51 protein-coding genes and 1 tRNA gene (2 of these 52 cut by a window edge) are annotated in these 56,917 nt (G+C 69.0%); 24 read left to right on the top strand and 28 right to left on the bottom strand.

The features are described from left to right. Together ABD648_RS19625 and ABD648_RS19620 are read left to right on the top strand one after the other, a co-directional pair. Positions 1-1,004 carry the 3' portion of a YihY/virulence factor BrkB family protein gene (locus tag ABD648_RS19625; RefSeq protein ID WP_282216609.1) on the top strand. Its footprint begins 202 nt before the window's first position, so the window shows 1,004 of its 1,206 coding nt (coding positions 203-1,206); its start codon lies off the left edge, out of view; its stop codon occupies positions 1,002-1,004. A 10-nt stretch (positions 1,005-1,014) separates the two neighbouring features. Then, positions 1,015-1,854, top strand: a complete 840-nt coding sequence (locus tag ABD648_RS19620; protein WP_282216608.1) for an exodeoxyribonuclease III — start codon at positions 1,015-1,017, stop codon at positions 1,852-1,854. A 34-nt stretch (positions 1,855-1,888) separates the two neighbouring features. Here the strand turns inward: ABD648_RS19620 and ABD648_RS19615 are convergent, their stop codons facing one another. Genes ABD648_RS19615 through ABD648_RS19600 form a run of 4 tightly spaced genes read right to left on the bottom strand, consistent with a single transcriptional unit; the run spans position 1,889 to position 4,180 of the window. After that, on the bottom strand, positions 1,889-2,203 hold the full coding sequence (locus ABD648_RS19615; RefSeq protein WP_282216607.1) for a hypothetical protein: 315 nt from the start codon (positions 2,201-2,203) through the stop codon (positions 1,889-1,891). Next, the gene (locus ABD648_RS19610) at positions 2,200-2,841 is read right to left on the bottom strand and encodes a DUF4166 domain-containing protein (protein ID WP_282216606.1); all 642 of its coding nucleotides are present in this window, start codon (positions 2,839-2,841) and stop codon (positions 2,200-2,202) included. The genes ABD648_RS19615 and ABD648_RS19610 overlap by 4 nt, the downstream gene beginning before the upstream one ends. Continuing rightward, positions 2,838-3,521 carry a DUF4166 domain-containing protein gene (locus ABD648_RS19605; RefSeq protein WP_282216605.1) on the bottom strand — a complete coding sequence of 228 codons (684 nt, stop codon included), beginning with the start codon at positions 3,519-3,521 and terminating at the stop codon, positions 2,838-2,840. Before ABD648_RS19605 ends, ABD648_RS19610 begins: the two co-directional genes overlap by 4 nt. Beyond that, complete coding sequence (locus ABD648_RS19600; RefSeq protein WP_282216604.1) at positions 3,518-4,180, bottom strand: SRPBCC family protein; 663 nt, start codon at positions 4,178-4,180, stop codon at positions 3,518-3,520. Before ABD648_RS19600 ends, ABD648_RS19605 begins: the two co-directional genes overlap by 4 nt. 63 nt (positions 4,181-4,243) lie before the next feature. Between ABD648_RS19600 and trpS the strand changes: the two genes are divergently transcribed. After that, the gene (gene trpS / locus ABD648_RS19595; RefSeq protein WP_282216603.1) at positions 4,244-5,248 is read left to right on the top strand and encodes a tryptophan--tRNA ligase; all 1,005 of its coding nucleotides are present in this window, start codon (positions 4,244-4,246) and stop codon (positions 5,246-5,248) included. 23 nt (positions 5,249-5,271) lie between these two features. Further along, positions 5,272-6,006: a hypothetical protein gene (locus tag ABD648_RS19590; protein WP_282216602.1), complete on the top strand. Its 735-nt coding sequence runs from the start codon at positions 5,272-5,274 to the stop codon at positions 6,004-6,006. Between the two features lie 27 nt (positions 6,007-6,033). Here ABD648_RS19590 and pth read toward each other — a convergent pair whose 3' ends face one another. Further along, the gene (gene pth / locus ABD648_RS19585; RefSeq protein WP_282216601.1) at positions 6,034-6,615 is read right to left on the bottom strand and encodes an aminoacyl-tRNA hydrolase; all 582 of its coding nucleotides are present in this window, start codon (positions 6,613-6,615) and stop codon (positions 6,034-6,036) included. A gap of 101 nt (positions 6,616-6,716) precedes the next feature. Continuing rightward, positions 6,717-7,343, bottom strand: coding sequence for a 50S ribosomal protein L25/general stress protein Ctc (locus tag ABD648_RS19580; protein ID WP_282216600.1), 627 nt, complete (start codon positions 7,341-7,343; stop codon positions 6,717-6,719). Positions 7,344-7,568: 225 nt separating this feature from the next. Here ABD648_RS19580 and ABD648_RS19575 point away from each other — a divergent pair, with 225 nt between their 5' ends. Then, entirely contained in the window at positions 7,569-7,694 is a 126-nt protein-coding gene (locus ABD648_RS19575; protein ID WP_279303217.1) for a hypothetical protein, read from the top strand. A 24-nt stretch (positions 7,695-7,718) separates the two neighbouring features. On the opposite strand, the gene ABD648_RS19570 is transcribed toward ABD648_RS19575, so the two are convergent. Further along, a complete protein-coding gene (locus ABD648_RS19570; protein WP_282216599.1) occupies positions 7,719-8,777 on the bottom strand; it encodes a D-2-hydroxyacid dehydrogenase in 1,059 nt (352 codons plus the stop codon). A gap of 131 nt (positions 8,778-8,908) precedes the next feature. Here ABD648_RS19570 and gndA point away from each other — a divergent pair, with 131 nt between their 5' ends. Then, positions 8,909-10,357, top strand: coding sequence for an NADP-dependent phosphogluconate dehydrogenase (gndA, locus tag ABD648_RS19565; RefSeq protein WP_282216598.1), 1,449 nt, complete (start codon positions 8,909-8,911; stop codon positions 10,355-10,357). A gap of 52 nt (positions 10,358-10,409) precedes the next feature. On the opposite strand, the gene ABD648_RS19560 is transcribed toward gndA, so the two are convergent. Beyond that, positions 10,410-11,051 carry a bifunctional 4-hydroxy-2-oxoglutarate aldolase/2-dehydro-3-deoxy-phosphogluconate aldolase gene (locus ABD648_RS19560; RefSeq protein WP_282216597.1) on the bottom strand — a complete coding sequence of 214 codons (642 nt, stop codon included), beginning with the start codon at positions 11,049-11,051 and terminating at the stop codon, positions 10,410-10,412. Further along, the gene (locus ABD648_RS19555; RefSeq protein ID WP_282216596.1) at positions 11,048-11,929 is read right to left on the bottom strand and encodes an SMP-30/gluconolactonase/LRE family protein; all 882 of its coding nucleotides are present in this window, start codon (positions 11,927-11,929) and stop codon (positions 11,048-11,050) included. The genes ABD648_RS19560 and ABD648_RS19555 overlap by 4 nt, the downstream gene beginning before the upstream one ends. Before the next feature lie 110 nt (positions 11,930-12,039). Between ABD648_RS19555 and ABD648_RS19550 the strand changes: the two genes are divergently transcribed. Together ABD648_RS19550 and ABD648_RS19545 are read left to right on the top strand one after the other, a co-directional pair. Next, the gene (locus ABD648_RS19550; protein ID WP_282216595.1) at positions 12,040-12,957 is read left to right on the top strand and encodes a dihydrodipicolinate synthase family protein; all 918 of its coding nucleotides are present in this window, start codon (positions 12,040-12,042) and stop codon (positions 12,955-12,957) included. Next, positions 12,954-13,673: an SDR family NAD(P)-dependent oxidoreductase gene (locus ABD648_RS19545; RefSeq protein WP_282216594.1), complete on the top strand. Its 720-nt coding sequence runs from the start codon at positions 12,954-12,956 to the stop codon at positions 13,671-13,673. Before ABD648_RS19550 ends, ABD648_RS19545 begins: the two co-directional genes overlap by 4 nt. Before the next feature lie 177 nt (positions 13,674-13,850). Here the strand turns inward: ABD648_RS19545 and ABD648_RS19540 are convergent, their stop codons facing one another. The 3 genes from ABD648_RS19540 to ABD648_RS19530 are packed head-to-tail and all read right to left on the bottom strand — an operon-like array spanning position 13,851 to position 17,007. Continuing rightward, positions 13,851-15,164 (bottom strand): ABC transporter substrate-binding protein, encoded by a 1,314-nt coding sequence (locus ABD648_RS19540; protein WP_282216593.1) that lies wholly within the window; start codon positions 15,162-15,164, stop codon positions 13,851-13,853. Positions 15,165-15,217: 53 nt separating this feature from the next. Further along, positions 15,218-16,075, bottom strand: coding sequence for a carbohydrate ABC transporter permease (locus tag ABD648_RS19535; protein ID WP_282216592.1), 858 nt, complete (start codon positions 16,073-16,075; stop codon positions 15,218-15,220). Further along, positions 16,075-17,007: a carbohydrate ABC transporter permease gene (locus ABD648_RS19530; protein ID WP_282216591.1), complete on the bottom strand. Its 933-nt coding sequence runs from the start codon at positions 17,005-17,007 to the stop codon at positions 16,075-16,077. Before ABD648_RS19530 ends, ABD648_RS19535 begins: the two co-directional genes overlap by 1 nt. Positions 17,008-17,235: 228 nt before the next feature. On the opposite strand from ABD648_RS19530, the gene ABD648_RS19525 reads away from it, so the two are divergent. Both ABD648_RS19525 and ABD648_RS19520 read left to right on the top strand, forming a co-directional pair. Beyond that, a complete protein-coding gene (locus ABD648_RS19525) occupies positions 17,236-18,039 on the top strand; it encodes an IclR family transcriptional regulator (RefSeq protein ID WP_282216590.1) in 804 nt (267 codons plus the stop codon). Between the two features lie 90 nt (positions 18,040-18,129). Further along, entirely contained in the window at positions 18,130-19,290 is a 1,161-nt protein-coding gene (locus ABD648_RS19520) for a mandelate racemase/muconate lactonizing enzyme family protein (RefSeq protein ID WP_282216589.1), read from the top strand. A gap of 76 nt (positions 19,291-19,366) precedes the next feature. Here the strand turns inward: ABD648_RS19520 and ABD648_RS19515 are convergent, their stop codons facing one another. After that, positions 19,367-23,386, bottom strand: a complete 4,020-nt coding sequence (locus ABD648_RS19515; RefSeq protein ID WP_282216588.1) for a golvesin C-terminal-like domain-containing protein — start codon at positions 23,384-23,386, stop codon at positions 19,367-19,369. A 114-nt stretch (positions 23,387-23,500) separates the two neighbouring features. Between ABD648_RS19515 and ABD648_RS19510 the strand changes: the two genes are divergently transcribed. The 3 genes from ABD648_RS19510 (at position 23,501) to ABD648_RS19500 (ending at position 26,791) form a co-directional block, all read left to right on the top strand. Beyond that, positions 23,501-24,466 (top strand): acetylxylan esterase, encoded by a 966-nt coding sequence (locus tag ABD648_RS19510; protein ID WP_282216587.1) that lies wholly within the window; start codon positions 23,501-23,503, stop codon positions 24,464-24,466. 79 nt (positions 24,467-24,545) lie between these two features. Beyond that, positions 24,546-25,274 carry a response regulator transcription factor gene (locus tag ABD648_RS19505; RefSeq protein ID WP_136055585.1) on the top strand — a complete coding sequence of 243 codons (729 nt, stop codon included), beginning with the start codon at positions 24,546-24,548 and terminating at the stop codon, positions 25,272-25,274. A 47-nt stretch (positions 25,275-25,321) separates the two neighbouring features. After that, on the top strand, positions 25,322-26,791 hold the full coding sequence (locus ABD648_RS19500; protein WP_344709919.1) for a sensor histidine kinase: 1,470 nt from the start codon (positions 25,322-25,324) through the stop codon (positions 26,789-26,791). Between the two features lie 142 nt (positions 26,792-26,933). On the opposite strand, the gene ABD648_RS19495 is transcribed toward ABD648_RS19500, so the two are convergent. The 6 genes from ABD648_RS19495 to ABD648_RS19470 form a co-directional block, all read right to left on the bottom strand. Further along, the gene (locus ABD648_RS19495) at positions 26,934-28,508 is read right to left on the bottom strand and encodes an FAD-dependent oxidoreductase (RefSeq protein ID WP_282216585.1); all 1,575 of its coding nucleotides are present in this window, start codon (positions 28,506-28,508) and stop codon (positions 26,934-26,936) included. Positions 28,509-28,522: 14 nt separating this feature from the next. Beyond that, a complete protein-coding gene (locus ABD648_RS19490) occupies positions 28,523-29,410 on the bottom strand; it encodes an FAD:protein FMN transferase (RefSeq protein ID WP_282216584.1) in 888 nt (295 codons plus the stop codon). Positions 29,411-29,427: 17 nt separating this feature from the next. Continuing rightward, complete coding sequence (locus tag ABD648_RS19485) at positions 29,428-29,904, bottom strand: FMN-binding protein (protein ID WP_282216583.1); 477 nt, start codon at positions 29,902-29,904, stop codon at positions 29,428-29,430. 92 nt (positions 29,905-29,996) lie between these two features. After that, positions 29,997-31,031, bottom strand: coding sequence for a ribose-phosphate diphosphokinase (locus tag ABD648_RS19480; RefSeq protein ID WP_282216582.1), 1,035 nt, complete (start codon positions 31,029-31,031; stop codon positions 29,997-29,999). A 6-nt stretch (positions 31,032-31,037) separates the two neighbouring features. Next, the gene (glmU, locus tag ABD648_RS19475) at positions 31,038-32,465 is read right to left on the bottom strand and encodes a bifunctional UDP-N-acetylglucosamine diphosphorylase/glucosamine-1-phosphate N-acetyltransferase GlmU (protein ID WP_282216581.1); all 1,428 of its coding nucleotides are present in this window, start codon (positions 32,463-32,465) and stop codon (positions 31,038-31,040) included. A gap of 1 nt (position 32,466) precedes the next feature. Then, positions 32,467-32,538: transfer RNA gene (locus ABD648_RS19470), tRNA-Gln, on the bottom strand. Between the two features lie 110 nt (positions 32,539-32,648). Here ABD648_RS19470 and ABD648_RS19465 point away from each other — a divergent pair. The 3 genes from ABD648_RS19465 to ABD648_RS19455 are packed head-to-tail and all read left to right on the top strand — an operon-like array spanning position 32,649 to position 34,574. Then, positions 32,649-33,146 (top strand): GNAT family N-acetyltransferase, encoded by a 498-nt coding sequence (locus ABD648_RS19465; protein ID WP_282216580.1) that lies wholly within the window; start codon positions 32,649-32,651, stop codon positions 33,144-33,146. A gap of 7 nt (positions 33,147-33,153) precedes the next feature. After that, positions 33,154-33,645: a MarR family winged helix-turn-helix transcriptional regulator gene (locus ABD648_RS19460; RefSeq protein WP_282216579.1), complete on the top strand. Its 492-nt coding sequence runs from the start codon at positions 33,154-33,156 to the stop codon at positions 33,643-33,645. Between the two features lie 5 nt (positions 33,646-33,650). Beyond that, positions 33,651-34,574 carry a pseudouridine synthase gene (locus ABD648_RS19455; protein WP_282216578.1) on the top strand — a complete coding sequence of 308 codons (924 nt, stop codon included), beginning with the start codon at positions 33,651-33,653 and terminating at the stop codon, positions 34,572-34,574. On the opposite strand, the gene ABD648_RS19450 is transcribed toward ABD648_RS19455, so the two are convergent. The 4 genes from ABD648_RS19450 to ABD648_RS19435 form a co-directional block, all read right to left on the bottom strand. Beyond that, on the bottom strand, positions 34,561-35,220 hold the full coding sequence (locus ABD648_RS19450) for a methionine ABC transporter permease (RefSeq protein ID WP_116636444.1): 660 nt from the start codon (positions 35,218-35,220) through the stop codon (positions 34,561-34,563). The genes ABD648_RS19455 and ABD648_RS19450 overlap by 14 nt on opposite strands. Continuing rightward, positions 35,220-36,263, bottom strand: a complete 1,044-nt coding sequence (locus ABD648_RS19445) for a methionine ABC transporter ATP-binding protein (protein ID WP_282216577.1) — start codon at positions 36,261-36,263, stop codon at positions 35,220-35,222. The genes ABD648_RS19450 and ABD648_RS19445 overlap by 1 nt, the downstream gene beginning before the upstream one ends. A gap of 95 nt (positions 36,264-36,358) precedes the next feature. Beyond that, the gene (locus ABD648_RS19440) at positions 36,359-37,270 is read right to left on the bottom strand and encodes a MetQ/NlpA family ABC transporter substrate-binding protein (RefSeq protein ID WP_282216576.1); all 912 of its coding nucleotides are present in this window, start codon (positions 37,268-37,270) and stop codon (positions 36,359-36,361) included. A 102-nt stretch (positions 37,271-37,372) separates the two neighbouring features. Then, entirely contained in the window at positions 37,373-39,124 is a 1,752-nt protein-coding gene (locus ABD648_RS19435) for a Na+/H+ antiporter (RefSeq protein WP_282216575.1), read from the bottom strand. A gap of 119 nt (positions 39,125-39,243) precedes the next feature. Between ABD648_RS19435 and ABD648_RS19430 the strand changes: the two genes are divergently transcribed. After that, positions 39,244-40,308: an endonuclease/exonuclease/phosphatase family protein gene (locus tag ABD648_RS19430; protein WP_282216574.1), complete on the top strand. Its 1,065-nt coding sequence runs from the start codon at positions 39,244-39,246 to the stop codon at positions 40,306-40,308. Here the strand turns inward: ABD648_RS19430 and ABD648_RS19425 are convergent. Further along, on the bottom strand, positions 40,289-42,112 hold the full coding sequence (locus tag ABD648_RS19425; protein WP_282216573.1) for an ABC-F family ATP-binding cassette domain-containing protein: 1,824 nt from the start codon (positions 42,110-42,112) through the stop codon (positions 40,289-40,291). The two genes, ABD648_RS19430 and ABD648_RS19425, sit on opposite strands and share 20 nt — an antisense overlap. 114 nt (positions 42,113-42,226) lie before the next feature. Between ABD648_RS19425 and ABD648_RS19420 the strand changes: the two genes are divergently transcribed. Continuing rightward, a complete protein-coding gene (locus ABD648_RS19420; RefSeq protein WP_344709907.1) occupies positions 42,227-43,096 on the top strand; it encodes a spermidine synthase in 870 nt (289 codons plus the stop codon). A 106-nt stretch (positions 43,097-43,202) separates the two neighbouring features. Further along, positions 43,203-44,519 carry an HNH endonuclease signature motif containing protein gene (locus ABD648_RS19415; protein WP_282216571.1) on the top strand — a complete coding sequence of 439 codons (1,317 nt, stop codon included), beginning with the start codon at positions 43,203-43,205 and terminating at the stop codon, positions 44,517-44,519. A gap of 128 nt (positions 44,520-44,647) precedes the next feature. On the opposite strand, the gene ABD648_RS19410 is transcribed toward ABD648_RS19415, so the two are convergent. The 4 genes from ABD648_RS19410 to ABD648_RS19395 all read right to left on the bottom strand — a co-directional run bounded on the left by ABD648_RS19410 (position 44,648) and on the right by ABD648_RS19395 (position 49,872). Further along, entirely contained in the window at positions 44,648-45,769 is a 1,122-nt protein-coding gene (locus ABD648_RS19410; protein ID WP_282216570.1) for a substrate-binding domain-containing protein, read from the bottom strand. A gap of 58 nt (positions 45,770-45,827) precedes the next feature. Continuing rightward, entirely contained in the window at positions 45,828-47,183 is a 1,356-nt protein-coding gene (gene mmsB, locus ABD648_RS19405; protein WP_282216569.1) for a multiple monosaccharide ABC transporter permease, read from the bottom strand. Continuing rightward, on the bottom strand, positions 47,180-48,700 hold the full coding sequence (mmsA, locus tag ABD648_RS19400) for a multiple monosaccharide ABC transporter ATP-binding protein (protein ID WP_282217455.1): 1,521 nt from the start codon (positions 48,698-48,700) through the stop codon (positions 47,180-47,182). Before mmsA ends, mmsB begins: the two co-directional genes overlap by 4 nt. Positions 48,701-48,858: 158 nt before the next feature. Next, positions 48,859-49,872, bottom strand: a complete 1,014-nt coding sequence (locus ABD648_RS19395) for a LacI family DNA-binding transcriptional regulator (protein WP_282216568.1) — start codon at positions 49,870-49,872, stop codon at positions 48,859-48,861. Positions 49,873-50,071: 199 nt separating this feature from the next. Here ABD648_RS19395 and ABD648_RS19390 point away from each other — a divergent pair, with 199 nt between their 5' ends. From ABD648_RS19390 to ABD648_RS19370, 5 genes are all read left to right on the top strand, one after another. Then, a complete protein-coding gene (locus tag ABD648_RS19390) occupies positions 50,072-51,559 on the top strand; it encodes an amidohydrolase family protein (protein WP_282216567.1) in 1,488 nt (495 codons plus the stop codon). Then, entirely contained in the window at positions 51,556-52,887 is a 1,332-nt protein-coding gene (locus tag ABD648_RS19385) for a serine hydrolase domain-containing protein (RefSeq protein ID WP_282216566.1), read from the top strand. The genes ABD648_RS19390 and ABD648_RS19385 overlap by 4 nt, the downstream gene beginning before the upstream one ends. A 142-nt stretch (positions 52,888-53,029) precedes the next feature. After that, a complete protein-coding gene (locus tag ABD648_RS19380; protein ID WP_282216565.1) occupies positions 53,030-54,418 on the top strand; it encodes a serine hydrolase domain-containing protein in 1,389 nt (462 codons plus the stop codon). Continuing rightward, positions 54,415-55,326 (top strand): serine hydrolase, encoded by a 912-nt coding sequence (locus ABD648_RS19375; RefSeq protein WP_282216564.1) that lies wholly within the window; start codon positions 54,415-54,417, stop codon positions 55,324-55,326. The genes ABD648_RS19380 and ABD648_RS19375 overlap by 4 nt, the downstream gene beginning before the upstream one ends. Before the next feature lie 77 nt (positions 55,327-55,403). After that, on the top strand, positions 55,404-56,917 hold the 5' portion of the coding sequence (locus tag ABD648_RS19370) for an ABC transporter substrate-binding protein (protein WP_282216563.1). The gene runs 82 nt beyond the window's last position; the window shows 1,514 of its 1,596 coding nt (coding positions 1-1,514); the start codon lies at positions 55,404-55,406; its stop codon lies off the right edge, out of view.

Raw genomic sequence — 56,917 nt, 5'->3', positions numbered from 1 at the left:
TCGCCATCGCGGGTCTCTGGCTCGGGGGAAGCACCGCGGCCGTCGACGGCATGATCGAGATCATCAACAGCTACATCCCCCACCTGATCGAGGAGCAGGGCGGCGTGTTCACCCCCGAGCAGGTGAAGGAGATCGCCGCCAGCACGACCGGGGTACTCAGCGTCACGGGTCTGATCGCCCTCGGCACCGTGATCTGGACCGCGATTGGATGGGTGACGTTCTCGCGGCGCGCGACCAGAGACATCTTCGGCCTGCCTCCGGATCTGCGCAGCTACGTGCTCCTCAAGGCGCGAGACCTGCTGGCGGCTCTCCTGTTCGGAGTCGCCCTCATCGCCGGCTCCGTCCTCAGCTCCGCCAGCGCTGCGGCCCTGAGCTGGGCGCTCAGCCTGCTCGACTGGGATTCCGGTTCCGACGGCATCAACATCAGCATCCGGATCGGCACCGTGCTCGTCTCGTTCGCGTTGCTCTCCTCGGCCCTGGCCGCCATGGTGCGGTTCCTCACCGGGACGTCGCTGGACTGGCGGGTCATCTGGCCGGGCGCACTCCTCGGCGGCGGCGCGATGACGATCCTCCAGTACGGTGCGGGGTTCCTGCTGAGCTACACGCCGTCGAATCCGCTGCTCGCCACGTTCGCGATCTTCATCGGCCTCCTGCTGTGGTTCCGCGTGAACGGCGTGGTGATGCTGGTGGCATCCTCCTGGATCGCGGTGACCGCGCTGGACCGCGACCTCCCGCTGCTGTCTCAGACCGAGGCGGAGCGACGTCTCGCGGAGCATCGGACCCTGGTGTCGGCCGCGCGCATCCGGCTTCGCGAGGCCGAGGCCGTGCGCGACGCGGCGCCCTGGTATCGCGCGTGGCAGGCGGGACGGGCCGTGCGGGATGCCGAGGCGGATCTCGCGGCTCTCGAGGCCGCTGCCCCTCCCCCGCCGGAACCGACGCCCCTCGCGCAGCGCCTGCTGACCGACCTGCACCGGCCGTCTCGGGATGTCGGCGGCGCTCGTTAGGCTTGTCTCCATGCCTCATCTGCGTATCGCCTCGGTCAATGTCAACGGAATCCGAGCGGCCGCTCGCAACGGCATGAGCTCTTGGCTCGACGCCGCCGACATCGACATCCTCACCCTGCAGGAGGTCCGCGGACAGGACGAGCATCTCGAGGCGGCACTGCCGGGATGGTCCTTCGTGCACGACGAGGCCACGGCCAAGGGCCGCGCGGGCGTCGCGATCGCCAGCCGCACCCCGGCTCTGACCAGCCGCACCGCACTCGGTCCCGACGACTTCGACTCGAAGGGGCGCTGGATCGAAGCCGACTTCCGCATCGGCGAGCGTCCGATCACCGTCGTGAGCGCCTACGTGCACTCGGGCGAGGCCGATACGCCGAAGCAGGAGGAGAAGTGGAAGTTCCTCGACGCGTTCGGCACCCGTCTCACAGAGCTGGGTGCGGATGACGCGCTCGCGCTGGTGACCGGAGACCTCAACGTCGGGCACCGCGAGCTCGACATCAAGAACTGGCGCGGCAATCGCAAGAAGGCGGGCTTCCTCCCCCGCGAGCGGGCGTACTTCGACCGCTTCCTCGGCGAGGCCGGCACGCAGGTCACGGGTGTCGACGGCTCGGTGGGCACCGGGCTCGGCTGGGTCGACGTCGGCCGACGGTTCCACGGCGAGGTGGACGGCCCGTACACCTGGTGGTCGATGCGAGGTCAGGCTTTCGACAACGACTCCGGGTGGCGCATCGACTACCACCTCGCGACGCCGTCCCTGGCGGAGCGCGTGCAGACGTACCATGTGGCCCGCGCCGCCGCCTACGACCAGCGCTGGAGCGACCACGCGCCGGTCGTCGTCGACTACACGTACTGAGCCGGGCTCCGTCGCTGCCAGGCTCCGTCGCGGTTCACGCCGTGAGCAACGAGACGATCAGCGCCGCCGCGACGAGCACGTAGACGATCAGGCTGCCGAGGTAGGCGGAGCCTCGCTGCCCTGATCGGAACATCAGCGGGACGACGAGCGCGAGCGCTATCCCGGCGACGAGCGCCAAGAACGTGCCGAAGATGAGCGCGTATCCGTGCGGATCCGCGCTGCCGAGTCCGAACCGGCTGCGGAGCGCCATCCAGGCGAAGAGCAGGAACGGAGCACCGACGAGGACCGTCAGGACGATGCCGACGATCCGCACGCCGCGTCCGACGGCGGGGCTCGGGGTCGAGGTCATGGACGAAGTATCGCAGGCTCGTGGTCGACGTGGCGATACCAGCCGCGGTACTCGAGGATCGTCCCGACCAGAGGGTTTCGGGCGCGCATCTCGATCGTGCGCCGGCCGTGAGCCTCGTCCCAACCGTCCTCGAGGTCGACGGAGATGCCGAGGATGCCGCGCAGGGCGAAGCGTCGGCCCCAGAGTCGCAGAGCGATCCGGCGCGTCCGCATCCGCAAGGCGCCGTCCGCCGTCACGCTGCATTCCTCGATGAGCTCGACCCGTCCGCGCGCCCCCAGCAGGTTGCGCACGAGACCGGGGACCACGCTCACGGTGAGCCTGTCCGAGATGAACTGCGTGGCGCCGGGGAAGCGGAACTCCCTCGTCGTGTCGAGTGTCGCCCGCCCCGCCGGGGTGCGGCCGGCGCGCGAGCGGAGCGAGAACGGCACGTCATGACCGAAGCGGGTCACCAGCATCCGCGGCCCGACGAGCGGCAGCGCGAGCGCGCCGAGCCGGCCGAACCGACTGCCGGCGACCGTGAACACGCCCTCTGCGCTGTCGAGCGCCGTGGGCGTCCGCATCTGCGCCAGGATCTCGGGATGCAGGTGCTCGGCGTCGGGTCCCAGCGCCGCCAGGAAGACCTCGCCGCGGGCGATCACTCGCGCACCTCCTCGCGGGTCGGCTTCACCGTCTCCGGCACGTCCGCGTTCTCCGGGAATTCGCAGACGAACGTCCCTCGGTAGCCGAAGAGGAAGCCGAGGAGGTCGTTGCGCACCTCGAGATCGATGACGAAGCAGTCGCGCTCGTCGTCGAAGCGCTCGGTCAGGTGCGCCCGTCCGCTGAGCAGCATCGGGAACCGGAAGGCGATCGGCCCTTCGTAGAAGCGCTGCGGACCCGACGACAGCCGAAGGCCTCCGTCGTCGGTCACGGCGAGCTCGAGGTCGACGGCCAGGTGCTGATGGGTGCCGAGGTAGTCGACGATCCTCCTCCGCTTCTCGCTGTAGATCATCGTCGCGTCGAACCGGCGCCGCCGGCCCGGCCGGATCGTCATCGTCCGCACGAAGGTGACAGTCTCCCTGCCGAGGCTGTCGATGTAGGCATGATTGTCGATCTGGAAGGGGATGTCACGGCCCCGCTCGGGGAACATGATGTTCCGCATCGTCCCGATCATGAGGAAGGGAAGGGTCCACCAGGGCCCGCGCCGCACCTCGGTCATCACCCCGCGTCCGATGCAGCCGTAGCCGGCATCGACCCCGACGCCGAAGCGCCTCCTCATCATCGGATGCAGACGCGCGAAGTCGTCGCCGAGAGCGCGTTCGAACACGCTCTGCCCGCTCATGCGGCGATCTCCGTCAACGACGCCGGAGCGTTCTGCATGATGGTGCGGCCGCCCGTGCGGGTGGGCCGCTTCCGGCATCGGCGGGCGTGGGCGCGTGGCCGCCGCCCTGGCCGGAGCGAGCGCCACCAGCCGGTCTCCTCCGGAGGGACGCCGTCCTCCGCCCACAGGCGGAGGCGGTCGAAGCTCCACGCGGTGAGCCACCAGACGAACCGGCGGGTGACGAGCGGATCGAGCACGCGGCCGAGCAGTCCCCAACCCGGCGCGTAGTCGTAGCCGGTGAGGAAGCGGACGCCCTCGGGTGTCGGCACGTAGCGCCAGTAGCCGCGACCGGCACCGAGCGGAGACAGCGGATCGTTCGTGTCGAAGGCGAGCGCCGACGTCCGCTCGCCGGCCTGCCCTCGACGGTCGCCGAGAGAGACGCCGGTGCCGCGGATGGTGTGGAGGCCGAGCCCCCGCTCGTAGCGGAACTCCTGCGCACCGTTCGCCCGCCGATGCGTCGGGATGATCGCGGAGAAGCGCGCGTCCCACCGCACGTGCTGCTCGGGCGTCTGAGTGAGCTCCCAGATCGTCTCGAGCGGCGCGTCGATGAGGATCTCGACATAGAGAGCGCGGTCCCGCCGACGCGGGGAGCGGGAGGTCCGAGGAGCTGCGAACATCATGCCCACAGCGTAGAACGCTCCGGCGCGCAGACCGGCCACCGGCATCCCCATAGGATTGATGTCGTGACGAAACCTCGCCTTTACTCCGGAATGCAGCCCTCCGCCGACTCCCTCCAGATCGGCAACTACATCGGCGCGCTCCTCCAGTGGCGGGATCTGCAGGCTTCGTACGACGCGTACTTCTCCGTCGTCGACCTGCATGCGCTCACGGTCGCCCAGGACCCGGCCGAGCTGCGGGAGAAGACGCGGCGCACGGCGGCGCAGTACATCGCCGCAGGCATCGAGCCGTCGGTGTCGACGCTGTACGTGCAGTCGCACGTGCGCGCGCACGCCGAGCTGGCGTGGATCCTCAGCACCATCACCGGCTTCGGCGAAGCCGGTCGGATGACGCAGTTCAAGGACAAGTCGGCCCGCTACGGACAGGATGCGACGAGCGTCGGCCTGTTCACGTACCCGGTCCTCATGGCCGCCGACATCCTGCTGTACCAGACGGATGTGGTGCCGGTCGGCGACGACCAGAAGCAGCACGTCGAGCTCACGCGCGATCTCGCCGAGCGCTTCAACTCGCGCTTCGGGACCACGTTCACCGTGCCGATGCCGGTGATCCAGAAGGAGACGGCGCGCATCTACGACCTGCAGAACCCGACGTCGAAGATGTCGAAGTCTGCGGAGAGCGACGCCGGCGTGCTGTGGATGCTGGACGACCCCGCGAAGTCCGCGAAGAAGATCATGCGCGCCGTGACCGACAACGAAGGATCCGTGCGGTTCGACCGCGAGAACAAGCCGGGCGTCTCGAACCTGCTCACGATCTACGCGGCCCTCTCGGGCCGTCAGGTCGCCGCGATCGAGGACGAGTATGCGGGCCGTGGCTACGGCGACTTCAAGAAGGGGCTCGCCGAGGTCGTGGTGAACGAGTTCGAACCGGTGCGCGCCCGTGCCCTCGAGCTTCTCGACGACCCCGCAGAACTCGACCGCATCCTCGCGGACAATGCCGGACGAGCGGATGCCGTCGCCGACGCGACCCTGTCCGACGTCTACGACCGGGTGGGTCTGCTCCGCCGCGTCTGAGCACGGCCTCTAGGATGGGGGTCGTGACCGATCCGCAGCTGCCACCCCCGTCCGGCGCCGTACCTCCCGTTCCGCCTGTGCCGTTCGGCGCGGTCCCGCCCCCTCCCCCGGCATTCCCGGCTGCGCCCCCGGCGACGACGCCCCAGGCGGCACCCGCCCCGCAGGCGCCTCCGGCCTATCAGGCACCTCTCGCTCCCCCGTCGCCGCCCGCGTACCAGGCAGCGCCGGCCTACCCGACGGCACCTGCCTATGCCGTGGCACCCGCCTATCCCGCGGCGCCCGCGCCCCAGGCAGCCCCTCCCGGTGCCTATCAGGTCCCGGTGGGAGGCTACGCCGCGCCGACGGGCGCCTACGCCGTCCCCGAGACGGCCCCGCGCGCATCCGGCTTCCTCGGCATCCTCGCGCTGATCTTCTCGGTCGTGGCGGCTGTCGTCACGCCGATCGTCGTCGGCGTCGCCGGATTCGAGATCGGACGACGCCTGCCCGAGGGCATCACCACGACGAACGACGATGTCCTGAGCGTGCTCTCACCGGCGCGGGATCAGGTGCTGTGGGCGGAGCTGTCGTTCTGGACCGGCACGATCCTGGGCATCGCCGCGATCGTGATCGGCATCATCGCCATCCGGAAGAAGCAGGGGCGCGGCGCGGGGATCGGTGCACTGATCGTCGCCGTGCTCGCACCGATGATCTTCTTCGTCGTGCTGCTCATCGCGTTCTCAACGGGCAGCGCGGCCGGGTTCGTCGACTTCGCGAGCTGACGCCCGCATCGCCGCCGCGCGGCACGGTCAGCGCGGGGCGTGATGCTTCTGCTGGGCGGCCAGGAGCCCTTCGGCCACGAGCAGCTCGACCGCATCCGCGGCATCCGAGATGAGGATCGGCAGATTCGGCCGTTCCTCCTTGCCGAACGGGGCGAGCACCCAGTCGGCCGGATCCTGACGCCCCACGGGGCGGCCGATGCCCACCCGCACGCGCGGGAAGTCGGCGGTTCCGAGGGCCCGCGCGACATCGCGCACGCCGTTATGCCCGCCGTGGCCCCCACCGGTCTTGAGCTTCACCGTGTCGAAGGGGATGTCCAGCTCGTCATGCACGACGACGACCTGCTCGACCGGAACCGAGTAGAAGCGCGCCAGCGCCGCGACAGGCGTGCCGGACACGTTCATGAACGTGTTCGGCTTCGCGAGGACCAGCTTGTCGGCGCCCGGCTTCAGCCAGGTCTCTACGACGCGCGCGCCGCCCTTGTGCTCCCGGAAGCTCTCGCCGCGACGTGACGCGATCTCGTCGACGACCATCTGACCGACGTTGTGCCGGGTCGCCTCGTAGCGCGGGCCCGGATTGCCCAGCCCCACCACCAACCACGTGGATGACATGCCCTCGTCCTTTCGCGCCGCGTCCTGCGATGGACCCGGTCAGGATACGACAGAGGGGACGCGATCCGATCGCGTCCCCTCTGCCCTGAAACTGTCGGAGATCACTCCGCAGCGGCCTCCTCGGCTGCTGCTTCGCCCTCGGCAGCACCCTCGGTGCTCTCGGCGGCGGCGTCCTCACCCAGGTCCTGCTCAGCGGGCACCGAGATCGCGACGACGAGAACCTCGGGGTCGGCGAGCAGGGTCGAGCCCTTGGGCAGCGTGACGTCGGCGGCGGTGATGTGCGCGCCGTCCTCGAGACCCTCGACGGAGACCTCGAGGTTCTGCGGGATGTGCGTGGCCTCGGCCTCGATCGACAGGGTGTTCGCGTCCTGGTTGACGATCGTGCCGGGAGCGGACTCGCCGGTGACGATGACGGGAACGTCGATCGTGACCTTCTCGCCCTTCTTCACCACGAGCAGGTCGATGTGCTCGATGATCTGGTGCACGGGGTCCTTCTGGACGTCCTTCACCAGGGCGAGCTGCGGGGTACCCTCGATGTCGAGCTCCAGCAGCGCGTTCGCGCGACGGATGATGAGTCCGACCTGGTGGCCCGGCAGTGCGACGTGCACCGGCTCGGTGCCGTGGCCGTAGATGACGGCGGGGATCTTGCCGGCGGCGCGGAGGCGACGGGCGAAGCCCTTGCCGAAGCTCTCGCGGAGCTCGGCGTGGACCTTGGTGTCTTCAGACATGCGGTTCTCCTTCGGGACACGCAGCGAAGGCGCCGCGCGGTGGTCTTGGAATTGTGAGCTCGAACGCGGACGCGTGAGGAAAGCCACCGGGCTTGCTTCGCCGCGTCGATAACGGATGTCCGCGCACGCGCAGAAGCATCCCTCGCCGAGGTACGAGATCAATGGTACCGGATCACCCGATAGGCTGGTGACACCGGTCCTTATCTGCAGATCACGGAGAACCCCATGCTCGACGGCGCCTTCCTCTCGCACGTACTCCTGTGGCTGATCGGTGCGATGAGCGTGTGCGCCGTCGTCGGCAGCTTCGCCGCCCTGTTCTCCCTCGGCCGCTCCGGCTACCGCAAGGACTGAGCCGTCCGGCGCCCCGGCGCCCTCTCAGTAGAACTCGACCGTGTCGACCACGGCGCGCAGCGGCAAACCGTCCAGAAGGCGCGTGGCGTTCTCGGCGAACCGACGGGCGATGCGCTCCTCCTCGTTGGAGTTGATCGCCGCCGTGTGCGGACTGATCAGCACGCTCGGGTGATCCCACAGCGGGGATGCGACATCCAGAGGCTCGTTCTCGAACACGTCGAGCCCGGCGAACGCGACCCTGCCGTCGTCGAGCGCCCCGAGCAGGGCGACCTCGTCGACGACCGTGCCGCGGCCCACGTTGGTGAGGATCATGCCGGGCTTCACGGCGGCGAGGACCTCTTCCCCGATGAGGTGATGGGTCTGCGCCGTTCCGGGGAGCGTCACCACGATGGCGTCGACCTCACCGACCGCGTCCGTGAGCTGGTCGAGCGGGACGAGCCGGTCCACGCCGTCCACCGGCTCGCCCGAGCGCGTCGTCCCCCACACCCGCGCTCCGAGCGCATGGAAGCGCCGGGCGCACTCGGCACCGATGCCGCCGAGCCCCACGATCAGGACGGTCATCTCGTCGAGCTGCCGCATCTGCCATCTGTCGGGCCAGGTCCGGCTCCGCTGGTCGGCGAGCAGACGGGGAAGTCCCTTGGCGCCGGCCAGGACCGCGAAGACGGAGAACTCCGCGAGTGTCCCGCCGTGCACGCCGGCACTGGTGCTGAAGACGATCCGATCGAGGTCGGCGCGCGGGAGCCCCGCCGCCTTCACGGTGCTTCCGCCGCCCGCCGCCGTCGTCATGACCCAGCGCAGCCGGGGGTTCGTCGCGACCGTCCGCGCGAGCGCGTCAGCGTCGACGTCGGGGGCGCCGAAGAGGACGTCGGCCGAGTCGACCATCGCGTCGAAGGCCTCCTGCTCCGCCGGGGTGCGCGTGTGCTCCGGGTCGCCGGACCAGTCGGCGGCCCACCGCGCGGGGTGCGTCAGTGCATGATCGCGGATGACCTCCAGTCGCGGCTCGAGTTCCTCGATGAGCACGCACAGCTCCTCGGGGAGCGGCACGGCCACGACCGCTCGCAGTCTGGTCTCGGTCTCTCCCACGCTGATCCTCCTCGGAACGTCTCGATCCGACCAGCGTAGGGGCCGCGCGCGGGCGGATGTCACAGGGCGCAACGACCCGTGACACAGCGATACGCTAAAAGGACCCCTTCTTCACGATCGAGGAGCCTTCTGTGCCCGAAGCATCAGCGAACATCGGAGTCGTCGGACTCGCCGTCATGGGTTCGAATCTCGCCCGCAACCTCGCCAGCCGCGAGGGCAACACGGTGGCGATCTTCAACCGCAGCTACGAGAAGACCGAGACGCTCGTCTCCGAGCACCCGGAAGCCGGGTTCGTTCCCGCGCAGACCTATCAGGAGTTCGCCGATTCGCTGCAGAAGCCGCGGACCGCGATCATCATGGTCAAGGCCGGCGGCCCGACGGATGCCGTGATCGACTCGCTGGTCGAGGTCTTCGAGCCCGGTGACATCATCGTCGACGGCGGCAACGCGTACTTCCCCGACACGATCCGCCGCGAGAAGGCGGTCCGCGAGACCGGCATCAACTTCGTCGGCGCGGGGATCTCCGGCGGCGAGGAGGGCGCCCTCACGGGTCCCTCGATCATGCCCGGCGGCTCGGACGAGTCGTGGGTCACGCTCGGCCCGATCCTGAAGTCCATCGCCGCGATCGCCGAGGGCGAGCCGTGCGTCACGCACGTCGGGCACGACGGCGCCGGCCACTTCGTGAAGATGGTGCACAACGGCATCGAGTACGCCGACATGCAGCTCATCGCCGAGGCCTACGACCTCATCCGCCGCGGTACGGGCAAGTCCCCCGCCGAGATCGCCGACATCTTCGCCGAGTGGAACAGGGGCGAGCTCGAGTCGTACCTGATCGAGATCACCGCCGAGGTGCTCCGCCAGATCGACGCCGAGACCGGCAAGCCCCTCGTCGACGTGATCCTCGACCAGGCCGGCGCCAAGGGCACCGGCGCGTGGACCGTGCAGACCGCCCTGTCGCTCGGGGTGCCCGTCTCGGGCATCGCCGAGGCCACGTTCGCCCGGTCGCTCTCGTCGCACCCGGAGCAGCGCGAGGTCGCCACCGCCCTCCCCGGCCCCGACGAGGAGTTCGTCGTCTCCGACGAGGCCGCGTTCATCGAGGACGTCCGCCTGGCGCTGTACGCGTCGAAGATCGTCGCGTACTCGCAGGGCTTCGACGAGATCCGCGCCGGCGCCGCCGAATACGGCTGGAACATCGACCTCGGAGCGATCAGCAAGATCTGGCGCGGCGGCTGCATCATCCGCGCGCAGTTCCTGAACCGCATCGCCGATGCCTACGCCGCAGAGCCCGGCCTGCCCGTGCTGCTGACCGCCCCGTACTTCACCGAGGCGATCACGCGTGCGCAGGCGCCGTGGCGTCGCGTGGTGGTCGCGGCCGCGCAGGCCGGCATCCCGGCTCCGGCGTTCTCGTCATCGCTGTCGTACTACGACGGCATCCGCGCCGACCGGCTTCCGGCCGCCCTCGTGCAGGGTCAGCGCGACTTCTTCGGCGCGCACACGTACAAGCGCATCGACAAGCCGGGCACCTTCCACACGCAGTGGTCGGGCGACCGCACCGAGATCGAGGCGGAAGACACGCACTGATCCGCATCAGATGAGAGAAGGGCCGGGCACCTGGGGGTGACCGGCCCTTCTCTCATCTGCGGACGGCGTCGACGAACGCCCGCGCTCTCGCGGCGAGCGCGATCCGGTCTCCCCCCGGTGTCGCCGCGTCGCCGACGAGCGGTCCCCCGACACCGACGGCGAACGCGCCCGCAGCGAAGTACCCGCCGATCGTGTCGACGCCGACCCCGCCGACGGGGATGATCCTCGCGCCAGGGAACGGATCGCGGACGGCGCGGATGAATCCCGGCCCGAGTGCCGACGCCGGGAAGAGCTTCACCGCCGCGGCCCCCAGATCCATGCCGCGCTGGATCTCGGTCGGCGTGTAGACGCCGGGCAGCACGCCGACGCCCTGCCGGACCGCGTACTCCACTGACGCCGTGAGCGTCGGCGTGACCAGGAACTGCGCGCCGGCTGACAGCGCGCGATCCGCATCCGCCTCGGTGAGGACCGTGCCCGCGCCGATGAGGGCCTCGGGCGGTGCGGCCTGCACGACCTGGGCGATCGCCTCTTCAGCACCCTCCAGGGTGAGCGCGATCTCCAGGGTGAGGATGCCGGCATCGATGAGCGTCAGCGCCGCGTCGACCGTGGCATCGACGTCGGTTCCCCGGAGGATCGCGACGATGCGCTCCGCGCCGACCCGCTCCCGCAGCTGCTGGTTGTCGACCACGCTCATCGCACCGGCTCCCCGCTCCACGGCGACGCGGGAGAGCCGCCGACCTCGACCTCGACGCCGAGAAGCGCCCCATCCGCGTCGGTGGGCTCCGACAGCCCGATGCTCGCCGTCGTGATCACCAGCAGGCGATCGACGAGGGCGACAGCCGTCGGTCGGCGCGAGGGAAGCGTGATCGCCTCGAGCAGCTGCCCGGTCGGCGAGTAGCGCCGGACCTCGCCGGCATCCCACACGGCGACCCACAGCATGCCCTCGTCGTCGATCGTCATGCCGTCGGGATTGCCGCCGTCGACCTTGCAGACCGTGCGACGACGCGAGAGGCGTCCGTCGGGAGCGACGTCGAACGCCTCGATGCTCCGATGCGGAAGCGTGTCGATGTAATAGAGCGTCGACCCTGATCGGTCGAACGCAAGCCCGTTCGACACGGTCACGCCCGTGAGCCGCTCGATCATCGTGCCGTCTGGTTCGAGACTCCACAGCGCACAGTGCGGCGCCCGCGGCATCGACTGACTGCCGACCCAGAACCGGCCGAAGGGATCTGCACCGCCGTCGTTCATGTAGTGGCCGGCGGCAGCGACATCTGTCACGAGCGGCGAGACGACGCCGGCGTCGCTCACGTGGACGATCCTCCGGTCGACCGCGACCGCCCAGCCGGCTCCCGGCGCGGCGAGCGGTACGGGTGCACCGATCTGGTCCCCGACGCGTACGGCGGCACCCGGGACGACCCTCCCCTGCTCGATCCTGCCGCGGTGGAACGCGCCGGTCGCCATGTCGATCCAGGCGAGGCCGCCGTCGCGGGCATCCCAACGCGGCGACTCGGCCTGGACGTATCGCGCGTCGGAGAGGATCTCGACGGTGCGGGAGAGCGGGGAACGTGACATCCGTGCCATCTTTCAGTGGTAGGTCGTAACCGTTATGTGGCAGACTATCTCACAATATGCATAACACTTGCGAGATTTGCGCACACGATGAAGAAGCGGGGAAGTAGCCGATGGCTCCGACACTCCAGGGCCTGATGCCCATCCTGGCGACGCCGTTCGACGAGACGGGCGCCCTCGACCGCGCGGGTCTGCGCCGCCTGGTCGAATTCCAGCTCGCCGCCGGCGTGGACGGCGTCGCCGTCTTCGGGATGGCCAGCGAGGGCTTCGCCCTCACGACAGAGGAGCGCCGAGCCATCCTCGACGACGTCGTGCGACTCGTCGACGGACGTGTTCCCGTGATCGCCGGCGTCAACGGCACCTCCACGGCCACCTCGATCGAGCAGGCGCTGCTGGCCGAGGAAGGCGGCGCCGACGCGCTCATGGTGCTGCCGCCGTTCATGGTCAAGCCTCCCGCCGGAACCCTCGTCGACTTCTACGGCGACGTCGCCGCCGCCACCTCCCTGTCGGTCATGGTGCAGGACGCCCCCGGCGTCACGGGAGTCGCCATGACACCCGCGCTGATCGCGGAGCTGGCCCGTCTCGACGGCGTCGACTCCGTGAAGGTCGAGGCGCCCCCGACGGCCCCCAAGGTCGGCGCTGTCGTCGATGCTATCGGCGACAGCCGCTTCGCGGTGCTGGGCGGGCAGAACGCGCAGTTCTGCCTCGAGGAGTACGCTCGCGGCGCGGTCGGCACCATGCCGGCGTGCGAGTTCCCCGACCTCCTCGCCCCCGTGCTCGCACAGTTCGTCGAGGGGCGCGTCGAGGAGGCGCGGGCGGACTTCCGTCGTATGCTCCCTCTCGTGCTCATCGGTCTGCAGGGCGGCATCGCGTGGGCGGTGCACAAGGAGGTGCTCGTCGCGCGCGGCGTCATCGAGCACGCCACCGTCCGCTACCCGGCCTCCCGCCTCGACGCCGGTAGCCGCGCAGCGGTCAAGCTCGTGATCGAGGAGCTCGACCTGCCGCCGGTGCCGACCACGGTGCGCGTGTGAGCCGCCGCGGCGTGCTGCTGATCGGCGGCAACTCGGACATCGGACTCGCGATCGCCCGCGCCTTCGCCGAGAGCGGCGACGCCGTCGTCGGCGTGGGGCTCGAGCACTCGACGGACCCTGTCTTCGAGCGGTACCTCGTCGCCGACTGCAGCCGACCGGATGCCGCCGACCTCGCCGTCGCGGACGCCGAGGCGGCCCTCGGCCGGATCGACGTCGTCGTCCTCGCCGCCGCGCGGATGCCGATCGGTCGCGCGGACGCCACGAGCGACGAGGACTGGCGCGGCGCCATCGGCGCGACGCTGGACTCCGCGTTCTTCGTGGCCCGTGCCGCACTCCCCCGCCTCGCAGCGGGCTCCTCGATCGTCGCCGTGACCTCGGTCAACGGCTCGCTCGCCGCTCCCGCGCTGCCCGCCTACGCCGCCGCCAAGGCCGGTGTCGACGGGCTCGTGCGGCAACTGGCGCTCGACTACGGCCCGCACGGCATCCGCGTCAACGCCGTGCAGCCGGGGAGCATCTCCGCGACCGACACGGGCGAGAGCGAAGGCTATCCGCTCGGCCGGATCGGACGCCCGGAGGAGGTCGCCGCCGTGGTGGCGTTCCTCGCATCCGATGCCGCCTCGTTCGTGACCGGCACCTCGATCGCGGTCGACGGAGGCCTTTCAATCTCGTCGCCGGCGGCCTGGCTCAAGCCCGCGTTACGCGAACGCTGGCTCTGATCCCCCCAGCACCGACCACCCGGCCCTGAGGCGTCCTCCACGACGCCTCAGGGCCATCGGCGTCTTCAGGGCATGCACCGGGTGCTCTCGCGCGCTCCGCGCCTCTCACAGCGCCCGGACGCACACGATCGCCGCACCCGAGAACGGATGCGGCGATCGTGAGCAGAGGGGCGGCGCTCAGGAGTTGGCGTCGAGCAGACCCTGCACTTCCTTCTTCAGGGCGTTGAGGCCCGCCTGCACGTCGACCTGTCCGGCGAGGATGGTCGCGACTCCCCCGCCGATGGCGGCGTCGATCTGCGCGGTCACGGCGACCCGGTCCCAGGCCGCACCGCGCGCGTGCTCGGAGATCTCCGTGCGGAAGGCGGTCTGGAACTTGTCAGCCGCGAGGGCGGGGATCTGGTCCGCGACCGACTTCGCCGCCGGAGCCACCGCCGAGCGCTCGTACAGCGCCGTCGCCGCCTTCACGTTGGTCGCCGCGTAGGTGATGAAGTCGCGGCTGGTGAGCTCGCCCTCGCCCGCACTCGCGAACAGGCCGGAGCCCCAGGCGCGGTTGTAGGACTTGTTCTTCCCCGAGGTCGGGCGCGCGATGGCGCCGATGTTGTCGATGATGTTCTGTGGCGCGCCGTTCGTCTTGACGAAGGTCGAGGCGAGCGGAGCATCGTCGTACAGCGCGGCCCGGCCGCTCGCGAACAGGATGCGGGCGTCGCTCCGGGCGACGTTCGTCTGCGTGAGGCCCTCGTCCTGGAGCGACTTGTACCAGGTCATGGCCTTGACGCTCTCCGCATCGCCGATCGTGCAGGTGAAGTCGTCGGTGACGACCTCGCTGCCGAAGCCCCACATCCAGTGGACGGCATCCTTCAGGTCGGGGTTCTTGGTGACCGCGGCGTACGGGATGAGCGAGGCGTCCTGCGCCTTGATCTTCTCGAGCGCGGTCGCGAACTGCTCGACCGTCATGCCCGACTTGATCCCGACGCTCTTCGCGATCTCGCCGTTCGTGATGATGCCGATGCCGGCGGCCGTCAGCGGCAGCACGAGGAGCTTGCCGTCCATGGTGTACGAATCGAGCACGCCCTGGGGGATGCCGAGCCCCTTCGCGAGGTCCGTCAGGTCGGCGAGCACGTCCATGGGCGTGAGCACCTGCCACCCGCCCGACTGCCCGACGCCCAGGAGCTTGCCGGAGCGGCCGGTGAGAGCGAGCTGGGTGGCCGCCTGGTCGTACGGGTAGATCACGGGGGCGACGGTCGCGCCGGCTTCCTTGGCGAAGCCGTCGAGGATCCCCTGCCAGGCCGGCTTCAGCGCCTCCTCGCCGAGCGAGTTGCCGTAGAAGTTGATGGTCTTGGCCTTGGTGGCCGCATTCGCGGTGCTGCCGGCTCCGGTGCCGGGAGCGGCGGGCGTCGCGCAGCCGGCGAGGGCGAGCGCTCCGAAGGCGGCCAACGCGGTGCCGCCGCCGAGGAAGGCACGACGGCTCAGCTGCGAGTTCGAGATGTTCATGGAGACTGCTCCTTCTTCGGGGTGTGGGGGTCGAGCTGTTCGGCGATGCATCGCTACCCCTTGACGGCTCCGGCCGCGAGACCGGAGACGAAGTAGCGCTGCAGGAGAATGAAGATGAGGACGAGCGGCAGCGAGGTCACGAGGGACGCGGCCATGAGCGCCGGCCAGTCGGCGGTGCCCTCGCGGATGAAGGCCTGGGTGAGACCCGCGGGAAGCGTCTGCTTGTCGGGTCCGGCGAGCGTGAGCGCGAAGAGCAGATCGCTCCAGCCCCGCATGAACGCGAACATCGCCGCCGTGATGAGTCCCGGCACGATGAGCGGGAACACGATGCGGAACATGGTGCCCGTACGGGAGAGCCCGTCGACCTTCGCCGCCTCGAGGATGTCGTCCGGAAGACCGTCGATGATGCCCTTCAGCAGGAACACCGCGAGCGGCAGGGTGAACGTCGTGAACGAGATGATCAGGGCGGTGTACGTGTACAGCAGTCCGGCCGAGCTCAGCATCAGATACAGCGAGATGAGCAGGAGGGCACCGGGGATCAGCTGCCCGATCAGGAACATGAACATGATCGCGTTGCGTCCGCGGTAGCGGAACTTCGACAGCGAGTACGCCATGAGCCCGCCGACCAGGACCGCGAGCACCGCGGTGCCGGTCGAGACGATGACGCTGTTCAGGAGGTTCTTCAGCAGGGCGTCGTTCTGGAAGAAGCCGATGAAGTTCTCGAACGTGGGATCGACCGGGAAGAACGGCCGATCCAGCGCGAAGACGTCTTCCTTCTTCGTGAACGCGGTCGCCGTGAGCCAGTAGATCGGCAGCAGCCCGAACAGGGCGAGCAGCAGGAGCAGGACGCGCCCGGGGATGGACAGGTGGGGGCGGATGATCGACTCACCGATGTCGCGGGAACGGCGCATCACTTCTCCAGTCGTCGGTTGAGGAGCAGGTAGCCGCTCGAGATGATGGCGAGGAGCACGAGCCAGAGGGCGCCCATCGCGGAGGCCTTCCCGAGCTCGTAGCTGCCGAAGGCCAGGTGGTAGAGGCTGACCGCGAGCGTCGTTGTCGAGTTACCGGGGCCGCCCCCGGTCATGACGAAGATCGTGTCGAAGTTGCCGAAGTTGTAGATGAACTCGAGGACCGCGACGAGGGTGACCGGGCCGGCGATGTGCGGCAGGGAGATGTACCGGAAGCGCTGCGCACGTGTCGCACCGTCGATCGTGGCCGCCTCGATCTGCTCGCTCGGCAGCGTCTGGAGCACGGCGAGTGCGACGACCATGATCCAGGGGAACGAGTGCCAGGTCTTGGCGATGACCACCGCGGCCATCGCACCGACCGGGTTGCCGAGCATGCTGACCTCCGGCATCCCGAGGATCGCGAGCACGTGGTTGACGACGCCGTAGCTGTCGTTGAAGATCCACGCCCAGAGGAAGGAGACGACGACGCCGGGGAGCAGCCACGGCAGCATCAGGGCGCCGCGCAGGATGTTCCGCCCGCGCAGGCGTGCATTGAGCAGCAATGCGAGGGCGACGCCGAGCACGAGCGGGAAGACGGTGGACAGCGAGGCGAAGACCAGCGTCGTGCCGAGGCGGGCGAAGAACTCGTCCCAGATCGCGGCGTAGTTGCCCAGCCCCACGAATGTGCGCTCCGGGCGCAGCAGGGACTGATCGTAGAGGCTGGTGCCGATGCTCGACACGAGGGGGAAGATCGCGATCACGAGGAACAGGAGGACCGCGGGAAGTGCGATCATGAAACCGAAGGTGCGGTCCTTCGCGCCCAGCGTGGAGCGCCGCCCGGAACGTGGCTCGGCCTGCTCGCTCTTCGCGGGCCGCTCGAGGATGGCTTGTTGCATTGCAGTCGCTTTCCAGTAGGGACGACCCCGGACGGGGCCCTGCGCGTCGTCGTCACAGTCGTCGACGTCGACGTGCCGCCAGTCAACCACATTGCGGATGCGAAATCCACAAAATGCATAAGACACCCACATTTGTGTTGCTCGCCGCCATTTCTCTCATTAGGATGACTGGCAGCGGTGACGAGCCGCAGCGTCGCAGAGCGGCGACCGTATGGAGGAGGAGTCACGATGGCATCGGAATCGGTGGGCGGCACCCAGACCGTCGAACGGGCGATGTCCTTGCTCGCCTGCTTCACCGAGGAGTCGGGTGAACTGAGGGTCTCGGAGCTGTGCACTCTCACCGGACTCGGCCAGTCCACGGTCTCGCGCATGATGTCCGCCCTCGATCGAATGAAGTTCGTGATCCAGGACGGCCGCACGGGCCTCTACCGCCTCGGACCCGCGGCGGTCTCGCTCGGCACGATCGCCCTGAACGGGTCGCCGATCTTCCGCGCATCGCGGCAGATCGCGCAGAACCTCGCCCGGAAGATCGAGATCGGCGTGAACGTCGCCGAGCTCAGCGGCTTCTCCTTCACCTACCTCTGCAACTTCGAGGGCGCGCTCGCCCCCAAGTCGTTCGCCATGGCCGGTCGCACCGGGCCCCTGCACGCCACGGGCCTCGGCAAGGCGCTGCTCTCCGGAATGGCCGCCGACAAGGTGGACGAGTACTTCGCGCAGTCGCCCCAGCGATTCACCCCGCACACCATCGTCGACCGCGATGCCATGCAGGTCGCGCTCGACGAGACCCGCAGCCGGGGTTACGCGACCGAGATCGAAGAGCTCGCCTTCGGCCGCGCCTGCATCGCGGCTCCGATCCACAACCGCGCGGGAGAGATCGTCGCCGGACTCTCCGCCAGCGGCCCGCTCTCGGTGCTCGATCTGCACGCCCCGCATCAGGAGCTGGCGCTGCAGCTGATCGAAGCCGCTGACGAGATCTCCGTCGGCCTCGGCTACAGCCCCTCCCGTACCGTCACGGCGTTCGCGACGCTCTGAGCCGCCGCCGCGGCGGAACGCGGTGCCCCGATCCCCCTGCCGCGGCACACGCCGCCGGCTTCTCGACCATCGATGTCTTTGGAGACCCCTGTGAGAATCACGCGCGTCCAGACCTTCCCGCTCTACCTCTCCAAGGAGGATGCGAACAACTCCTATGCCGGCGACACCGGCGTGGAGCACCGCGGCTACGTCATCCGACCGCCCTGGCGCAGCCTCTACTCCCCCGGGTACGAGACGCTGCTGGTCAAGATCGAGACCGACGACGGCCTCGTCGGCTGGGGCGAGGCGCTGGCGCCCGTCGCTCCCGTCGTCGCCGCCGCCATCGTCGACAACCTGCTCACCCCGCTCATCCTCGGAGAGGACCCGCGCTCGGTGCGCACCCTGTGGCACCGCATGTCGGAGTCGATGCGCGAGCGCGGGCACCTCACGGGCCACCAGGCCGACGCCATGGCCGCCGTCGACATCGCGCTCTGGGACCTCTGGGGCCACGCGACCGGGCTCTCGGTGTCCGAACTCGCGGGAGGACGCTTCCACGAGGTCCTGCCTGCCTACGTGTCGGGCATCCGCGGCGTCGATGACGTCGAGCGCGCCGAGAAGGCCGCCGAGCTGGTCGAGGGCGGAGTACGACGGATCAAGCTGCACCTCGGCGTCGACATCCGCACCGATCTCGCGACCTTCGACGCGATCCGCGCCGTGCATCCCGATCTCGACCTCGCACTCGACGCGCACTGGACCTACCGCCTCGGCGAGGCGCGCGCGCTCGGTCGGGAGCTGGATGACCGGAAGGCCTGGTTCTTCGAAGCGCCTCTCGCGCCCGAGGACGTCGAGGGGCACCGGGATCTCGCCGTCGCGCTCGCCACGCCGATCGCCGTCGGCGAGGCCATGCGCAGCCGCTTCGAGTTCACGGACTGGCTCGCCCGCCGTGCGCTCGGCGTCGCCCAGCCCGACATCGGTCGCACGGGCATCACGGAGGGACTCGCGATCACCGCGGTCGCCGATGCCTTCCATGTGCCGGTGGCGCCGCACCACTCCGCGGCCTTCGGCATCGCGATGGCCGCGGGCGTGCACGTCGCGGCGAGCGCCGCCTCCCTGCTCGCGTTCGAGTACCAGCCGTTCACCCTGCCGGTCGCCAACCGTCTGCTCACGAGTCCGCTCGAGGTGCGCCCCGACGGCGGATTCCTCGTCCCGACCGGCCCCGGTCTGGGCGTGACGGTCGATGAAGCGGCCATCCAGGAGTACGTGCGGCACTGAGTGCGCCGCACCGCCCTCGACGACAGACGGGTGGGTGGGCCGGAGTCTCCTCTCCGGCCCACCCACCCGTTCCTCGTCAGTCCCCGACGCGGACGAACTGCGCGGCACTGACCCGATGGATGCTGGTGTTCCGGACTTCGAGCCGCACCACTCCCGTCGCGCCCGCGTCGTACCGGAACGTGCCCAGGGAGCGCCAGGCCGCGGCGCCCTGGGTCTGATCCACGATGACCTCCGAGCTGCCGCCCTGATGCTCGACCACGTAGGCCGCCGACGTCGTGGTCGTCGGATTCGTGGGGTACCAGACCGAGACGCGATAGAGCCCCGCCTGCGGAAGGGCCACGTTCCAGGTGACCGTGCTGCCCACCGAGTCGGTGTCGCTGTACCGCGTCCTGGTGCCGTTCCACCCGGAGAGACCGCTCGGGTACCACGTGCCGGTCTCCAGGTAGCCGGGCCAGGGCGACTGGGTGTGCGCGATCACACCTTCATCGGCCACGCGCACCAGCACGCCGCGGCGCAGGTTCTGATCGAGCCTCGCCTCGAAGCGGGTGGACGATCCCGGAGCGATGCCCGATCCGGCCGTGACGCTCCAGGTGTGCGTCAGGTCGGACCGCGGCGGCACCGTGACGACCGCATCCCGCTGCCCGATGCTCCACCCCGAGGTCCCGTACAGCGAGAGCGTGCCCTGCATCGGAGTCACCCCGGTGTTGATGACGAGGGCGGTCAGTTGGACGACCGCGCCCGGGCCGCTGATGATCTCGGTGTCGGTCGACAGCGACACCAGGCGCCGGCGGTCGATGACCTCTATCGTCGCCGGACGGAGCGTCACGGGATCCTCGCCGGCGATCGACAGCGTCGCCGCGACCTTCACCTCGCCGAGGGGGGCGGCCGCGGCGATGACGGATGCCGACTCGATCCGCGCCGCGCTCTGCGCCGGGACCGTGATCGCGGGTACGGCGCCGTCGAGCTGCCAGCCGCTCGGCAGCGTCACGGCGACATCGCCGGTGATCGGGTCGTCGGTCGCGTTCCGCACCTCGATCGTGAGCGGCACCCGGTCGCCGGCGGTCCCGGTCGCCTGGGCGATCACGTCTCCCGCCACCCCCGGGTTGGCCCCGGTGATGCGCGCCGGGAGCCGGAGCGTGACCTCCTCCGTCGTGGCACCGCCGGCGGTGATCGTGTAGCGGAAGGTGTCCTCGATGTCGTCGACGCCGATGGTCCACTCGTAGGGGAATTCCTTCGCCGGAGCCTGCTGCGCCGGCTCGCCGCCGATCCGGTAGGACAGGGTCGCCGTCTGCTCGGTGTCGATCTGCACGTAGGCGTCGTATCCTGCCCCGCCCGGACGCACCAGCAGCACACCTCTCGCGACGCCGTACTCGGTGGCGGGATCCGCGTCGACCTCGTGGAAGCTGTCGGAGCCATGATCGACGATGTCGTCGGACGGCAGTGCGGGTCTCTGCACGGCGAGGGTCCGCACCACGAGGGCGACGAGTCCGCGAGCGGGCACGGTGACGGCGATCTGCCCTCGACGGGCCGCGCGGTTCGAACGGCTCCCGTCCGCGGCGACGACCTCGACCGGGAGCGCCGCGGCGCGATGTGCACCGGTCAGATCGGTGACGAGATCGACGACGACCTGCTGCTCGGTCCCCGCCGAGTTGGTGAGACTGATGTAGAGCGAGTCGTTGCCGACCCCGGCGATCCAGTTGATCAGCGGGTTGTCGAGCGAGATCAGCCCCGCGGGGAAGTACGGCCAGACGCCGGCCTCGCCGAAGAACGTGCCGGGGGCGTGACCGTAGGCGAAGAACTTGAAGTAGGCGAAGTCCGCCTCGAACACGTGCGGGAAGTCGATGCTGCCCCCGCTCCGATAGAAGCTCTCGCTGATCAGGTAGTCCATCGCGAGGCCGAGCTGGGCGGGCGCGTGATGGAAGTAGTACCCGGTGATCCCCACCGGACCGCTCGTGGCGAAGTCCGGCTTCATGTGCGCCACCTGGAACTGGCGGCCGTAGTAGCCGGGATACGTGGTGAATCGGCCGATCACCATGTTGTGCGCCACGTCGGCCAGCAGCGCGTCGCCGGTGTGATGCGCCAACCGCAGGAGTGCGCCGGCCCAGCAGGGATTGAACACGTAGCCGCCGCCGGGGTCCGTCAGCGCGCTGACCCCGAGCTTGAACGAGGAGAGCGCCTCGAACGTGAGACCGGAGGGCGAGACGTACCAGGCCGGCACGGTCTCCGTGGCGACGTCGGTGGTGGGATACGACGGCAGCGAGCTGCGCGTCTCCCAGTCGTACTGCTGGGTGATGACGTGCCCCTCGGGGACGGTGACCGTCTGATCGGGCACCGGACGGACCGCCGTCTGCGTGATGAATCGCTGCACCTCCCGATAGGCGCCGTCGAGGAACTCGGCCTCCCCTGTCGCCTCGAACATCTCGAGAAGATCGACCCAGTATCGGGAGAAGCTGTAGGCGAACCCGCCGGGCGGCTGGCCGTTGCCGCGATACGGCGTGAGGATCTGCTCCTGCACGTAGCGTCGGGCGATCAGGGTCGCCTCCGCCAGATAGGCGGGATCACCCGTCGCCCGGTACGTCGCCAGCGCATTCGAGAAGGGCGCACGACTCTGACCGACGACACCGGCCTTGGCGGCCTGCAGTGCGAGGCGCTGGATCCCCGCGTTGCGGCCGTGCGTGAGCTGATACAGAGACGTGAGGTTCACGGCATCCGTGGGGATCCTGCCGATCCGGTACTGCGTCTTGTCGTTGTAGACCGGGCTGCCGATGACCGGCGAGTGCCCGATGCCCTTCCGCGAGAGCTGGTACTCGATGAGCGGGCGCGCGCGGCGGTCGTAGAGCGTGCTGTCCGCCGTTCCGGTCAGGTAGTGGGCGGCGAGCACGACGCCGCTGGCGGCCGCGCGCACGGCATCCTCGTTCTCCACGTCGACGAACCCCTTGGCCCGGTTCCACCAGCCGGAGAACGACGGGATGTAGTCGACCGAGTCGTCGCCGTCCGGCTCCACGGCGATCAGCGCCGCCATCGCGTGCACGGCATCCGTCAGCGAACGGTCGTAGACGTTCTGCCGGTAGGCGGCGAGGCCGTATTCACTCCGGCACAGGTGCGTGTACGTGGCGTAGAGCGTGTCGGCGCGGGCGGCGATCCCGAAGGCGAAGCCGCGCTGCTCCCCGACCGCCATGACCGTGCGGAGCCCGGGCTGCGGCGAGTACATGCAGGGCACGATGTCGAGGCTGTCGCTGCGCAGGCTCATCCCGTACGGCTGCCGATCCGACATGAGCTGGCGCTCGTGCACGAACTCGGCAACCTCGGCGGGCAGATACACCCCCGAGGTGACCGCGACGTCGCCGACGGCGTACTGCGTCAGGGCCATCGGGGCGAAGAGCTCCCATGCCCCGAGCGGGGCCGATCCGTCCAGCACCGAGAGCGCGTGCTGGTAGGAGCCGCACAGCACCTCGGCGAGATCGTCGAGGGACTTCGCGTCCTGGCTCTGATATCCGACGATGTAGTCGCCGGCGGTCTTGGCCGTCAGCACGTGATGAGCCTCCGGATACTCGCCCTCGAGCCGCCAGCGCACGACGAGGTCGACATCGTCGGTGCTCGTGGACAGCTCGATCGCCTGGGGGCCGAGCACCTGGAACGAGGTGAACCCGAGCCAGCTCGGAGCCAGCGGACCGTAGAGCTCCGGCGCGCTCCCGGACGGCAGAGTTCCCTCGAACACGACCCACTGCTCGTCGAAGCGATGCTCGGGATCGGTGAGAGGCAGCCACCCGCCGTCGTATCTCACCTCGAGGTCGCGGACGATCGTCGCTCCGCCGTCCCAGGTGGCCTGGAAGAACGTCATCCGGTGGTTCGCACCCTCCAGCTGCGCGACCTGGGCGAACGCGAGGTTCGGCTTGTCCAGTCGGCGCAGCGCGTCAGGATACGCGCCGCCGACCGTCGTGATCTCCGTGGCCGCCGCCGATGCGATTCCGGGATGCGCGCCGATCACCGGCGGGAGGACACCGGCGATCACGAGCATCCGCAGCACGGTTCGCCGGCTCCACAGCAGGGAATCGTCATCGGCTCCTGCATTAGATATTGAATCCATGATGCACATACTGCAATCCCTATGCGATCATGTCAATGACGACCCGGCCTGCCGTTGCAGCGGCCGGGTGCGCGCGACGGCGGTAACGTCGACAGCGCACACCCCCGGAAAGGACCACCCGCGGTGAACCACGACCACCCCGAGGAGCTGACGGAGTACGCCCTGAGCGCGCTCCTGACGCCCCTCGCTCCCCCCGTCGATCCGCCGGACTTCGATGAGTTCTGGCGGGCGACGTTCGACGACTTCGGATCGGGCGCGGTCTGCTGGGAGGTCGTCGACGAGGGCGAGCCCACCGAGACGCACCGGGTCCTGGAGATCCGCTTCCGATCGTCGGCCGACGAGCAGGCCGCCGCATACGTGATGGTGCCGCGCAGCGAGGAGCGGATCCGGCGCGGTCTCGTGGTCGGACACGGCTACGGAGGGCGCACTGCCCCGGATGCCGACCGCGTGCCCGCGGACACGGCCGCGATCCTCCCCTGCGCTCCCGGTACGCACGCCGGAACCCCGAGCCGCTTTCCCGCTGACCCGTCCGCGCACGTGCTGGCGGGCATCGCGCAGCGAGACACCTACTCGCATCGGTTCGCCGCGGCCGACATCTGGCGCGCGGCGACCGTGCTGCTCGACATGGTTCCCGCGGCGGGTGCAGCCCTCGACTTCAGCGGCGGCAGCTTCGGCGGCGGGATCGGCGCGATGGCCCTCCCCTGGGATCGGCGTTTCCGCCGAGCGGTGCTCGACGTGCCGAGCTTCGGCAACCACGCCGTCCGTCTCACGCGGCGGTGCACGGGCAGCGGCGAGGCGGTGCGTCAGCACCTGCCGCAGCACCCCGAGGCGCGGGCTGTCCTCGACTACTACGACGCGGCGATCGCGGCACGGCGACTCCGGATCCCCGTGCACGTCAGCGCGGCGGTGCTCGACCCCGCGGTCGACCCGCGAGGCCAGTTCGCGGTCTATCACGCGCTCACCGGGCCGAAGCGCCTGAGCGTCAGGGCCAACGGCCACCTCGATGGACCGAGCGGGGCGAAGTCGGATGCTCTCGCGCTGCAGGACGGCATCGACTTCCTCGCGCTCCCCGACGACCGTCTGGCATGAGCATGCCCGCCGGGCTCCTCTCAGGGAACGCATAGCGGACTCCATAGAAATCTCATAGGAGATTCCGCAGAATGGGATCATGACCAGCGACCTGCCCGACCTCCGCCGTCCGGACGGCTCCCCTCTCCGCATCCTCGCCGTCGACGACGAGCAGATGCTCACCGACCTGCTCGCGATGGCACTGCGCATGGAGGGGTGGGAGGTGCGCACCGCGTCGTCCGGCATGGAGGCCCTCCAGGTCGCGCGCGAGTTCGAACCCGATGCCCTCGTTCTCGACATCATGATGCCCGACCTCGACGGGATGGCCGTGCTCCGACGCCTCCGTGAGTCCGGAAGCCTGGTGCCGGTGCTCTTCCTCACCGCCAAGGATGCCGTGGGCGACCGGGTCGCCGGCCTGACCGCGGGTGGCGACGACTACGTCACCAAGCCGTTCAGCCTGGAGGAGGTCATCGCGCGCCTGCGGGCGATCATCCGCCGCACCGGTCACGCGACCGCGGACGACGGACAGTCGATCCTGCGCGTCGCCGACCTCACGCTCAACGAGGACAGCCACGAGGTGGCCCGCGACGGCGTCGAGATCGACCTGACGGCCACCGAGTTCGAGCTGCTCCGCTACCTCATGCGCAACGAGCGGCGCGTGCTGTCGAAGGCGCAGATCCTCGATCGCGTGTGGAGCTACGACTTCGGGGGCAAGTCGTCCGTCGTCGAGCTGTACATCTCGTACCTGCGCAAGAAGATCGACGCCGGGCGCACGCCCCTGTTGCACACCGTCCGCGGCGTGGGCTACATGATCAAGGCCCCGCAGTGAGCGGTGCGACGATGACGCCGCGTCCGATGAGCCTCCAGACACGGCTGATGACCGCCGTGATCGGGTTCGTGTCGCTGATCCTCGTCATCGTCGCCATCATCACCAGCGCGACCCTGGGAAGAACGCTGGAGGATCAGCTCGACCAGAAGCTGTACGGCAATGCCCGGGCGCTCGCGTCGCTCGTCGCGCAGTTCCCGCCGAATCTCGCCACCGTCGAGAACGTCCTCGAGAGACCTGTCTCCCAGGTGCCGCCAGGGCTCCTCTTCGCCGTCTCGAACCAGGTCACCGGCACGAGCGGCGTCATCTTCTCGAGTGTCGAGGGGGATCTCAGCGGCGACACGGAGAGCCTCACGGACGCGCAGCTGTCGCAGGTCGCCAAGGCACTCGACGGCAATCACGTCGCGAACGTCACGATCGACGGCATCGGCTCTTATCGGGTGGCCATCACGTCGACGGCCGACAATGTCGCCGTCGTGGCCGGGCTCCCCCGGGACGACATCCAGAATCAGCTCGCGACGCTGCTCACCGTGATCGCCCTGGCCACTCTCGGCGGCCTCATCCTGCTGGCCCTGACCACCGCGATCACGATCCGGGTCAGTCTGCGCCCGCTCCGCGCTGTCGCATCCACGGCGACCCGGGTGGCGAACCAGCAGCTGGACCGCGGCGAGGTCATCATCACCGAGCGCGTCCCGGCATCCGAGGCCGATCCGCGCACCGAGACGGGTCTCGTCGGCGCCGCCCTCAACAAGCTCCTCGACCACGTGAACACGTCGCTCGCCGCGCGGCAGAAGAACGAGGAGCAGATGCGGCGCTTCGTCGCCGACGCCAGCCACGAGCTGCGCACACCTCTCGCCTCGATCCGCGGTTACTCGGAACTGTCCCTGCGCGCCTTGCGCCAGGGCGGCGGAGCCGGTTCGCTCGACGCCGTCGAGAGCACGACGTCGTCGTTGGAGCGCATCCAGGCGCAGTCGCTGAGGATGACGCGGCTGGTCGAGGACCTGCTGCTGCTCGCCCGACTCGACGAGGGACGCGAACTCGTCTACGGCACGGTGGATCTGACGCAGCTCGCTCTCGAAGGGCTCTCGGATGCACGCCCGACCGCCGTCGACCACCACTGGGTCATCGACGTGCCCGACGAGCCCGTCACGATCGTCGGCGACGCCGGGCGGATGCACCAGGTCGTGGCGAATCTGCTGGCGAATGCGCGGACGCACACGCCGGCCGGCACCACGATCACGCTCAGCGTCGGCCAGGAGGGTCAGGATGCCGTCCTGCGCGTCCACGACGACGGACCCGGCATCGATCCCGCCCTCCGGGATGAGCTGTTCGCCCGCTTCGCTCGTGGCGACACGTCCCGGGCACGGCAGACGGGCGGCACCGGTCTCGGCCTCGCGATCGTGAAGGCGATCGTCGACGGCCATGGCGGCACCATCACTGCGGCCAGCGAACCCGGCGACACGACCTTCACGGTGCGCCTCCCGATCACCCCGGCAGCGGCCACCGAGTCCGAGGACTGATTCGTCGCCCGGGAGGCCGGCACACCTGTCGGGAGTTTTCACGGATGCCGGGGCGAAACGCGTGATTCGCCCCGGCATCCGTCCGATCTCCCGACATCTGGACCAGCCCAGGCGCCTCGACGAGGCATCCGGATCAACGCGCTCAGTACCCGGCGAACGCGTCGGTCGTGAGGTTCCGGGCCTTCTGCAGCGCGGGCGCGAGATCGGCGATCAGCCGGGGCGGGCCGGAGATGAACGCGTGTCGCGTCCCGATGTCCTCGACCGCGCGTTCGAGCGTGTCGGCGTCGAGCCGGGCACCCTGCCCCCACGTCCAATGCGCGGGCAGGTCGGAGGGCTCGTCCCGCGTGAAGACCACGGTGCGCACGCCGGTCGCCGCGAGCTCGTCGCGGAACGCGAGCTCGCCGGACTCGGATGCCACGTACACCAGCACGACGTCGCGATGCTGCCCCGTCGCCTGCAGCTGGCGCAGCTGGGAGACGAACGGCGTGACGCCGATGCCGGCGGCCACCATGAGGATCGGCGCGTCGCCTCGAGGGAGGATGAAGTCCCCCCACGTGCCGGTGACGGCCAGCGTCGTGCCCGGCGCGGCCTCGGCGAGCGCGCGCTTGTAGCTGGACGGATGCTTCTGATCGCCGTTCTTGTAGGCGATGCGCAGCGTCGGCAGGTCCGCCGGCGCCGACACGATGCTGAACTCCCGTCGGGTTCCGCGGGCGTCCGGCCGGTGATGCGGCACATCGAGCTCGAGATACTGGCCGGGGAGGAACTTCACCTTCCCCTTGGCGCGGAACGTCAGCTCCTGGGCCGTCGGCGTGACGAACTCGCGACGCTCGAGCACCAGCCGCACGGACCCGCGCAGCGCGAAGGCGAAGGCCACCAGGTTCCCGATCAGCAGCGCACGCTCCTGGCCGAGGGTGAAGAGCCCGGCGACCGAGAGCGGCCATCCCGCGAGCAGTCCGACCACCGCAGCCACCACGAACTGCTGGCGACGGCGCGGAGGAAGGGTCAGCGGCTCCGAGACCATGAACGCTCCGAGGAACAGGAACGGGGACTGCAGCACCGCGAACTGGAGCGCCGTCACGAAGTCGAAGGCGATGTCGAACTGCTGCGCCTGCACGGCCTGCCGCACGATCGACACGGCGACCGCGACGACGAGGAAGACCAGCACGACCCGCACCTTCTCGGTGCGCCAGAGCACGGCGAGGCCGAGCACCGCGACCGGGATCGCCATCGACGGCGTGCCGATCCACCAGGACGACGAGGTGCCGAGCCACTCGAACGCACCGAAGGCTCCCAGGATCGAGACGACGGCCGCACCGAACGCGGCGGGGTTGAGGATGTGTCGCCCGCGCCACGCGATCAGGTACTTCGACAGGCTGGCCAGCGCACCGGCGAGCGCCAGCCCGACCAGCGACGCCGGCTCCAGGCCGGGCCGGAGCACGAAGAGGAGGATCAGCGCCGTGACCAGCGACGACTCGATTCGCCAGGGCAGGCGGAGGATGCGCTGCGCGGCGGCATCGACGACGGAGATCACGACCGCGAGCACCAGGAACGAGGCCACCAGCTCCAGCGGCGTCGGCGAGACGATCACGCCGAGCAGCGACAGCACGAGCGCGATGGCGGCGAGCGCCGCGAGTGCGAAGAGCACGAGGCGATACATCGAAAGCGAGCCGAGGACGGCGAGGACCCGTTGACGTGCGGCGGCGAGAGACGTGATCACTGTTCCACTCTTCCCTAGTTCTGAACGGCGGGACGTACGGCGTGCCCGCTCCCGGCGACGAAGACCTCGGCCGGACACCCGGGCGATCGCTGGATCCGGCCGTCGGTCGCCATCCGCACCCATTCGACACCCCACCGCTCCGCGAGCGCCGGGCCGCCGTCGAAGAAGAGGGCGGTCGCCACGGCATCCGCTCTCATCGCGTCCGGCGCGAGCGCCCAGGTCGCCGCCCATGTGCGCACCGGGATGCCGGTACGCGCGTCGAGGACGTGGTGCAGGCCGTCACCCCAGGCACGTCTGTTGACGGCGGACGCGCACAGCGCCTGATCGCGCAGCTCGACGACGCCGATGGCCTTGGCAGGGTCGTACGGATGCTCGAGCCCCACGCGAACGGCCGCGCCGCGCACGCGCATGTCTCCCCCGGCGTCGACCACGAGGTCGCCCGGCGTCTCCGCGAGCACGTCCATGACCAGGTCGACCAGCCGTCCCTTGCCGAGCGCGCCGATGTCGAGGAGCGAGGGACCGGATGCCGTCGCGGCGGCGTCCGTCCACGACACGCGCTCCACCCAGGCGGCGGGCGCCCGCACCGGCTCACCCGCGACGAGCGTGTAGTCCGCGTCGTAACCGAGGGCGGCGAGGCTGTCCGCCACCAGCGGGTTCACCGCCCCGTCCGTCGCGGTGGTGAGGTCTCGGTACGCATCGAGCATCACCCCGGCGTCGGTCGAGACGAGCGTTCCGCCCGCGCGACCGAGCCGGGTGACGTCGGAGTCGGCGCGGAAACGCGACCACTCGCGATCGAAGCGCCCGATCTCATCGGTGACGGCCACGCGATCGCTTTCGTCCAGCTCGGCCGCCGTCTCGATCTCCCAGCGGGTGCCGATCGCGTCGAATCGCCAGGTCGCCATGACGAGGCCGCAGGCGCCTAGGCGGCCGCCTGCTCCTTGATCGACTCGACGGCGTCGTTGAAGCCACCGCTGGTGAGCGAGGATCCTGCGACGCGGCTGACGTTCAGCTCGTCGATCGACTTGCCCTCGACGACATCGGCGATGCCGGCGATGAACTGGCCCTGGTACTCCTCGGTCTCGGGAGCCTGCGGATCGCCGGTCACCTCGACGTCGGTCACGACGCCGTCGGCGAGGGTCAGCGTCACGGAGATCTTCTCGACCGTCTCGGGCGTCTGGTACGAGCCGTCGGCGGTGTAGGTGCCATCGGTGTAGGCGCCTGCGGTGTCGCCGCCGCTCGGCGCTTCGGTGGAAGCGCTGTCGGTGCCGGTGTCGGCGCCGTTGGTCGGTTCTTTCGCTTCAGGGGTGCTGGAGCAGCCGGCGAGGACGAGGAGTCCTGCGACGCCGATGAGGGCGGCTCCCTTGTGGACAGAGGTCGGTACGGTCGTGCGGATCATGCTGGTCCTCCCGGCTCGGTGTCTCGCGACTGTATGCCGCTGAATCGACCGTAGGCACTCCGTCTATGCGCGGGCTGTGCCATTCCCCTGCATTACGCGTCGCCGCCGAACATGCTCGTGACCGAGCCGTCCTCGAAGACCTCGTGCACCGCGCGGGCGAGCAGCGGGGCGATCGGCAGGATCGTGAGCCGGTCCCAGCGCCGCGATTCGGTGAGCGGGATCGTGTCGGTGACGACGACCTCGTCGATCGACGGGTCCTGCAGGCGCTCGTTGGCCGGGTCGCTGAAGATCGCGTGCGTGGCCGCGACGATCACGCGATGCGCGCCGGCTGCCTTCAGCGCCTGAGCGGCCTTGACGATCGTGCCGCCCGTGTCGATCATGTCGTCGACCAGCAGACAGGTGCGTCCTTCGACGGTTCCGACGATCTCGTGCACGGAGACCTGGTTGGCCACCTTCGGGTCGCGGCGCTTGTGGATGATGGCCAGCGGAGCGCCGAGGCTGTCGGACCAGGTGTCGGCGACGCGCACGCGGCCCATGTCCGGCGAGACGACGGTGAGGATCTCGCGATCCTCGGGGCTGAGGGTGCGCTGGAAGTGATCGAGCAGCACCGGCTTCGCGAACAGGTGGTCGACGGGTCCGTCGAAGAAGCCCTGGATCTGCGCGGCGTGCAGGTCGACGCTCATCACGCGGTCGGCGCCGGCGGTCTTGAGCAGATCGGCGACAAGTCGGGCGCTGATCGGCTCGCGACCACGGCCCTTCTTGTCCTGACGCGAATACGGATAGTACGGCGCGACGACCGTGATGCGCTTGGCCGATGCGCGCTTGGCGGCGTCGATCATGATGAGCGTCTCCATGAGCCACTCGTTGACCGGTTCGCCGAACGTCTGGAAGAGGAAGAGGTCGCAGCCGCGGATCGACACCTCGAAGCGGGCGTAGATCTCACCCGAGGCGAACGTGCGGTGCTCGGTCGGCGCGATCTCGGTGCCGAGCGCCTCCGCGACGGCCGCGGTCAGCGCGGGATGGGAACGCCCCCCGGCGATGACCAGGCGCTTCTTGGTCTTGGCGACGAGGCCGGGGGCCACGCCGTTGTCGCGATCCAGATCGACGATCTTCTTCTTGCGCGCCATGTCCGCCTATTCCGCCGAATTCTCCCGGGATGCAGCATCCGCCGCACCCGTGCCTGCTCTGTTCTTCTCGACCCACCCCTCGACGTTGCGCTGAGGGGCGACGCTCATGGCCAGCGCACCGGCGGGGACATCCTTGCGGACGACGGCGCCTGCGGCGGTCTTCGCACCTGCTCCCAGCCTAACGGGCGCGACGAGCACCGTGTGAGACCCGGTGTGCACCTCATCGCCGATCTCGGTGCGGTGCTTGTTCACGTCGTCGTAGTTGGCGGTGATCGTGCTCGCGCCGAGGTTGACGCCGCGTCCGATCGTCGCGTCGCCGACGTAGGAGAGGTGCGGCACCTTGCTGCCTTCGCCGATCTCGGCGTTCTTGGTCTCGACGTAGGCGCCGATCTTGCCCTTCGCGCCGAGGACCGTGCCGGGGCGGAGGAACGAGAACGGGCCGACGGTGGCTTCGGCTCCGATCACGGCGAGCGTCGCGTCGGTGCGGCGGACGATCGCGTTCTCCCCCACCTCGCAGTCGACGAGCGTCGTGTCGGGGCCGATGATGGCGCCCGGCGCGATGACGGTGGCACGCAGGATGTGGGTGTTCGGGAGGATCGTGACGTCGGGCGACAGGTTCGCGTCGTCGTCGATCCAGGTGGTCGCCGGATCGATCACGGTGACGCCTTCGCGCTGCCAGCGGCGGACGATGCGGTCGTTGAGCACGCGGCCGGCTTCGGCGAGCTGGATGCGGTCGTTGATTCCGAAGGTCGAGGCCGTGTCGACGGCGATCTCGGCCGCGACGCGCTGGTCGGCGGCGCGGAGCAGCTCGATCACGGTGGTGAGGTACATCTCGCCCTGGGCGTTGTCCTGGCCGACCTGCGCGAGGTAGGTGCGCAGCTCGGGCGCCCGGAAGACGTAGACGCCGGCGTTGATCTCGGTCACGGCCGCTTCGTCGGCCGTGGCGTCCTTCTGCTCGACGATGCGCTGCACGGTGCCCGCGGCGTCGCGGATGACGCGACCGTAGCCGGTGGGATCGTCGAGGCGCGCGCTGAGGAGGGTGGCCGCAGCGGCGGCGGCACGGTGCCCGTCGATGAGCCCGCGCAGGGTCTCGACCTCGAGCAGCGGGACGTCGCCGGAGAGCACGAGCACGTCTCCGTCGAAGTCGCCGGGCAGGGCGTCGATCGCGACCTGCACCGCGCGTCCGGTGCCGGGGACGTCGTCCTGGTCGATGAACACGGCGTCCGGGTAGTCGGCGGTGAGCGCCGCGACGACCTGGTCGCGTTCGTGACGCACGACGACTTCGATGTGCTGCGCCTCCAGCCGTGCAGCAGTGGTCAGGACGTGCCCGACCAGCGGGCGTCCGCCGATGGGGTGCAGCACCTTGGGGAGGCGCGACTTCATGCGCGTGCCCTGGCCTGCGGCGAGGATGATGATCGCGAGGTTACCTGTCATGCTCCGCCGCCAGGACTCGAACCTAGACCTAACAGCTCCAAAGGCTGTCGTGCTGCCATTACACCACGGCGGACCGCGCCGCCCGCGAGGACGCCACCGGTCAAGTCTGCCATGTCCCGGCTCGTCTTCCGCTGACGTGGGCGCCGTGATACGACGGAAACACGCGTTTGGGATGCTGACGGGATGAGCATCGTCATCGCACGGGTCGAGACCGCGACCCCGGCTCTCGCCGCCTTCCTCGACGCCCATCACGCCGACATGGCGGACACGGCACCGGCGGAGAGCCGGCACGCGCTGCCGTTCGACCGCCTCCTCGTCCCCGGTGTGCGCCTCTTCGCGTCGTTCGACGACGGGCGGCCGGTCGCCACCGGCGCACTCGCCGCGCTCGACGACGAGCACGAGGAGCTCAAATCGATGCGCACGGATCCGGACGTGCGCGGCAAGGGCCTCGGGCGGGCCATGCTCGCCTTCCTGATCGCGGATGCCACGGCTCGCGGCATCCGCCGGATCTCGCTGGAGACCGGCAGCATGGAGTTCTTCCTCCCGGCCCGCACGCTCTACGCCGGCGCCGGATTCGTCGAGTGCCCGCCGTTCGGGAGCTATCGTCCCGATCCGCTCAGCACCTTCATGACGCTCGCTCTGCCGGCGGCGTCCGTCGCATCGGAGGTCCGCACGGGATAATGAGCGGATGAGCGAAGAGGATGAGGTCGATCGGATCGTCGGTGCGTGGAACACGCAGCGACCCGACCTCGACTTCTCCCCGCTCGAGGTGCTGTCCCGGATGGACCGTCTCTCCCGGCACCTGGACCGCGCCCGCCGCGACGTCTTCCGTCGCAGCGACCTGGAGCCGTGGGAGTGGGACGTGCTCTCCGCGCTGCGGCGAGCGGGAACGCCGTTCCAGCTCTCCCCCAAGCAGCTGCTCCAGCAGACACTGGTGTCGAGCGGCACCATGACGAACCGCATCGACCGTCTCGTCGCACGTCGCCTGGTGCACCGCGAAGCCGATCCCGGCGATGGGCGCAGCGTGCTCGTCACTCTCACCGAAGACGGCCGCACGCGGGTGGATGCCGCGATCACGCGCCTCGTCGACGTCGAGGCCGAGCTGCTCCGCGCCCTCTCGCGGGGCGACCGCGATCGCCTGGCTGCGTTGCTGCGCAAGCTCAGCCTCAGCTTCGACTGATGGGCATGCCCTCTCCCCTCCCCATGCGCGACGGCGTGGGCGCGACGCGGCTCCACGTGCCGCTGCGCGGACCGTGGCCGACGGTCTCGGCGTACATGGTGGAGCGCTTCTTCCATCTCGATCCCGAACTGCTGCTGCATCGGTTCGACAAGGGCGACATCGTGGCGAGCGACGGGTCGGCGGTGGCGCGCGACGCCCCACTCGGCTCCGTGGAGTTCGTCTGGTACTACCGCGAGCCGCCGACGGAGCAGGCGATCCCGTTCACCGAGGAGATCCTGCACCAGGACGATCACCTCGTGGTGGTCGACAAGCCGCACTTCCTGCCGACGACTCCGGGCGGGAAGTTCCTGCAGAACTCCGCCCTGGTGCGGCTGCGCAACCGTCTCGGGAATCCCGACCTCGCGCCGATCCACCGCCTGGACCGCGCGACGGCCGGACTGCTGATGTTCGCGGCGCGCCCGGCGACGCGCGGCGCCTACCAGCTGCTGTTCGAGAAGCGGCAGGTGCAGAAGGTGTACGAGGCCGTGTCCGCTCGGCCGGCGGAGTGGGACCAGACCCGCTTCCCGCTCGTCTACCGCAATCACATCGAGAAGCTGCGCGCCCAGGTGCGCGTCGAGGTCGACGACGAGCGCGAACCGAACGCCGAGACCCTGATCGAGGTGATCGACGCCGATGAACGGGTCGTGCACACCCTGCTGCGACCTCACAGCGGCAAGATGCACCAGCTGCGCGTGCATCTCGCCGCCGTCGGCCTCGGCATCCTGAACGACCGGTTCTACCCGGAGCTGCTCGATGATGGGCCGGACGACTACGCGCGACCGCTCCAGCTGCTCGCGCGCGAACTGCGATTCGTCGATCCGCTGAGCGGCGAGGATCGCGTGTTCACCACCCGGCGGGTGCTGGCAGAGGCACCCGTCAGCGGCGCATGATCTTGCGCGCGAGCTTCGTGCCGAGCAGCTGCACGAAGTGCACGAACACGACGATCAGCACGATCGCGGCCCACATCACGACCGGCTCGAACTGCCGGAAGCCGTAGATCTGCGCGAACGCGCCGAGACCGCCGCCGCCGATGAGGCCGGCCATCGCGGTCATGTCGATGAGTGCCACGACGATGAACGTGTAGCCGAGGATGAGCGGCCCGAGCGACTCGGGGATCGCGACCGTGAAGAGGATGCGCCAGGGCCCGGCGCCCATCGATCGTGCAGCCTCGATCACACCGGGCGAGACCGAGACCAGGTGCTGCTCGACGATGCGGCCGATCGCGAAGGCCGCGGCGAGGCCGATGATGAAGGCGCCGGCCGTGGTGCCGATGCCGACGCCGACGACCGCGCGGGCGAACGGCTGCGCCACGGCCATGAAGATCACGAACGGAATAGGACGGAAGAAGTTGACGGCGAGGTTCGCGATCGTCGAGACGAACGCGTTCTGCACGAGCCCTCCCGGTCGCGTCACGTAGAGGATGATGCCGATGACGAGGCCCAGCACACCGCCGAGGACGAGCGCGAACGAGGTCATGTAGAGGGTCTCGAGGGCCGCTTGCCAGAACTCCGGCCCGAGTTCGATCAGACGATCCATCAGCGTGCCTCCTCTCCGGCGATCTCGGTGACTTCGACGCGTTCGCCGATCCCGGCCAGCGCGCGGTCGATCGCCGCGCCGTCCCCCCGGATCGCGAGCGTGAGATGTCCGAAGGCCCGCCCGCGGATGTCGTTGATGCCGCCGAAGACGAGCTCGAAGTCGAGGCCCGCGTTCGCGAGGTCCAGGAACACCTGCGCCTGCGACGAGTCCCCGTCGCGGAACGAGAAGGTGACGATGCGTCCCTGATGACGCTCGCGCAGCACGGCCAGCTCCGCGGGCGACGGGATGCCCTTGACGACGGTGCCGACGAAGCGCTGCGATGCCGGGTTCTGCGGGGCCGAGAACACGTCGAACACGTCGCCCTGCTCGATGACCCGGCCGCGCTCCATCACGGCGACCTTCGTGGCGATGGTCTGGATGACGTCCATCTCGTGGGTGATGACGACGATCGTCACGCCCTGCTCCTTGTTCACGCGCTTGAGCAGGTCGAGCACCTCGTGAGTGGTCTGCGGGTCGAGTGCGCTGGTCGCCTCGTCGGCGAGGAGGATCGCAGGCCCCGTCGCGAGCGCGCGGGCGATGCCGACGCGCTGCTTCTGGCCACCGGAGAGCTGCTCGGGGTAGGCCTTCGCCTTGTCGGACAGCCCGACGAACGACAGCAGCTCGGTGACCCTGGCCTCGATGTCGGCCTTCTTCCACCCGGCGAGCGTGAGCGGGTAGGCGATGTTCGCCTTGACGCTGCGCGAGGAGAAGAGGTTGAACTGCTGGAAGATCATGCCGATGCCGCCGCGGATGCGCCGGAGCTCGCTCTCCTTGAGCGAGGTGATGTCGACCCCGTCGACGAGGATGCTGCCGGCGGTGGCCGGCTCCAGCGCATTGATCAGGCGCACGAGCGTCGACTTGCCGGCACCGGAGTATCCGATGATGCCGAACACGTCGCCCTTCTCGATCTCGAGGGTCACGTCATCGACCGCGATGATCTCGCCGTCTCCGGGGTTCCGCGAAGGGTAGGCCTTCGATACGTTCGTCAGGCTCACGATCGGCATGTGCTTCTCCGGTCTGGTTCTCGGGAAATGAGAATCGGGCGACGCACACGGCGTCACCCGATTCTCGCATCAGGCGGGATCGCTCCCGCCCGCGCTCACTTGTTCTCCGCAGCTTCCTTCTGGACCTTCTTCAGCGAGTCCACGAGGTCCTTGACCGGCGTCTGCAGCGACAGGGCCGTGCCGCCCGACGACTCCGCGAGGCCCTTCTGCACAGCCTCGTCGGTCTGGAAGATCTCGACGAGCTTGAGGTACGTCTCGTTGTCGGCGTCCTCTGCGCGCGCGGCGAAGACGTTCACGTATGGCAGCGCGTTCGGGTCCTCGATGTCGTCGGTGGCCAGCGCGTCCTCGAACGTCAGACCGGCATCCTTCACGAAGTCGTTGTTGATGATCGCCGCGGCGACGTCCGGGAGCGAGGTCGGGGTGAGTGCGGCTTCGAGGGCCTTGACCTGCACCTTGGACTTCTCGGTGTCGACGTCGGCGAGGTCGGAGTACGGCGTGCCGCCGCTCTTCAGCTCGACGAGACCGGCCTGCTGCAGCACGTTGAGCGAGCGGGCCTGGTTCGACGCGTCATCCGGAACGGCGACGGTCTCGCCCTTCTGGATGTCCTTCACGTCGTCGTACTTCGTGGAGTAGAGGCCCAGCGGGTAGATCGCGGTCGAGCCGATCGGGGTGAGATCTGAGCCCGATGCCTCGTTGTACTCCGCCAGGTACACGATGTGCTGGAACTGGTTGAGGTCGACCTCGCCCTCGGTGAGCGCCGGGTTCGGCTGCTCGTAGCTGCCGAAGTCGACGAGCTCGACGGTGATGCCCTCTTCAGCGGCGGCCTCGACGAAGGGCTCCCACTGCGCGTCGCCCTTGCCGACGATGCCGACCTTGACCACCTCGTTCTCGGTGGATCCACCGTCGTCGGAGCCGGCGTCGGACGACGCGGTGGCGCAGCCGGCGAGTGCGACGAAGAGCGGGACCGCGGCGAGCGCGGCGATGACGGACGTGGTGCGACGTGACATGGGAAGGAGTTCCTCTCTTGGGGGACTCGAATACGTTAGGCAGGGTCGCGGGCGCACGCGGAATCGACCGTCACACGACGTCACAGCGTGAGCGGATGCGCCTCAGTCGAACTCTTCGATGCCCTGCAGACGCACCTGTTCGAGGTCGAGGCGTGCCGAGATCCGCCGCACGACCATGTCGTCGACGGTGCCGGCCCCGCGGAGCCCCAGCAGCACCTCGCGCTTGCGGTCGAGAAGGGCGAGCTTGAGCCGCGTGTGCTCCTCGTGGCGGATCAGCGGCGAGCGCTGGGCGAGGTCGACGTCGGCGGACGTGGCGATCATCTGCAGGACCGTGCCGTCGGTGGTATCCGTCGCCCCGACGCCGAGCGGCGTTGCATCGCCGGTATCCACCCCGCCGATGCCGAGCGGATCCGGCTCGTCGAGCATGTCGTCGAGCGCCTCCGCCTCGGCATCCACGAGCGCCTGCTCACGGGCGAGAGAGCGCGCGTTCTCGAACTCAAGCATCTGGTAGCCCTCGGCTCGCACCCGGTCGCGGACCTCCTGCCCCACACCATGCTCGGCTGCGAGGTCGTCGAGAGCGGCGAGCGCGGCTCCGGAGATCGCCCGCTCCGCGAGCTCGTACTCCTCGTCCTCGGCATGGTCGACCGGGAACTTCGCCCAGCGCACGATCATCGGGAGCAACGGGGCCTGCACGAGAAGGCTGAGCATGATGACACCCGCTGTGACGAAGACGATCTCGTCGCGGCCGGACACGCCGCCACCCTCGCTGATGGACGCCGGCACCGAGAGGGCGATCGCGAGCGACACTGCACCCCGCATACCCGCGACCGTCGAGACGGCTCGAGCACGCGACCGGACACCGCGGGGCAGCGGTGACGTCGGACGCCCCTGGAAGAGGACATTGAGGAGCTGGAACACGTACCTCACGACGAGCAGGGTGGCCCAGACGGCGAGCGTGATGAGCACGAGCCGCCCGATGGCCGCGGCCGAGATCTCGTGGACCACGTACTGCACCTCGAGACCGATGAGCACGAAGAGCGCGCCGTTGAGGAGGAAGACTCCGAACGGCCACGCGGCATCCGCCTGTCTCCGCGAGGATGCCGTCGTGACGCGCGGTGAGATGTAGGCCACGATGAGCCCCGCCACCACCACGGCGAGCACACCCGATGCATGCACGAGCTCGGCGACGAGGAACGCCGAGAACGGGATGAGCAGCAGCGCGACGTTGATGACGATGGTCGAGGAGGAACGACTCAGGAGCAGGTAGCCGAGCGCGGCGACGGCGGTTCCGGCTGCTACTCCGCCCACGTAGGACACGAGCACATCCCAGGTGACCGAGAGGGGCGTGATCTGTCCGCCCAGCGCGACCGACACCGCGATCGCGTACAGCACGAGAGCCGTGCCGTCGTTGGTGAGGCTCTCCGCCTTCAGCTTCATGAAGGCCCGTCGCGGCAGCAGTCGCCCCAGGGCGGCTACGGCCGTGGCATCCGGCGGCGCGACAGCTGCGCCGAGGATCAGCGCGATCTCCCACGGCATCCCGAACAGCACCGCGATACCGGCGACGGCGAAGGCGGATGCCACGACGAGAACGGTGCTCATCGGCAGGATGTACCGGAAGTCGCGCCGGATCGAGCGCAGCGAGGTCGTCAGGCTCTCCCAGAACAGGATCACGGGGAGGAACAGCAGGAGCACCGTCTCCGGCGGCAGCTGCACCTCGCGCAGCTGCGGCACGAAGCCGAGCAGCAACCCGAAGATGACGAGGACGAGGGGTAGAGCTAGGCGCACACGCGGCGCGATCAGGGTTCCGACAAGAATCGTGAGTCCGAGCAGGACGGTTACTTCGAGGCCTTCCATCACTACCTCCCAACAGCTGTGGGAGAAGGATATTCCTCATCGCATCCGGACGGTCAGGTTCTCTCGACCTTCGTCGGCGAGACTGGGCGGCGGAAGCGGTGACACAGAGGGAGCTCCGGATGACGACGAGGCGTGTGCGCGATACGGATCTCCCCGACGCAGGGCGCGGTCGACGGGGCGTGGGGCTCGGTCTTGCGCTCACTGTCGTCGTCGCGGCGCCGGTCGCCCTGCTGCTCTCGTGGCCGCAGGCGGTGAGGGCCGAGCGCCTCCCCGTCGTCGCGCAGCTCATCGCGTTCCGCCCCGTGCTGGCGATCGCGCTGCTGGTCGGTGCGGCGCTCTGCACCCTCATCGCCCTTGCCCGCCGACGCTGGTCGATAGCCGCGGCGATGGCTGTCGTGCTCGTCGCGGCCGCGGGGACGAACGCGGCGGTGCTGCTCGCGCGGGGCGGCGCCGTGCTCGAGGCCGGTGTCGTGAGCGAGGGCGAGGGCGAGGGCGAGGGCGATCTCACGGTCCTCGCGTGGAACACGCTGGGCGGCGCGGCATCACCGCAGTCGATCGCGCAGCTCGTGATCGAGACGGATGCCGACATCGTGAGCCTGCCGGAGACCGACGAAGCGGCGGTGACCGAGGTCGCCCGGCTCGTCGCCCTCGAGGGCAAGACCATGACGGCCGACACGACCCGCGGCGCCGACGGCGACTCCGCCATCCCCACCTCCGTGCTCATCTCCGCGGAGCTCGGCGACTACCGGCACGATGCCGACGCCGGCTCCACTCCCGACCTGCCGAGCGGCGTGTGGGAGCCGGTGGACGGAACCGGCCCGCGCATCGTGGCGGCTCACCCGCTGCCTCCGCTCCCCGGCATGTTCGGGCAGTGGAGCGCCGGTCTGGACTGGGTCACCGATCACTGCACGGAGCCGGACGTCATCGTCGCGGGCGACCTGAACGCCACGATCGACCACTTCGGTGCGAGGCTCGACGGATGCCGGGACGCGGCGCTCCAGTCAGGGGGCGCGGCGAGCGGCACCTGGCCGGCTTCCGCACCCGTCTGGCTCGCCTCACCGATCGACCACGTCCTGGTCGGCTCAGCCTGGGAGGTGCGAGCGGCCTCGGTGATCACATCCTCCGACGGCGCAGGCAGCGATCACCGCCCGATCGTCGCCGTGGTCAGTCCAGCTGCTCGGTGAGCTCGAACCAGCGCAGCTCGAGCTCCTCGATCTCGGCCTGCGTGTCACCGATCGCCTTCATCGCGTCGGCGATGCCGGCGTAGTCGGACTGGTCGTGCTCGGCCAGCGCGTTCTTCGCCTTGTTGATCTGCTGCGTGAGCTTCTCGATCCGGCGCTCGAGGGAGGAGATCTCCTTCTGTGCCGTGCGGAGGGCTGCGCCGTCCAAGGCGGATGCCTTCTTCGCGGTGTTCGTCGCCGTCTGCGACTTGCTCGGCGCCGCGTCCTGCAGCTGACGAAGTCGCAGGTACTCGTCGACGCCACCCGGGAGATGGCGGAGGTGTCCGTCGAGGATCGCGTACTGCTGGTCGGTGACGCGCTCCAGGAAGTAGCGGTCGTGGCTGACCACGAGGAGCGTCCCCGACCAGGAGTCGAGCAGGTCCTCGATCGCGGCGAGCATGTCGGTGTCGAGGTCGTTCGTGGGCTCGTCGAGGATCAGCACGTTGGGCTGGTCGAGCAGCACCAGGAGCAGCTGCAGCCGGCGCTGCTGGCCTCCCGAGAGATCCTTGACCGGCGTCGAGAGCTGCGCGGAGTCGAAGCCGAGCCGCTCGAGCAGCTGACCGGGCGTCAGGTCCTGCGCCTTGGAGCCGGCCCCGAGCGTGTACGAGGTGCGCAGCCGGGAGATCACGATCCGCACGGGCTCGTGCCGCACGTCCTCGAGCTCGTCGAGGCGCTGCGTGAGCGTCTTCACGACCACGGTCTTGCCGCGCTTGACCCGGCCGACGGTCGGCTCGACGGTGCCGGCGATCAGGCCGAGGAGAGTGGACTTGCCGGCGCCGTTGACGCCGAGGATGCCGGTGCGCTCCCCCGGCGCGATGCGCCACTCCACATCGCGCAGGACCACTCTGTCCTGGGTCCCTGAGCTTGTCGAAGGGCTGGGGTAGGTCACCCCGACGTCGAGCAGGTCCACGACGTCCTTGCCGAGCCGCGAGACCGCGAGCGACTGCAGGGAGACCTTGTCGCGGATCTCGGGCACATCGGCGATGAGCTCGTTGGCCGCGTCGATGCGGAACTTGGGCTTGGCGGTGCGCGCGGGCGCACCGCGGCGCAGCCACGCGAGCTCCTTGCGTGCGAGGTTCTGGCGCTTCGCCTCGATCGTGGCGTTCATCCGGTCCCGCTCGACGCGCTGCAGGATGTACGCGGCGTAGCCGCCCTCGAACGGCTCGACGATGCGGTCGTGCACCTCCCACGTCTCGGTGCAGATCTCGTCGAGGAACCAGCGATCGTGAGTGACGACCAGGAGGGCACCGGAGTTCGCGTTCCACCGCCGCTTGAGGTGTCCGGCGAGCCAGGTGATCGCCTCCACGTCGAGGTGGTTGGTGGGCTCGTCGAGGGCGACGACGTCCCAGTCCCCCGCGAGCAGCTTCGCGAGCGAGACACGGCGGCGCTGGCCACCGCTGAGCGAGCCGATCTCGGCATCCCAGGGCAGATCCTTCAGGAGTCCTTCGATCACGTCGCGCACGCGGGCGTCGCCGGCCCATTCGTACTCCGGCATGTCGCCGACCACGGCCTGACTGATCGTGACGTCGTCGGCGAGCGTGTCGGCCTGATCGAGGACGCCGATGCGGATGCCGCCGCGCACGGTGACGCGCCCCGCGCTCGGCTCCTTGGTCCCTGCCAGCATGCCGAGGAGGCTGGACTTGCCGTCACCGTTGCGGCCGACGATGCCGATGCGGTCGCCCTCCTCGATGCCGAGGGTCACGGAGTCGAAGACGACCCTGGTCGGATATTCGAGGTGGAGGCCTTCGGCCCCGAGAAGATGTGCCATGTCCTCTCAAGGGTACTCGCGGTCTCCGACCGGTCTCGCCCGATCTAAGATCGACGGGTGCCAAGGAAACACCGGGTGTTCTCGCTCTCGCTCGACAATCGCAAGGCGAAGCTGGTGCAATCCAGGAAGCGTCCCGGTCGCTACGAGCTCAGCGTCGATGGGATTCCGCAGTCCGTCGTCTCGATGACCGACCCCACCTCCCTCGATTACGCCTACATCCGGCACATCGCCAGAGCGATCGATGCCGCGGCCGAGCCCGGTGAGCCGTTGTTCACCGTGCACCTGGGGGCCGGAGCACTCACGCTGGCACGCTACGTGCAGGCCACCCGTGCCGGGTCGCCTCAACTCGTGGTCGAGTTCGAGCCCACTCTCTATGAAGCGGTGATCGCCGCACTGCCTCTTCCCGCCGGCGCCGACCTGCGAGTCATCTTCGGCGATGCGCGAGTTGTCGCAGACGCGGAGTTTTCCGGCGAGGGGCGATCGTCGGTTCCGTCATCCCCTTCCTCCGCGCTCGGCGCCGCAGCGACGGGCGCCACCGCCGACGACACCGAATGGGTCAATGCGCGCTTCACCGTCGTCGATCTCTGGGATGCCGCCGTCATCAGACACCGTGTGGCCAGCCAGGAGTTCTACCGCCGGGTCGCGGCGCGCTCCGCAGCCGACGGTGTCGTGGCGGTCAACCTGCTCGATGGGCATCCGTTCGAGTATTCACGGCGACAGGCGGCCACCCTGAGCACGGTGTTCGAGCACGTCGCCGTCGTTCTCGAGGCGGAACCGACCGACGATGAAGGACCGCTCAGCAACGTCGTCGTCTTCGCGAGCGATGAGCCGCTGGACATCGTGACCACCCCCGATCTTCTCGGCACGCCGCGACCGCACATGCTCCACGACAGTCGGCTGACGTCATGGATCGCTGAGGCGCGCATCATGACCGACGCCGACGGCACGGACTCCCCCGACCCCGACGACCCCATCTGGGATTAGCGCGGCGCGGCGCGTCAGACGGCGCCGGACTGAACCATGCTCGGCCGCTCGGCCGCCGGGTTAGAACATATTTTCGAATGTCGGTGGTTCCTGGTGTACTGAAGCCATGGAAGCGATGGTCGATGCGACGGATTCCCAGATGGCGGCGCTCGCCGATCTGGTCGCGTCGTTGGCCGCCGCTGAGGCGACGTTGAGCAGCATGCAAGCCGCGCGCGACGGGTTGCTGGCTCTCGCCGGGCGGCTCGCCGTCGACATCGCGCAGCAGGCGCACCACCCCGATGGCGCGGACATGACGATCCGTTCCGTCGCCGCCGAGATCGGTGCCGTGCAGCGCGTGAGCGACCGGACCGTCGAGCGGCGGATGTCCGACGCGTCGTGGCTGGTCGACCGCTTCCCGTCGGTCTGGCACGCACAGGGTGAAGGGCGGATCAGCGCGGCGCACTCGCGGGTCATCGTCGACGCCGGGGCGCATCTCGACGACGAGGCGGATCGCGTGGACTACGCCGCGGAGGTCATCGAGGCCGCGGCCGTCGAGTCGCCGAATCGTCTGCGACGTATCGCCCGACGGATCGCGGAGAAGTACCAGAAGCGCACCGTGACGGAGCGGCATCGCGAGGCCCGCGAGAAGCGGCGGGTGTGGATCAAGGATGGCGACGACGGCATGGCCGAACTCGGCATGCACGGCTCCGCAGCCGTGGTGCACGGCATGTTCGACCGGCTCTCGCAGATGGCGCACGCCCTCAAGGAGGAGAACGTCAAAGCGGCGAAGGGGACGGACAGCGTCCGAGACGAACGCACGATCGATCAGTTGCGTGCCGATCTGCTCGCCGACCTCGTCCTCACCGGCGCCCCAACCGCGCACGACACCGAAGACGGGCTGCTCGAAGCGATTCACGCCAGGGTCGAGGTCACCGTACCCGCATCGTCTCTGATGAACGGCGAGACGACCTCCTCGGCGGGCCGGTGCTCCCCTCCGGCCGAGCTGGACGGCACGATGCCGCTCGATTCGTGGACCGTCCGCTTCTTCGCCGCGACCGCAGGGGGTTGGGATCGCGTCTTCACGCATCCGACCAGCGGCGCGATGCTTTCCGTCGACCGCTATCGTCCCAGCGAACAACTCCGACGACATCTCCGGGCGCGAGACCAACGATGTCGTTTTCCGACCTGCGGTCTGGCGGCACGAAAATGCGACGTCGATCACAACGTCGCCGCAGCCGCAGGAGGGGCCACCTCCCACGAGAACCTCGCGGCGTTCTGCCGACGGCATCACATGCTGAAGCACCATTCGCCATGGCACGTCCGACAGGGACCGGGCGGAGTTCTCGAATGGACCAGCCCGACAGGCCGCATCCACGTCGACGAGCCTCCCGCGCAGAACACCGTCACTTTTGCAGAAGCCGGAACGGTTGCAGCTCCGTTCTGACGTTGAAGATCTAGCGGGTCGAACTACCCGACTGCCGAGGCCCGCACACGAACGAGCCGCCCGGACCGATCCTCGCGAGGAGGCTCGGCCGGACGGCTCGTGTGATGTCCTCGAAGAGGACGGGTGTCTTACTGGTACGACTTCACGATCTCGAGGAGGCTCGGGACGTTGGCGTATGCCTCGGCCGCGTTCTCCTTCGTGACGATGACCGGGTCGAGCAGGTACGCCGGGACGACCTTGGCGCCGTTGTCGTAGGACTCGGTGTCGTTGACGTCGACCTCCTCGCCCTTCTGCAGCTGCTGGACCATCTTGATGGCCTGCTCGACGAGGAGCGTGGTGTCCTTGTTGATCGTGGAGTACTGGATGCCCTCCATGATCGACTTCACCGACTCGACCTCGGAGTCCTGACCCGTGACGACCGGGACGGGCTTTCCGGCCTGCTGCACCGAGGTGATGATGGCGCGGGCAAGCGTGTCGTTCGGCGAGAGGACGCCGTCGATGACGGTGTCGCCGCTGTACGACGAGGTCAGCAGGGTGTCCATACGGTTCTGCGCGTTCTCCGGAAGCCAACCCTCGGTCGCCGTCTGGGCGATCTCGGTCTGACCCGAGACGACCTTGAGCGTGCCGTCGTCGATCTTCGGCTGCAGGACCTCCATGGCGCCGTCGAAGAAGACCGCGGAGTTCGCGTCGTCCGGCGAGCCGGAGAACAGCTCGATGTTGTACGGAGCCTCGTGGCCCGCACGCTCGGCCAGACCGTCGAGCAGGGCCTGACCCTGCAGGTTGCCGACCTTGAAGTTGTCGAAGGCGGCGTAGTAGTCGACGGCCTCGGTGTTCTCGATCAGTCGGTCGTAGGCGATCACCGTGGCGCCAGCGTCCTTGGCAGCCTGCACCTGGGTGGCCAGCTGCTTGCCGTCCTTGGCACCGATGATGATGACCTTGGCGCCGTTGGTGACCATCGCCTGGATCTGGTTCTGCTGCTCGGCGACGGTGTTGCTGGCCGGCGCGTACTGCACGTCGGCCTTGAAGCCGGCCTCAGCCAGGCCGTCCTCGAACAGCTTGCCGGCGAGGACCCAGTTCTCCGAGGTCTTGTCCGGGAGTGCGACACCGATCGTGGCGTCTGCTGCGAAGCCCGCTGCCGCCTCGTCGCCGCCATCGGCTCCGGTGTCTCCGCCGCGCTCCGCAGAGCATCCGGTGAGGGCGAAAGCGCCCACGGCGACGATCGCTGTCGCCGTCAGAAGCATCTTCTTCATGTGATCTCTTTCTCTGGTGTGTGAAGGTCGTCTCACGCGTGCGAACGCGATCCGACCCCTACTGTCCGCTCGTCTTGTCGACGGGTGGGGCTTGATAGGTCTTGTTGGGCTCGAAGGTCTGCAGAGCCGGGTCCTCCTTGCGGCCGAAGCGGCGCGTCATGAACCCGATGAGCGACGGGCGCCCCTGCTGCTTGTTCCAGACGTCGATACCGACCGCGATCAGGAGCACGAGGCCCTTGATCATCGAGACGACATCCGAACCCTGACCGAGCAGCGCGAGGCCGTTGTTGAGGAAGGCCATCACGAGACCACCGATGATCGACCCGATCACGGTGCCGATACCGCCGGCGACAGCCGCGCCACCGATGAAGACCGAGGCGATGGCGTCGAGCTCCCAGCCGGTGCCGTCGTTCGGGCCGGAGGCCTGCGAGCGGGCGACGAAGATCATGCCGGCGAGAGCCGCGAGCACCGACATGTTCATCATCACGAAGAAGTCGACCCAGCGGTCCTTCACGCCCGAGAGGCGCGCTGCCTGCCGGTTGCCGCCGACCGCGTAGATGTGACGGCCGAACACGGTGTTGCTCGTGATGAAGGTGTAGACGATGACGAGGGCCAGCAGGATCAGGCCCGGCACCGGGAAACTCGTCCCGGGGCGACCGGTGGCGAACATCCACGCGGCGGCCAGCACGACGACGGAGAGCAGCACGACCTTGGTCACGCTCACCCACAGGGGCGCTCGGTCGGAGCCCATCTTCTTCTGGACGCGACGGGTGCGGATCTCCCAGAAGATGAGCCACGCGACGGCCACGAGGGCGAGCAGCATGGTCGGGATGTTGAACGGCAGCGGGAGTCCGATCTCGGGCAGGTACCCCGTGCCGATGACCTGGAAGCCCTTCGGGACCGGGATCGTCTGTGCGTCGCCGATCCACTGCTGCGCACCGCGGAAGAAGAGCATGCCGGCCAGCGTCACGATGAAGGCGGGAACACCGACGTAGGCGACCCAGAATCCCTGCCACGCGCCGACTGCGGCTCCCACGCCGAGACCGAGCAGGATCGCGAGCGGCCAAGGGAGGTTCCACTCCGACATCGACTTCGCGACGATGATGCCGGTGAACGCTGCCACGGAGCCGACCGACAGGTCGATGTGCCCCATGATGATGACCATCACCATCCCGATCGCGAGGATCAGGATGAACGAGTACTGGTTGATGACGTTGATCAGGTTGCCCGAGGTGAGCGTCGCGCCGTTCGGGCCGTTGCGCAGCAGGGTGAGGACCTCGAAGAGCAGGATGATGACGATCAGGCTGCCGAGGATGCCGAACTGACGCAGCGTCGACGTTCCGCCGCCTCCGAACATCTTCGTGATGTCCTTGAAGTGGAATCCGCTCTTCGCGGGGGTGGATTCGGTGGTCATGCGGATGCTTTCTGGTTCGCGGAGGTCATGCTGCGCATGAGGGCCTCGGGTGTCGCCTGATCGGCCGGGATGCAGTCGGTGACCCGACCTTCGAAGACGGTGTAGATGCGGTCGGAGATGCCCAGGAGCTCCGGCAGCTCGCTGGAGATGACGATGACGCCCTTGCCCTGCGCCGCGAGCTGATTGATGATCGCGTAGATTTCGTACTTCGCCCCGACGTCGATGCCGCGGGTGGGTTCGTCGAGGATCAGCAGGTCGGGATCGGTGAACATCCACTTCGCCAGCACGACCTTCTGCTGGTTTCCGCCGGAGAGCTTTCCGACCCCCTCCTCGACCGAAGGCGTCTTGATCCGCAGCGCCTTGCGGTAGTCGTCGGCGATCGAGAACTCCTGGCGCGCGTCGACGACGCCGTTGCGGGAGATCTTCGAGAGCTTGGCAGCGACGACCGAGCGCTTGATCGTGTCGAGGAGGTTGAGCCCCAGCGACTTGCGATCCTCGCTCACGTAGGCGAGACCGTGCTTGATCGCGGTGGCGACGTCGGGCAGGTCCACCTCCTGCCCGTCCTTGATCATGGTTCCGGAGAGGAACGTGCCGTAGGAGCGGCCGAAGATGCTCATGGCGAACTCGGTGCGCCCTGCGCCCATCAGTCCGGCGATGCCGACGACCTCACCGCGACGGACGTTGAGGTTCGAGCCCTTGACGACCATGCGCTCGGCGACGGTCGGATGCCGCACCCACCAGTCCTTCACCTCGAAGAACACCTCGCCGATGTCGGGCGTGCGGTCGGGGTAGCGACTCTCCAGCGACCGGCCGACCATCCCGCGGATGATGCGGTCCTCGTTGATCTCGCCGCGGGAGATGTCGAGCGTCTCGACCGTGCGGCCGTCGCGAATGATCGTGATCTCGTCGGCGATCTGCTCGATCTCGTTGAGCTTGTGGCTGATCATGATCGACGCGATGCCCTTGGCCTTCAGGCCGAGGATCAGATCGAGCAGGTGCTGCGAGTCGGACTCGTTGAGCGCCGCGGTGGGCTCGTCGAGGATGAGGAGCTTGACGTCCTTGTTCAGGGCCTTCGCGATCTCGATGAGCTGCTGCTTGCCGACGCCGAGCGTCTTGATCTGCACATCGGGGTCTTCACGCAGTCCGACGCGGGCGAGCAGTTCGACGGCCCGCTGCTTCTGCGCCTGCCAGTCGATGCGGCCGAACCGCTTGATCTCGTTGCCGAGGAAGATGTTCTCGGTGATCGAGAGCTCCGGGATCAGCGCGAGCTCCTGGTGGATGATCGCGATGCCGGCCTGCTCGCTCGCGACGATGTCCTTGAAGCGCTGCTCCTCGCCGTAGAGCAGGATCTCGCCCTCGTATGTGCCGTAGGGGTAGACCCCCGACAGCACCTTCATGAGGGTGGACTTCCCGGCGCCGTTCTCGCCGCAGATCGCGTGGATCTCGGCGGCGCGAACGGTGATGGATACGTCGGCGAGTGCCTTGACCCCCGGGAACTCCTTCGTGATGCTGCGCATCTCGAGGATGGGGCCTGACACTGTCGGCAACGTTGCTGTGGTGCTCACGTATCTTTTCCTTGCAGACGTGCGGTCACCTTCGATGTGACCGTTCACATTGGATTACATCGTCCCCGCACGAGGGACCGCTGTCAAGTCCGCGCGCAGATTTCGTGTCGCTACCGTGATGCAGCCGACTCGCGGGCCCGCAGCAGCGTCTTCAGCGGGCCGAACTCCGGCACCTGCTCGCCGCGGATCTGCGCCAGAAGGATCCGGACGGCCCTGCGCCCGAGCTCGGGGAAGTCCTGATGCACCGTGCTCAGCGTGGGCGCGACGTGCGCCGCGACCGGGATGTCGTCGAAGCCGATCACGCTGACATCGTGCGGAACGCGGACCCCGGCGTCGCGGAATCCGTGCATGAGACCGATCGCCATCAGGTCGTTGGCGGCGAACACCGCCGTGAAGTCGCGGCGACGTGACAGCTCCTGCCCCGCGAAGTAGCCGAAGTCCGCCGTCCAGTCGCCCCGGATCGGCGGGAACGTGGGCAGATCGGCCTCCCGCAGCCCGTCGAGGTATCCGCGCATGCGCGACTCCGCCTCGATCCAGTCCTGCGGGCCAGCCAGGTGCAGGATGTCGCTGTGGCCGAGGGCGATCAGGTGCTCCGTCGCAGCGCGCGCACCCGCCACCTGATCGGCGGAGAGGCTCACGCCGTCGGAGCCGGATGCCGTCTGCAGATTGACGAAGGGGATGTCCGACGACATCCCGCGCAGGACGTGGAAGACACGCACCTGCGGGGCCAGGACGACGATCCCGTCGACCTGCTCACGCGCCAGCTGGCGCACCGCGGTGCCGATCGCCTCGGGCGTCGTGTCCGCGAGGTTCAGCGTCGAGACGGAGTAGCCCTCCTCGCGCGCGGCATCCTCGATGCTCGCGATCGACGAGGTCGGACCGAACTCCCCGATGGTCGCGGAGAGGACTCCCAGCATGTTCGACTTGCTGGTCACGAGCGCGCGCGCGGCGAGATTGGGGCGGTAGTCGAGCACGGAGATCGCGTCGAGGACCTTGGCCTTCGTCTCCGGGCGGATGCTCGGGTGATCGTTCAGCACCCGGGAGACGGTCTGGTGCGAGACGCCCGCCAGACGCGCGACGTCGCGGATGCTCGGCATCCGGGCACGCTCGGAGGCGGTGGACATCGCAGGCCTCCTTGCATGTGCACGGTCACATCGTCACCTCATTATGTCTGTCGAACCGGCGGAGTGCATCTCCGCCGGTCGCGAGGGACCGCCAGAGATCGTCGAAGCCCGTCCTGCGTTGTCGGATCGCACCGGAATCGCGGGCGGGTTTCGTGTGCGCGCACCGGATGGATCCGCTCCGGCGTGGAACGGTGATCGTGTGGACACTCTGTTGCGCGGCGGACGCGTCATCGACCCTGGCACCGACACCGATCGGATCGCCGACCTGCTGATCTCGGACGGGCGGGTGGCGGCGGTCGGCACCGACCTCGTCGCACCGGCGGATGCCGCCGTGATCGACGTCGAGGGACTGATCGTCGGGCCGGGCTTCGTCGATCTGCACAGCCACGTGCACTCGATCGCGGGTCAGCGCCTGCAGGCGATGGACGGCGTCACGACAGCCCTCGATCTGGAAGCCGGTCTCATGCCGATCGACGAGGCGATCGCTCGGGCCGAAGCCGAGGGGCGCCCTCTCAACTACGGCTTCTCGGCATCCTGGGTGCAGGCCCGCGCCTTCGCGCACCTCGACCGGCTTCCCGAGCCGGACATCCACGCCTCGATGGAGCTCCTCGGCGACAAGGAGTGGCAGCGCACGTCGAGCCCGACCGAGCGCCGCCGATGGCTGGCCCTGCTCGAGGACGAGCTGACGCGCGGCGCACTCGGCATCGGCGTGCTCATGGGGTACGCCCCGCGGACCGACCCCGACGAGTATCTGGATGTCGCCCGCCTCGCCGCCGCCGTCGGTGCCCCGACCTTCACCCACGTCCGCGAGCTGATCGAAGCGGACCCCGAGACTCCGATCGACGGCACGCAGGAGCTCCTTCGCGCCGCCGCCGAGACCGGCGCCGCCATGCATCACTGCCATGTGAACAGCACCTCGCTGCGCCACATCGACCGCGTGCTGGGACAGTTCGAGTCGACCAGATCCGCGGGGTCCCGGGTCACCGTCGAGGCGTATCCGTACGGCGCGGGGAGCACAGCGATCGGTGCCTTCTTCCTGGCTCCGGAGAAGCTCCCCGGTCTCGGGATCACTCCTTCTGCGCTCGTGCTCGTCGAGACCGGCGAGCGCATCGCCGACGAGCGGCGACTCCGCGAGGTCCGCGCGACCGACCCGGCGGCCCCCTGCATCGTCACCTTCCTCGACGAGGACGACCCCGTCGACCGCGCCCACCTGCATCGGTCGCTCGCCTTCCCCGATTCGATCGTGGCCAGCGACGCGATGCCGGTGTTCTGGCCCGCGCGTGACGGCGCGCCCGCCGCGCACGAGCAGCGGGAATGGCCGTTGCCTCCCGGCGGCCAGACGCATCCGCGCACGGCCGGCACGTTCACGAAGTCTCTCCGGCTGATGGTGCGCGAGTCCGGCGCGTGGACCTGGCTCGAAGCCTTCCGCCGCTGCGCCCACCTCCCCGCTCGCGTGCTCGACGAGACGTCGCCCGCGATGCGTCGCAAGGGGCATCTGGGCGCCGGCGCCGATGCCGACGTCGTCGTGATCGACCCCGTCACGGTCACCGACCGCGCCACCTATCTCGACCCGACGCGTCCGTCCCAGGGCGTCCGGCACCTCCTGGTGCACGGGAACGCCGTGATCCGCGACGGACATATGCTGACCGCGGCATATCCCGGACGGGCAGTGAGAGGAGAAGCATGATGAACGGCGACCTGCAGGCCCTGCTCGACGAGAGCGCCCGCGAACTCGGCGTTCCCGGCGCCGTGATCGGAATCATCGACGGCGATCAGGAGCATGTGCTGACGACCGGCGTCGCCGCCGCCGACACCGGCGCCCCGGTGACGGAGGACACGCTCTTCCAGATCGGATCGACCTCGAAGACGTTCACCGGGACGGTCGCGATGCACCTGATCGAGAACGGGCTGCTCGAGCTCGACACCCGGGTGATCGACGTGCTCCCGGACCTGCGTCTCGCGGACGAGACCGCGGTGCAGAGCCTGCGCATCCGGCACCTCCTCACGCACTCCGGCGGCTTCCTCGGCGATGCGGACGAGCTGCCGGGGTGGGGCGACGACGCGCTCGCGCGGAACATCGCGACCTACGGATCCCTCCCCCAGTTCTTCGCCCCCGGCACCATCGCCTCGTACAGCAACGCCGGGATGCGTCTGCTCGGGCGCGTCATCGAGGTCGTGACCGGCGAGACCTTCGAGCAGGCGGTGCAGCGCATCGTGCTCGACCCGCTGGGCATGACCGAGACCTTCTTCTTCCCGTGGGACGTGATCACCCGCCCGCACGCCGTCGGGCATGTGCCCGGTGCGGACGGGACGATCGTCCCCTTCCCCCTCTGGGGGATCACCCGCGACATGAACGCCGAAGGCGGGATCGTCTCCTCCGTGGGCGACCAGCTCCGCTACGCGCGCTTCCACCTGCGCGGCGAGACCGGGGGCAGCGCTCTCGTCGGCGAGGCCACGCGCCTGCGCATGCAGCAGCCGCAGCTGAGCGCCGGACCGCCCGTCGAAGCCATCGGCTACCCCTGGCTGCTCACGCATCGCGGCGAAGCCCGAGTCGTCATGCACGGCGGCAACATCGCCGACATCCAGATCAGCGAGTTCCTGTTCGCGCCGGACCACGACCTCGCCATCACGGTGCTCACCAACAGCGGCGGCGGAAAGGCCCTGGGCTCGCGGATCGTCGACTGGTGCTTCGAGCACCTGCGGGGCGTCTCGACGACATCAGCCGGGATGGAGCTGCGGTCGCCCGACATGCTCGACGAGCTGACCGGCACCTACGACGCCGGTCAGTGGCACTACGACGTGACCAGAGTCGGCGACGCGCTCGAGTTCGCGATGGTGTTCTCGCCGCACATCATCGCGCTCGGCATCCCTCCCCGTCCGCCGATGCGGCTTCGGGTGCGCGCCGACGGCGCACTCATCACCGACGACGATCAGGCCGTCGGCCGCACGCTCGACCCCTCGGAAGGCGGCCCGGAACTGCTGCACCTGGGTCTGCGCGCGGTCCGTCGGCGCTGACCTGCGGACCTTCGTCCGAACGCACCAAGGTCTGCGCAAGTCTCGTCGCCGGGCACCAACGAGGCGACGGAGCACGCGAATAGTCTCGGCCCCATCGCCGTCGCCTCCACGACGACGGCCCAATCGACCAAGAGGAGCGCACGTGTCCGACCTGAATGAAATCGGCAGCTGGGTTCGAGAGAATCTTCCCGCGATGCTCGCCGACGCGCACATCCCCGCGGCATCCGTCGCGATCCTGGCAGATGGCGAGATCTTCACCACCGCCGCAGGCATCTTGAACCGCAACACCGGCGTCGAGGCCGACGAGGACTCGCTCTTCCAGATCGGGTCGATCACCAAGACCTGGACCGCGACGCTCATCATGCAGCTCGTCGACGAGGGACTGCTCGACATCGACGCCCCCGTCCGCGACAGCGTTCCCGCGTTCGCGATCGGCGACGACGCCGCGGCGACCGCGATCACCGCTCGGCAGCTGCTGAGCCACGTGAGCGGCTTCGAGGGCGACCTGTTCAACGACACCGGGGTCGGCGACGACGCGGTAGAGAAGTACCTCGCCACGATCGCCGACGCACCGCAGCTCTTCGCCCCCGGCGAGCGCTTCTCGTACAACAACGCCGCATTCGTCGTACTCGGTCGCATCATCGAGGTGCTGCGCGGCACGTCGTACGACCAGGCGCTGCGAACGCACCTCGCCGCTCCGCTGGGACTCACCCACGTGGCCACGACGGCCGCCGAGGCGATCATGTTCCGCGCCGCGCTCGGGCACATACCAGCCGAGGGCAGCGATGAGCCGGTTCCTGCACCCGTGTGGAGCCTCGTGCGCTCGAACGCCCCCGCCGGTTCGATGCTCGCGATGACGGCGCGCGACCTCGTGAGCTACGCCCGCATGCACCTGGACGGCGGCGTCGCCGCTGACGGGACCCGCGTGCTCTCCGAGAAGAGCGTCCTGGCGATGCAGGAGCGACAGGTCGACCTTCCCGAGCTCGGTGTCATGGGCGACGCGTGGGGCCTCGGCTGGGAGATCTTCGACTGGAACGGCGGGCCCGTGATCGGCCACGACGGAGGCACGATCGGCCAGAACGCCTTCCTGCGGATGGTCCCCTCCGCGGGAGTCGCGGTGGCGGTCCTCACGAACGGCGGGCGGACCGTCGACGCTTACCACGCGATCACCTCGAAGGTCCTCGCCGCCCTCGCCGGCGTCACCATGCCCGCGCTCCCCTCGATCCCGGAGACTCCGGTCGCGGTCGACGTCGAACGGATCCTCGGAACCTACTCGTCATCGGTCTCGGATTCGACCGTGCGGGTCGACGACGACGGCCGCATCTGGCTCGAGCGCACCATGAAGGGCATCTTCGCCGAGCTCGGCCCGGCCCCCGAGCCCGTCGAGCTCGTCGGCTGGACCGCCGACACCCTCCTCCCCCGCGAGAAGCAGCACGGCATGCACATGCCGCACGCGTTCGTCGGCGATGACGGCAGCGGCCGCGCTCTGTACCTGCACACAGGACGCGCTGACCGCCGGGTCGGCGCATGACCGCCGTGACGGTCGTCGAGACGGATACCGACTCGGAGATCGCGGAGATCTTCGCGGATGCGGGTGCAGCGGGCTTCCTGCATGCACGCGAGATTGGCGTCGAGGGCGGTCAGGAGGTGAACGTCGGCGCCGACGAGCCCGTCGTACTCGCGTCGGTCTTCAAGATCCTCGTGCTCACGGCCTACGTCCGAGCGGTCGCCGCCGGCGAACTCGATCCGAAGGAGCGCACGACCGTGACGGCGCGCTACCGCATCGGCGGAGTGGGCACAGCCGGATTCTCGGACGACGTCGAAGCCAGCTGGCGCGATCTCGCACAGAACATGATGACCATGAGCGACAACGCTGCCACCGACGTCGTGTATCACCGTCTCGGTGCGGCAGCGGTCGACCGGGTCATCGCCGATCTGGGGCTGCGGCACACACGCCTCGTGGGATGCTGCGAAGACCTGTTCGCCTCGGTGATCGCCGATCTGGACGGCGATGCCGACAGCGACCTGGATGTGCTGTTCGAGGGCGCGACCGCGGAGCAGATCCTCGCGCTGGACGCGGTGCACCCCCTGCGCACCTCGCACTCCACTCCGCGCGACCTCACGACGCTGCTCAACGCACTCTGGACCGACACCGCGGCGTCGGCCGAAGCCTGCCGTCAGGCCCGCGACATCATGGCGCAGCAGATCTGGCCGCACCGGCTGAGTTCGGGCTTCCCGTCCGATGTGCGCATCGCGGCGAAGACCGGAACGCTGCCCACCTGGCGCAACGAAGCCGGAGTCGTGACCTATCCCGACGGCCGCCAGTACGCGGTGGCCGTGTTCACGCGCGCCGCGTCGCTCGCCGAGCGGCAGCCACGCGTGGATGCGTCGATCGGCCTCGCAGGCTTCGCGGCCATCGAGCACCTGCGCGCACTCTGACCCACACCGACCCCCACCTTGCACCATCCACCTGCACCATCCACCTGCACCATCCCGAACACTGCTGGAGGCTTCTGATGCGTTCTCGTACCCCGCTGATCGCGCTGATCGGCGTGACGGCCCTCGCCCTGACATCCTGCGCCGCCGGCGCCCCTCCCGGTGGAGGTGACAGCACCGACGGGGTGCTCGCCGACGGCAAGACGTTCACCGCGGTGATGGCCACAGACCCGGGCACCCTCGATCCGTTCACCACGACCATGGGTGCAGCGAGGCAGATCGACCGCTACCTGTACTCGCGTCTCGTCGAGGTGCAGAACGACGGCGACGTGCTCCCGGGACTCGCAGCGGAGTGGGAGGCCGACACCGAGGGCGCCGTCTTCACATTGCGCGACGGCATCACCTGCGAAGACGGCACGCCTCTCACGGCGACCGATGTCGCGCGCAACATCGACTACATCGGCGATCCGGCGAACGGGTCTCCCCTGGCCGGCCTCCAGGTGCAGCCGGGGACGAAGGCGGTCGGCGACGACGCGGCGGGCACCGTCACGGTGACGAGTGGGCGGCCCGACGCATTCCTGCTGCAGAACATCGGCAGCATCTCGATCGTCTGCGGCACCGTCGTGGACGACGCGGACGCCCGCGCCGCCGGCGAGGGCGCGACGGGGATGTTCACCCTGTCCGAGAGCATCCCGAACAGCCAGTACACGCTCACCCGTCGCGACGACTTCACCTGGGGGCCCGGTGACTGGGACCCGAAGCAGCCGGGCCTTCCCGAGACCGTGATCTACCGCGTGATCCCGAACGAGACCACCGCCGCGAACCTCGTGGTGTCCGGCGAGGTCAACGCCGCACTCGTCCTCGGACCCGACCGGCAGCGGCTCCGCGACGCCGGCCTCTTCGTCTCCGAGCTGCCGCTCGCCGCCGGGCAGCTGTTCTTCAACCAGGCAGAGGGACGCCCGGGCGCCGACCAGGCGGTCCGGGAGGCGCTTGTGCAAGCCCTCGACCTCGGTCAGCTCCGTCAGGTGCTCACCGGAGGTGAAGGCACCGAGGCGAAGAGCCTCGTGACGATCGCCCCGAACCCCTGTCAGGCTGACGTCGTCGACGGCCTCCTGCCGGAGTTCGACGAGAAGACGGCCGCGGCGAGCCTGGACGACGCCGGCTGGGAGGTCGGCTCCGACGGGATCCGGGAGAAGGACGGCGTCGCCATGGAGATCACTCTGGTGACTCCGACCACCCTCGGCAACGGAGGCAGCGCCGCCGCGGAGCTGATGCAGGCATCATGGAAGACGCTCGGCGTCGCCGTGACCATCAAGACCCTCGACGGCCCCTCGGTGAGCGAGACGCTTTTCGCGACGGGTGACTGGGATGTCTCCGCCGTGCCGCTCGGCGTCTCACTGCCCAGCATGCTCGTGCCGTTCTATTCCGGCCCGACCCCACCCGAGGGAACGAACTTCGCCTCGATCGTCAACGACGAGTACTCGGCGGCCGTCACATCGGCATCCTCGAAGCCGGGCACCGACGGATGCGAAGAGTGGGGTGCCGCCGAGCAGGCGCTGTTCTCCTCGTTGTCCGTGGTCCCCTACGCCAACAA

Source organism: Microbacterium luteolum (assembly GCF_039533965.1).
Taxonomy (GTDB): domain Bacteria; phylum Actinomycetota; class Actinomycetes; order Actinomycetales; family Microbacteriaceae; genus Microbacterium; species Microbacterium luteolum.
Note: the sequence above shows the minus strand (reverse complement) of the source record. Positions and strands in the feature narration are given on the sequence as shown.

What these genes read in the sequence shown, in the direction of transcription:
- ABD648_RS19620 (WP_282216608.1), top strand. Translation starts at nt 1,015, where the DNA reads ATGCCTCATCTGCGTATCGCCTCGGTCAATGTCAACGGAATCCGAGCG.
- ABD648_RS19615 (WP_282216607.1), bottom strand. Translation starts at nt 2,203, where the DNA reads ATGACCTCGACCCCGAGCCCCGCCGTCGGACGCGGCGTGCGGATCGTC.
- ABD648_RS19605 (WP_282216605.1), bottom strand. Translation starts at nt 3,521, where the DNA reads ATGAGCGGGCAGAGCGTGTTCGAACGCGCTCTCGGCGACGACTTCGCG.
- ABD648_RS19600 (WP_282216604.1), bottom strand. Translation starts at nt 4,180, where the DNA reads ATGATGTTCGCAGCTCCTCGGACCTCCCGCTCCCCGCGTCGGCGGGAC.
- pth (WP_282216601.1), bottom strand. Translation starts at nt 6,615, where the DNA reads ATGTCATCCACGTGGTTGGTGGTGGGGCTGGGCAATCCGGGCCCGCGC.
- ABD648_RS19580 (WP_282216600.1), bottom strand. Translation starts at nt 7,343, where the DNA reads ATGTCTGAAGACACCAAGGTCCACGCCGAGCTCCGCGAGAGCTTCGGC.
- ABD648_RS19575 (WP_279303217.1), top strand. Translation starts at nt 7,569, where the DNA reads ATGCTCGACGGCGCCTTCCTCTCGCACGTACTCCTGTGGCTGATCGGT.
- ABD648_RS19560 (WP_282216597.1), bottom strand. Translation starts at nt 11,051, where the DNA reads ATGAGCGTGGTCGACAACCAGCAGCTGCGGGAGCGGGTCGGCGCGGAG.
- ABD648_RS19555 (WP_282216596.1), bottom strand. Translation starts at nt 11,929, where the DNA reads ATGTCACGTTCCCCGCTCTCCCGCACCGTCGAGATCCTCTCCGACGCG.
- ABD648_RS19550 (WP_282216595.1), top strand. Translation starts at nt 12,040, where the DNA reads ATGGCTCCGACACTCCAGGGCCTGATGCCCATCCTGGCGACGCCGTTC.
- ABD648_RS19540 (WP_282216593.1), bottom strand. Translation starts at nt 15,164, where the DNA reads ATGAACATCTCGAACTCGCAGCTGAGCCGTCGTGCCTTCCTCGGCGGC.
- ABD648_RS19535 (WP_282216592.1), bottom strand. Translation starts at nt 16,075, where the DNA reads ATGCGCCGTTCCCGCGACATCGGTGAGTCGATCATCCGCCCCCACCTG.
- ABD648_RS19530 (WP_282216591.1), bottom strand. Translation starts at nt 17,007, where the DNA reads ATGCAACAAGCCATCCTCGAGCGGCCCGCGAAGAGCGAGCAGGCCGAG.
- ABD648_RS19525 (WP_282216590.1), top strand. Translation starts at nt 17,236, where the DNA reads ATGGCATCGGAATCGGTGGGCGGCACCCAGACCGTCGAACGGGCGATG.
- ABD648_RS19515 (WP_282216588.1), bottom strand. Translation starts at nt 23,386, where the DNA reads ATGTGCATCATGGATTCAATATCTAATGCAGGAGCCGATGACGATTCC.
- ABD648_RS19505 (WP_136055585.1), top strand. Translation starts at nt 24,546, where the DNA reads ATGACCAGCGACCTGCCCGACCTCCGCCGTCCGGACGGCTCCCCTCTC.
- ABD648_RS19500 (WP_344709919.1), top strand. Translation starts at nt 25,322, where the DNA reads ATGACCGCCGTGATCGGGTTCGTGTCGCTGATCCTCGTCATCGTCGCC.
- ABD648_RS19490 (WP_282216584.1), bottom strand. Translation starts at nt 29,410, where the DNA reads ATGGCGACCTGGCGATTCGACGCGATCGGCACCCGCTGGGAGATCGAG.
- ABD648_RS19485 (WP_282216583.1), bottom strand. Translation starts at nt 29,904, where the DNA reads ATGATCCGCACGACCGTACCGACCTCTGTCCACAAGGGAGCCGCCCTC.
- ABD648_RS19480 (WP_282216582.1), bottom strand. Translation starts at nt 31,031, where the DNA reads ATGGCGCGCAAGAAGAAGATCGTCGATCTGGATCGCGACAACGGCGTG.
- glmU (WP_282216581.1), bottom strand. Translation starts at nt 32,465, where the DNA reads ATGACAGGTAACCTCGCGATCATCATCCTCGCCGCAGGCCAGGGCACG.
- ABD648_RS19465 (WP_282216580.1), top strand. Translation starts at nt 32,649, where the DNA reads ATGAGCATCGTCATCGCACGGGTCGAGACCGCGACCCCGGCTCTCGCC.
- ABD648_RS19460 (WP_282216579.1), top strand. Translation starts at nt 33,154, where the DNA reads ATGAGCGAAGAGGATGAGGTCGATCGGATCGTCGGTGCGTGGAACACG.
- ABD648_RS19455 (WP_282216578.1), top strand. Translation starts at nt 33,651, where the DNA reads ATGCCCTCTCCCCTCCCCATGCGCGACGGCGTGGGCGCGACGCGGCTC.
- ABD648_RS19450 (WP_116636444.1), bottom strand. Translation starts at nt 35,220, where the DNA reads ATGGATCGTCTGATCGAACTCGGGCCGGAGTTCTGGCAAGCGGCCCTC.
- ABD648_RS19445 (WP_282216577.1), bottom strand. Translation starts at nt 36,263, where the DNA reads ATGCCGATCGTGAGCCTGACGAACGTATCGAAGGCCTACCCTTCGCGG.
- ABD648_RS19440 (WP_282216576.1), bottom strand. Translation starts at nt 37,270, where the DNA reads ATGTCACGTCGCACCACGTCCGTCATCGCCGCGCTCGCCGCGGTCCCG.
- ABD648_RS19435 (WP_282216575.1), bottom strand. Translation starts at nt 39,124, where the DNA reads ATGGAAGGCCTCGAAGTAACCGTCCTGCTCGGACTCACGATTCTTGTC.
- ABD648_RS19430 (WP_282216574.1), top strand. Translation starts at nt 39,244, where the DNA reads ATGACGACGAGGCGTGTGCGCGATACGGATCTCCCCGACGCAGGGCGC.
- ABD648_RS19425 (WP_282216573.1), bottom strand. Translation starts at nt 42,112, where the DNA reads ATGGCACATCTTCTCGGGGCCGAAGGCCTCCACCTCGAATATCCGACC.
- ABD648_RS19415 (WP_282216571.1), top strand. Translation starts at nt 43,203, where the DNA reads ATGGAAGCGATGGTCGATGCGACGGATTCCCAGATGGCGGCGCTCGCC.
- ABD648_RS19410 (WP_282216570.1), bottom strand. Translation starts at nt 45,769, where the DNA reads ATGAAGAAGATGCTTCTGACGGCGACAGCGATCGTCGCCGTGGGCGCT.
- mmsB (WP_282216569.1), bottom strand. Translation starts at nt 47,183, where the DNA reads ATGACCACCGAATCCACCCCCGCGAAGAGCGGATTCCACTTCAAGGAC.
- mmsA (WP_282217455.1), bottom strand. Translation starts at nt 48,700, where the DNA reads ATGCGCAGCATCACGAAGGAGTTCCCGGGGGTCAAGGCACTCGCCGAC.
- ABD648_RS19395 (WP_282216568.1), bottom strand. Translation starts at nt 49,872, where the DNA reads ATGTCCACCGCCTCCGAGCGTGCCCGGATGCCGAGCATCCGCGACGTC.
- ABD648_RS19385 (WP_282216566.1), top strand. Translation starts at nt 51,556, where the DNA reads ATGATGAACGGCGACCTGCAGGCCCTGCTCGACGAGAGCGCCCGCGAA.
- ABD648_RS19375 (WP_282216564.1), top strand. Translation starts at nt 54,415, where the DNA reads ATGACCGCCGTGACGGTCGTCGAGACGGATACCGACTCGGAGATCGCG.